The organism is Paraburkholderia phytofirmans OLGA172 (assembly GCF_001634365.1).
Lineage (GTDB): Bacteria > Pseudomonadota > Gammaproteobacteria > Burkholderiales > Burkholderiaceae > Paraburkholderia.
This window is the reverse complement of the sequence record NZ_CP014578.1, coordinates 2,248,318-2,305,988: the sequence shown is the minus strand read 5'-3', so window position 1 is coordinate 2,305,988 and position 57,671 is coordinate 2,248,318. Positions and strand designations below refer to the sequence as shown.

The window sequence follows — 57,671 nt, the reverse complement described above, 5'->3', positions numbered from 1 at the left end:
GATCGTGAAGACGCAGCCGGTGCCTGGCACATCGCGCACGCTCAGCATCCCGTTATTGGCCTCGACACTACGCCGCGTGATGGACAGTCCCAGTCCCAGTCCGGTTCTGTCCTCGCCATTCTGGGTAAACGGCAGGAACATCCGTTCTGCATCTCCGGGCGGCAGACCGCCGCACTGGTCTCTCACATCGATCAGGATGCGATCCGACACGGCATACGTGTCCAGCGTCACCTCGCTGTGAGGGGGGGTGAACTTGAAGGCGTTCTGCAGCAGGTTTCCGACCGCCGAGTAAAGCTGGTCATGGTCTCCACTGACGGCGAGTCGCGGGTCCACCGCGGACACCTTCAATATGCATCCGCGAACCTGGGCCGCAAGGTCGGCGGCACGTTTGACTTCCGCAATGAATTCACCAACGGAAAACATCCTGGATTGCACGGAAATTCCTGCTGACGTCCGGACCTCATCCAGTGAATGCGCGATCAGATCGCGCAGCCCGTCCAGGCTGCGCTCCAGCACCGCCCCCGTGGCGCCGGACAGACTTAAGTTTCCGGTTTTGGCGGCGGTAAACGCGAGCGTGGCAGTCTGAAGCAGGTTACGCAGTTCGTGGGCGAAGAATCCCAGCCGTTCATGCAGCTCAATGGCCTGCCTGCCCGCCACTGCAAAATCGCGCTGGTAGCTGAATTCGGTGACCGCATCGGCTATCGCATTGTCCAGACAGCGGTTGAGGGTGCGGAACTCGTCGATCTGGAATGGCGCATCGCGCTCGTAAGCCAGATCGGTAACGGCCTGGCACAGGTCGCCGTAGTCGTGCACGACCTGATCTACCGAGAACCCGAGCGCCAACAGTTCCCGCCCGTGCTGTGCGGCTGACTCGCCAATTTCCGATAACGACGCTCCACCGCCCGAGGGTCCCGAAATCCGGCGGCTGTCCATCGGCTCCGATGTCTGCTCCATCCGCAGCGTCCTGATGAGCTGGTCCAGGAACAGCGGCACCCCATTCTGGAGTTGCTGCGCAGTTGCCGCCCGCGCGGGCCGTTGCGCGACCTTAGCCCGGCATCTTTCTATCAGCTCATGGCGATTGTTAGCCAGGAAAACGTGCATCATGATGCAACCCCCGACGCCAGTCTTCGGCACTTCATTAGTGGCCAGCTGTCGCGGCCAGACGCTGTCTGCGGCGACGCCGTCATTGTCCCGGACAAAATTGCTCAACCCCGTCCAGGGCAAATGTTTGTGCGCGGCAGTCGCCGTGACCGGTTGATTTTCCGGCAACAGCTACCTTTCACCTGCGTGTAGATACATCTTACGCGCGCTGTGCGTTCTCGCGGGGAAGCGGCGTGGGCGGCATCCAGATTCGAGGTGCGCCGGCCGCTGCGCGTCAACGCTCCGGTGCAGGACAGTCAGGCGGCACGATGGCTTCGCATAGCGCGGCGTGATTTTTGCTGCTCCTTCCTGTTCAAGGCAAACCAGGGGCGGGAAAAGTGGACCAACAGGAGCAACGGCCTCTGATCCTCCTCGTCGACGATGACAGGCTGACGGCGGCGGCATGGACCACCGTCCTTCGCATGAACGGGTTCGAGGTCGTCTGGGCACCTGACGGTGGCTCGGCTTGGGCCCTGGCGCGCATGGGCCGGCCGGATCTGCTGCTGACCGACTGGGACATGCCTGGTATCGACGGCCCCGAGCTATCCCGGATTTTCCGGAAGGATCCGGTGCTGGCCAGCGTGCCGATCATTCTGGCTTCTTCCTTGAGCCTGCCGCCTGCCGGCCCCCCTGATTTACACAATCTGTTCCTGCAAAAACCGGTCGATGCCATCGCACTGTTGACCGCGGTATCCGCGCTTGCGGTTGTAGCTGTCGCAACTGACACGTCGCAAGCAGATGATGCAAGGCCGGATGACGAGCTTCCGGGCGACCAGCAATAGTCAGACATCTGCGGTGCGCGCAACATCCGTTGCAAACGTCCAATAACCGCATCGCATATGAATGAACGGTTTCGAGCGATGCCCATAGTGGTCGCCAGCCGGCGCCCACTACCCCGACCGGCTCTAGGCGTACCAAACGATTGCGACGAAATGGCAGGCCGAACCCGCCAGCACGAACAGATGCCAGATCGAATGGGCGAACTTCAGCCGGCTATCCATCAGGAAAAAAGCGACCCCGCCGGTGTAACAGGCAGCGCCTGCCAGCAACCAGGCCAGACCCGCTGTGGGCAGCAATGCGAAGAGCGGCCATGCGACGGCGAGCACCGCCCATCCCATCGCGAGATAGAACCCCGTCGACAGAAGCGGATGCGCGAGCTTGCCGAACGCCTGTAATGCGATGCCAGCTACCGCCAGGGTCCAGATGACGAGCAGCAGTGCCGTGCCTTCGTGTCCGGACAGGACACCGAGCGCAAAAGGGGTGTAGCTACCGGCGATAAACAGGTAGATCGTGCAGTAGTCAAGCTTCATGCAGAGTCGCTTGGCCCGACCGGGCGGCAGCCCGTGGTACACGGCCGATGTTGCGTACAGCAGTACCATCGTCGACAGATAGGCCGCGGCGGCCGGCATTGGCACCCGGTTCGAAGCGGTACGTGGCAGCGGCCAGACGACGAACCCCATGACGACGACGAGTATCAGTCCGGCAGCGTGAATGAGCGTGTTCGCCACCTCTTCGCCGAGCGTCTGCATCCGAACGTCGTCCCGTCTCATGGCCCACCGGGTAAAGAAATCTGCTTCGTATTATCCGCAGGAGGGCAGGCGTGGCAAAGCGGCGTGTCGCGGGAAGTCCGCCAGCATCCCGTCATCGGTGCGGGAGGAACTACTGGAGATGTCTGGGCCGACGCGTAACTGTTCAGATCCATCAGCCTGCCGTCCGGTCCCAGGTCTCTTTCCGCTGCATCAATCAGTGAAGCTGTTCCAGGATTCCCATTACCGCATAATAAGAAATTAAAATTCTGTGAATCAGATATCTCGTATAGCGCGTCGCCCGCCGCATTGCGCGGGCCGGTTATTGATTCTCATTGGCAATAAAGCGGCATGAACTGCGCCGGGTAATTAAGATAATCAATCAGCAAGGACGGTCGGTATTGTTGACGGCGGGACAGCGATATCCCTTTTTCCGCCACAATATCGACAGTTCAGGCCGATCCAGACGTCCTTCATGTCGAGTCAATGTAATGTTTCTGTAAAATACGCCGAACGCAAAACACCAAAAAGGGCTGGAGGTGAAGGACCATGGCGGATGATCACGAACAGGAAGAGTTTTTTCATATCCGGAAAATGGTGCTTGAACTCGAGCGGTTAATCCAGAACGGTGATATTAAGGATCGGAAAAAAAGCAGTAGCGCAACCCGATTACTGGCGAAAGCGGATCGATGCGTTGCTCGCTACACCGGCGCTTTCCGAGTCCATCGCGGCGCGGACTGCGGCGTTACTCGTACAACTGGATCGGATTGCGGATGCGCTGAAGAAAAGCGGGTAATTGATACGATGCTGGATAATCAGCACCTACACTGAAGCTGTAACAGACAGTCGAAGTCGGCAGGGAGTTTGCCATGATCGAATCCTGGATCGGCGTGATCGTTGGGTCGTTCGCGCTCGCAATCGCCGCCACGCTGGTCGTGGGGCACTATCGGCGCGAGCATGTACGGGAACGCCTGCTCAGGCGGATGGACCATCGCCACAGATGGGAGGTGACGCGGCGCCGGCATTGACACCGCTAGTCGTCTCCTGCCCGTTCGTCTCGGTAGCCATGTCGACCTGCATTTTCCACAGGCTCGGCGACGGGCGCCTGTTGAGCTGACAACCACTGAAATGACCTCTCAAGACCAGGACCCAATCGGGGCCGCCCCGTCGAGCCTCACGGTGCGGGCTGCGGCAGGCCAGCTAAGGATCATTCCGGTCTGGCAGGCTCTGGGTCAGCACGCCGCGCACGCGAAACGCATCCGGGTTCATTGCAGCAGGAAGCAAGACTTCTTCGAAATGACGGTCACGTTCGAGTCAGTGTCACCCACGGCACTGACCGACATCACCCGGCGGTTGAGCGCCCAGCCATGGGTTGTCGCGGCCTCCCTGCACACCGCACCGGCATCCCCGCCACGCGGTGACAGCTAGATCTGCACGCGCATAAAAAATGGATGGTCAGCCTTAGTTTTGCAACCTCAATGTGTGACCTAAGATAGAAGGGCTTGCGCAAATGTATCCGGGCTCGAAATGGGCGCGGATGAAGCGCCCGGCCCTCGATGAGAAGCCGCGCCCGACTGTCCTTAAAAAGCCATCAGTCTGCGGGACTGGATTTTGTGTCAGGTGTTCAGCCGGGCCGTGTGCCGTTTATCTTCATCACAGGTTGATGGTCGCAAAAGCAGGCAGGAAGTGTTGATCAGGCGGGACGCGGATTTGCGCGATACTCGCCGCCTCTGGCCAGGATCGCCCACACGATTCTGGCCATTTTGTTGGCCAGCGCGCAGGCGACGACATTGGTGTGACGGCGTCGCAGCAGAGCCTGCACCCATACGCCGAGCGCATCGGCACGCCTGTGGACGCAGCGCAACACAGCGCGTGCGCCCTGCACCAGCAACGATCGCAAGTGCCTGTCACCGCGTTTGGAAATGCCCAGCAGCGTCGCCCGGCCCCCGGTCGAGTGCTGTCGTGGCACCAGGCCCAGCGACGCGGCGAAGTCACGGCCGCACCTGAATCCATGCACGTCACCGGCCATCGCAAGCAGACTGCTCGCGGTCATCGGGCCGATTCCCGGAATGGTAAGCAACCGCTGGCCGGCTTCGTTCTCAGCCAACTGACGTCTGAGTTCGGTTTCGAGTTCAGCGATTTCGTTGCTGAGTTGGCCGTGGCGCCGATGCAGACGCAGCAGCAGGCTCACCATTGGCGGCGGCAGCGCGTGAGCCGGATCATCGAGCAGCACGGGCAGGCGCGTGATGGCAACCGATCCGATCGGCAGGCTGACGCCGAACTCCAGCAAAAAGGCATGAATCTGATTACTCGTCGCCGTGCGCTCGCGCACCAGTGCTTCGCGCATCCGATGCAGGGCCAGCAGGATCTGCTGCTCAGGCGTCTTGACGGCGACAAAGCGCATCGACGGACGCGAGGCTGCCTCGCAGATCGCCTCGGCGTCGGCGAAGTCAGTCTTGTTATCCTTGACGAACGGTTTGACGAACTGCGGCGCGATCAGGCGCACCTCGTGTCCGCACGCCCGGAATTTGCGCGCCAGCCAGTGCGCACCGGCGCACGATTCCATGGCGACTGTGCAGGCGGGGCAATTGGCAATCTGGGTGTACAACTGGCTGCGCGATGCCTTCCTGCGCCACAACTCGTGCCCATGAGCGTCTTGCGCGTGAACGAAGAAGCAGTGTTTGCCCAGATCGATACCGATCAACGTCGCGTTTGCCATGATGGCCTCCCGGAAAAGGAAACGGCCCGATCAGCGTAAGCCGATCGGGCCGTTTCGGTCAGGCTGACCATCTCATTAAGCCAGGGCGGAGGAGGCTCTGGCTGAGCGGCTTCAGTCGGTCGAAAGGACCAGCAGAAGCCGGGGGCGGCCACTGCGCCTGAGAGCGCCGCAGCCGATTACAGACTAACGTGGTTTTGTTGTCGGTTAAATTGATGTTTACCGTTATCGGGTCCGCTTGGACCTGATGATCAGACCTGCAGCGCCGCTAGCGGGCCGTAGGAGGTCTGACGCTGCCGGTTTCGGCCAGACATTGATTGCCTGCAGAAATTGTGGACGACCGCAGGCCAGATGGGTGATGTTCCTTTCCTGATCGTGCAGCGATCTGCTGGCTTACGAATTGGGCAAGCGGGTCATGAGGTGAAATTCCAGGTTGCTTTCCGGAAAGGCTGTCAGCAGTAGCTGGCCTTCGCGCGGGCGGCGGCCAGTTCGGCATCGTATTTCGACGGTGGGTATTGCGCCGCGTCAAGCGCGCCACGCGCCGAGACCAGGGCCGCGCGCAGCGAGCGCCGATGCAGCGCGCCTCTCGCGGCATTCACACGCAGGCACTCGAGCGGTCCAAGCAGCCCGTCCGCCTTCAGACTCGCCTCGACCTCGTTGACCACGGTGAATGCCGAGGTCAGCTGACCACCCTGGCCACGGGCGAGCAACACCCCATGCAGGAAATCAATTCTCTGGTAATGATCCTCATACATAACCGTCCTTTCTGGTCTTCGCGCATGTGTATTTGTAGTACATTTTCTGGCAAAATGTTGCATTGATGTGTGCGCCAGGCAAGATAACTCCGCCCGGAAACCGGCGGGCCTATGCGGCATTGGGAATCCCTGCCACCCGGACGGGTTTTGGGCAGGGACGCCTTCCTGATTCACTGCTGCTTGATGGCATTCCGCAAGCAAGCCCCGGTGGTTGAATCCATTGGATATTGGAGACGTCTCCGTTTCTGTTGGCAGACGTTTGAATGAACGCGCGAATCCTCCCGAAGCAGAACTGCGCCGAACAAAAGCCCGCCATTGGGACAGACTACATAAGTGCCGTGCGGGAACTACACCGTATGAACCGCATTTACGACAGCTTACGGAGCATGAACAAGGTCCTTGTTTATGCACTGCAGCGCATAAGCGCTTTTAGATACAGTTCCGGGTTGTACGCATTAGGGGTAAGCATCTGATTTGTACCGTTCCCCGCTTTGCGTAGAAGATGCAATCATCGGCTGCGACGGACACGAGTGACCGACTCTGTCCACAAACAGCCCGAGAATGGACACAGTGCCTCAGACAGTCGAGTTACCTGCCAAGCGCCAGAACCGACGGCATCCATTGGAATGGAAGCGATCGGTCGTAGAGCAGACGCTTGAAACCGGCGCGTCAGTCGCCAGGGTCGCCCGCGACAACAGCATCAACGCCAATCAGGTGTGGGCCTGGCGCAAACTGTACGCCCAGGGTCTGCTGGTCGAAGATGCGCAGGCGGAGATCATGTTGCCCGTCGTTGTCGATGGACGGTCCGATCGTCCGGCGGCCCATGCGCTGGAGGCGACGAACGCGCCGGCACCTCCGCAGGCTGCAAACGGCAGCATTCAGCTTCAGCATGGCAATACGTCGGTCCGGATAGAAGGCGTGCCCGACGCGACGATATTGCGCCTGGTCCTCGAGCGGATTCTGCGATGATCGGGCCGCCTGCAAACACACGGATCTGGATCGCTGCCGGCGTCACTGACATGCGCTCCGGCTTCAATTCCCTTGCGGCGAAGGTACAGATGGTGCTTGAGAAGGATCCATACGGCGGCCATGTTTTTATCTTCAGGGGCCGCCGTGGTGATCTGCTGAAGGCGTTGTACTGGAGCGATGGCGGCCTATGTTTATTTGCGAAGCGTCTTGAGAAAGGGCGTTTTGCATGGCCCCGCGCCGACACCGGCGTCGTGGCGTTGAGCACCGCTCAACTATCGCTCCTGCTCGAAGGGTTTGACTGGCGACAACCGGTCGAGGCAGCACGCCCGCGCAGTGCTTTGTAAACGTCTGTTACCCGATGATCCGCATGTAGCAGATGGTCGTAAACTGTCGCAATGGATCTGACCGATACCGACCTGCCCGACGACATTGATGCGCTCAAGGCGCTGGTGCGCGCGCATGCGGCGTCAGCTCATGCAAACGCGCAGCGGGTCGTCGAGTTGCAGGACCAACTCAGCTCCCGCGTAATCGAGATCGAGCATCTGAAGCTGACGATTGCGAAGCTGCGCCGCATGCAGTTCGGTCGCAAGTCTGAGAAGGTGGAGCGTCAGATCGAGCAGCTCGAACTGCGACTTGAGGACCTGCAGGCCGATGAAGGTGCGGCCGCCCAGGCTGATTCGAAGAAGGCGCATCAACGCCGCGAGAGCGCCTGTCGCAAACCGCTGCCCGATCACCTCGAACGCGAAGAGCGTGTGCATCGGCCCCTCGAGGAAGACTGCCCGGAATGCGGTGGCACACTCAAACCGTTGGGCGAAGACGTTTCCGAACAGCTTGAATACGTGCGCGCGCACTTCCGCGTCATCCGTCACCGCCGTCCCAAATTCGCCTGTTCGTGCTGCGACTGCATCGTGCAAGCCGCTGCGCCGAGCCGGCCGATCGATCGCGGCCTGCCCGGTCCAGCTTTGCTCGCCCACATCACGACATCGAAGTTCGCGTACCACATCCCGTTCTATCGCCAGTCCGTCATGTACGCGCGCGACGGCGTCGAGATCGAACCGGGCACTATGGGCCACTGGCTGGGCAGTCTGACCTGGCTACTCAACCCGCTGGTCGACGCGGTGCGCCGCCATGCACTTGGCGGCAGCAAGGTTCACGCCGACGACACACCGCTGCCGGTGCTTGCGCCGGGCAATGGCAGGACGAAGACTGGCCGGCTCTGGGTGTATGTGCGCGATGACCGGCCCAGCGGTTCGGACGAAGCGCCGGCGGTCTGGTTTGCCTATACACCGGATCGTCGCGGCGAACACCCACAGCGTCACCTTGCCAACTTCACGGGCGTACTGCAGGCAGACGCGTTCGCCGGTTATGCGGATCTGTATCTGGGCGGTCAGATTCACGAAGCCGCGTGCATGGCGCATGCGCGTCGAAAGCTACACGATCTGCACGCTCTTCGGGCATCGCCGATCACCAGCGAGGCACTCGAGCGCATCGGCGCCCTCTATCGCATCGAAGAGCACATTCGTGGCAAGCCGCCTGAAGAACGACGGCGCGTTCGCCAGGAGAAGGCTGTGCCGCTGCTTGAAGACATGAAGCGGTGGTTCGAGACGACGCTTCTCACACTCTCCGCGAAGTCGGACACCACCAAAGCGATCCAGTATTCGTTGAATCGCTGGCCTGCGCTGGTCTATTACTGCAGTGATGGTCAGGCCGAGATTGACAATCTGATTGCCGAGCGCGCATTGCGCGGGGTGGCTATCGGAAGACGGAATTTTTTATTTGCCGGTGCGGACTCAGGCGGTGAACGTGCGGCTGCGATGTACAGCCTGATCGGTTCTGCCCGCCTGAACGGCATTGATCCAGAAGCCTACCTGCACTACGTCATCGAACGCATCGCAGATCACCCGGTGAACCGGATCGACGAACTGTTACCCTGGAACGTCGCTCCTTTGCTCCCCGCTGCCTCACACATCGATCCCGTTCGCTAGCAGCCGATCCCCTCACACGTCAACGTAATCCGCGACGGTGCAGGTCGAATGCTTACAGAACTGGGTCCAGACGGAAAGCGCATGGGAATAAAGAAAAGGCCGGCCACTCCTCGCTACCCGTACCAAAAAGGTGTTGGTTTTTGGGGCTGATTAACTCGGAGACCCGCGACCCATAAGGGATTGTGGATCTTTTTCTTGCCGGAGATATTTCCGGGAGGCGGGACGATGCGTGAGCGCACGACGCTGAAGGTCGGCGTGGCTAGCTTTCCAGCCAAACCTCATGTCCGAATTGCCATGATAAATAACGCTTGAGCGCCCGGATATCCTGTTCCGTTCCCGGAATGAGGATGACTTTCACGAAGAACGACTCTCACCTTCAGCGTCGAGTTCAGCGAAAAATGCGTCCGCGTCACGGAAGTTGCCTGCCCGAATGTCTTTCTGGCCTAGAGCGAGAATTTTCAGAAGCGCGAGCGTTTGTTGCTGGTCCTCATAGCACTGGGCGTCCTGAACAACGACACGGGCCTTGCCGTTCTGGGTGATGAGGACCGGCTCGCCACTCTCGGTGATAGTCTTCACCATCTCGGCCGTATGGCTCTTAAGGTAGCTGATGGGCTTGATTTGACTGGGTTTCACAGTCGTCTCTCCTGACGGTGGTGTAAATACGATACCAAATTTAGTCTGACGCTGGCCTTCAGCGGACCTCGCATGAAAACGGCACCCTGAAAGCTACTCAGCAATACTGCTGCTGTGCTGGTAGAGAAACTCCGCCTTGACTTCCCGTGTCTGGCACTTAAACGTATTCGGGTAACCGCGAGACAAAAGAGATGGCAACAGATAAACCGAGCCTGATTGCTGCCGCGCGACATTCCGACTCTACCAGGTCTCGGCATCGGCTTCACGCGGAACCGGTCGTTGATGAGCCATTGTTGGCCGCTCAGCGTTGATGACCGCTATGGCCGAAATACGGATGTGTGCACTGCTAAGACCATGATTTGAGGCTGCTGCTGGAATAGATGACTTATCAGGTTTGTGACTTGACTCGCGAGGCTGGGTATTGGAGCTCAGCGCGAGTCGGATCCAACTGGATCGGAAGCCATACCGTCGCGTCTTCACCTTGGCGAATTACGGCTCTCCGTCTTCGATTCGGCTACACCTTCGTCGACCGTCTTGACTGAAAAAACCTGCGAAGAACCTAAAGGCAACCGCCAACTCCGCAGGGCGACAGTTGGCCCAGCGACAACTCAACGCCCAATGCGGGAAATTGTCGCTCGCCTCGTACGTCCCAGTATGTTATGCCAGACGACATTTCGACGACCATCACCTCGCGTGCCCCACCTTCGAGATAGGCTGCTATTTTCAGATCGGTCCTGTGTCCAACGTGTTTCGGGTCGAGCACCTCGACGCATAGGTCCGGCACGAAGGGCAATGGTTCGTTTAATTCAATTCCTTGCCAACGCTCAGGAGGTGCCCAGACGATGGTCGGCACCCGCACACCGAATGTGTTGGTTATCACCGGAACTTCACAGCAGACTCTCGTACCCAGCTTATTGACGAGTTGCGTCGCGACGGCGCTGGTGAGGGCTCGGAATGGACCGCTTGGACGCGGCTTCATGATGACCTCGCCACGATCGTCGAGCTCGTGCCAATGCCAGCCAGGGATGATTTTCCCAGCAGCAAGGTCTCGCCAGCGCTCAGCCAGATCAACTGCGTCAGGTCGGGATTCTGGTTTCATAGGGGGCGCTGGACGGTATGTGGTTCCTGCGAGGAATCTCTAACCATGGGGGGGGAAACCACTGACTGTTGTGCGTCTGACGAAAGGGGCGACGGGAATATTGATCACGCGTTTTCCGACTGCGGTTATGCTACGCATAGCTCCCGGACGTTTCCTGCATTCACTTCTGACGCTATCGCCGCGTATTCGGGAGCCGGCCCTCGCGAGACGGCATGCTGCTCGCGGTCATCCAGATCAAATGTGCCTGCCTCGAGGTGAGCGTTTGTTCAAAAGAAGCATTCGTCTTTCATATTCTCACGCCTGTTAGCACGGTCCGAACCGTCGCCTCATCATCATTATCTCCACCCGGCAAGAAAATCCGTCCAGTCCGACAGGTGCGCGCAGTCCATCGGTTCAGGGTCATCTTCGACAAGAGGGCGCGTCGAGCCTGCTAGGTTGCGCTGAAAGAGCGTTCGTGCGGGCTCAGGGATCTCTCTTAATCGTACGTATGGTATGCCTGAGCCGCCGTAACTTCTGTGGATCGGGACGTCAGGCGATTGGGGGCGTGGCGGAAGCTCTTCCTGGCCGGACAGCACGACAGTGATGCATCGCGCGACGAGGTCCCATACACTCGCCGCCATCCGTGGATAGCCTGTCAGAGATGCTGCGCCAATATTGCCGAGTATGTCATCGTGCAGTTCGACCTCGTAGTTCGCCAGTGCGCCGGATTTGACGTTCGATATGTCAGCATGCGCGAGTATTCGCCTTCCACTTTCGTGACCACCGGGCAGCAACTCTACAGTTATGCGAAGCATTGTTTTTGCCTCCTTGTTCGTACGCGAAAATCAATCCTTGTAGTGATATACCTCTCGCGCATCGCGCGGATGCTGTATCCGTTGTACGTCTCAGGATCTCCATTACTGAAGCCTCAATCCGTGTGGCATTACGCGCAGCGATGGTTGCTGCCAACGTGACGACTGGATTCTGGAAGTTCAATCTCCGTCAGTCAGGCAAAAAAAACAGACCAAACTAGGTATGTCGAACAGAAAATTGGCACTAACCGTAAGACGAAGTCAGGTGGACAACTGGACCTAAGATCGTTATCTGTATAAGCGATGTTAAATATCCTTTATAACAGACGCGTGCGAGACTGCGTGTATCGCATATTTTTATGTATTGATGTTGGACAATAGCGGCGTAGACGCAGAGGCGTTTGGTTCGGCGATCTCGTGATGGGCCACGGTGTACTCAAGGCTGGCCTCGCCAGATTGCGGCGGCCGACATTTTCGGCACAGGACCGCGAGGTAGTCCACGGTTACCGTTCTCACGACCAAACTGCTCTCGTGCACATCGAAGCTCTCCAGGTAGGTGAGATGGAACTCCGCCATATCCACTGGCGCCGCACATTTCGAGCAGGGCTCAATGGGCCCGAGTCCCGGGCGGCGAATCGGGACGCCCTCTCTGGCCATCACTAGGGCGCGCCGGGCGGTGCCACAGACTTGGCTGCAGTAGCATTCGAGACCCTCGCTTCCCGATATTTCGACCTCAGTTTCGCCTTCGTGATAATGAACGCGGTCCCATTCCCTCGATATAGAGAACAGCGCGGCGCGGAATCGCCGCTTGCAGGTGAAGCATTCGTATTCATCGTCGAACTGGTCCACAGTTCCTCCAACTGAACCTACCATGCGAAAGGACTGGTACGAGCAGCGATTTCAATCGTGCGCCCCAGCCAATAAATCGCCTCTCGGAGACTCTCGTTGCGCCAACAATCTGCGAAGACGAGTGCGCTGTACTGCACTAAGTCAAGCCCTGTACTAGTCCCCAACATCGCGCCATTGTGCAGAAGCTACCGTGCCTGGATTTCATGTAGCCACGATTCAATCTGCGCACGCGCATCAGGCGAGCTAATGCCGCTCTCGGATGAGAGATGAACGAAATGTTGGCAATACCCGATCGGAACGCCCAATGCCCGGTCGTCGAGCGCAAGCCATGTGAGGACATCGCGAGACCAGACGTGGCGCAGAATTTTTGATACCCGGTCGGTGCCGTCTCGCGCCTCTCCCAGTTTGGTCCTGACTCGCAGAGTATCGTCGACCACCCGATAACGGAGGCCGTCGGGTAAAAAGGGGAGAATGCCTTCCCGGCCGACATGCTTCAGCCAGGATGTGGTCAGTACAATCTGAACATGTGGGTATGGCGCAAGTAGCTCGATAAGTATCGGCGCGAATTCAAACAGTTTTCCTCCGCTCTCGAGACTGATGTCTCCTGCGTCATCAATGACCGCAGAACCAGCATGTAGTGTTCCGTCGATATCCAGGTAGAGGGCCGGCGCTTGCGCGTCGAACACGAGTTGAGCCATGGTCACGGGGCCTGGACATCAATCACAAACGCCGGGTCGAAGTCCGGATTCTCGAAGGTAACAGGCGTAGCATTTGTCGAGTGACGGGTGGGATAACCCCGAGGGTTGCATATGACTCTGCATCTGTCGACCCTATAGTCTGCTGAGCGATGGATATGCCCGTGTATCCAAACGTCCGCCTTTTCGACCAGCGGTGTCAGGTCGCTCGCGAAACACGCAGACAAGACGTCGTCCGAGTATTCCGAAGGAACCGATCGAGGGTGCGGCGCATGGTGAGTCACGACCACCGTTCTGCCATCAAACGGAGCGCTCAGTCGACTCTCCAGCCAGGTCCTGGACGTCACATGTTCAGTCGCGGCATTGCGTGGTGCAAATTCGTGCAGGGCGCCGTATCGTATAAGTCTATGGTCGTTCATGCTAATTTCTGCCTCGCGCATCGCCACTGCCTTCCACTGCGGACGCAGTTCATAGTCTGTCCAGAGACAGCACCCGAGGAATCGAATGCGATCACTGATAAATTCATCGCGCTCAAGGAAGTGCAACGGCGTCCCGGCCAGGTTTGTACGTAGCTGATGCTGGACCGTGAAAAATTCGTTGCCGTAGAGCTCATGATTGCCGTGGACGTACAACACCGGGACCGCACTCTGACCGTACAAACCAATAGCTTTGGTGCGAGCATGAATGTCCCCGGCGAGAACGAGCAGGTCAACGCCCGGTGCCAGCGCTAGCGCTTCGCTCCCTGGTGCGCCATCTCTGAAATGTTCATGATGCAGGTCTGACGCAATCTGTATGCGCAATTTACCTATCCTCTAAATGTTGGGCATCGATAGATGTACTGAACCCGCCTTGTCCATTAATCGCACGGGAGATCGAGCTGTCTTTGCCGGCCTGGCGTCTGGTCTCGCCAAGGCGACTGCAGAGAACCCCTTTCGATGAGTCGTAGTCACAGAGCAGTGAAGGCCGACGTTCACCGGCGCGTTGTTCTCCCGCGTTTTGGTGCGGCTTTCCTAAATACAAGGTATCTCAATGCATTCCGCAGCCATAACACTAGCAAACCGGCCAGCAATACGATTACGACGGGAAACGCCAGCAGAAAGGCTTGATGTGCAGTAATCTGTGTCAAACAAATGCCTCCCGGTCGAGAATAATTGAGCGGGGTTTGTTGTAGGAGGAGCGCCCTTTGAAGGGCTGCGCCTCCCCATGGTGTCCATACTCATCGCTGTTGCGCCGTATGCGAGGGCGCGAGTAGCGCTGACAAGATCAATCGAACCACGTCCCATATTCCATCCTCGGGCTTGTAGCCGAGCGGTTCAAGATCGAAGCGGGGAGAATCAACCAACAGAATGCTCGCGTTCGCAACGCCGGATCGCATCACAACATCGAAGCGTGCGACTGGAACGCGCCAACTGTCCGGGTGGTGTGCGCCAACGTAAACGGAGTAGCTGTAACACTCGCCATCGTCGGCATTTTTTCGCAAAGGTGCGGGCGCATCCGTCCTCATATATTTCCTGACCGCCTCCAGCGCCTCTATCGCTCGGTGCCCGAAAGATCTCCCGCACCGAGCGGGCGAACCTAGGCCTTGCTGTTCCGCAATACACGGAGGCGGCAACTCACCGTGCTGCCACTCGCACGCGGTGACTCGCAGGCGCCATTCACCGTCTAGTGGTGGAGCGCTATCTTCTTGCAATTTCACCCCTTATTGCGGGACACACGTCAACATCGGCACCGCGTCGAATATGCGAACTGTCCGGAAATTTTCAGTCGGACAAAGCGCGGACGGCAAGCAGGCCGATCAGGCATCACTGAAGCGATTATAGGTCGTTTTGATCTTTTATATATTAGCCCGTGAACCGTCGTCGTTCATTGTTTCTGCGCATCGCCGATCAGGGGCGATAGGGTGTCTGTACGCTTGCCGGATTCTGCGTCCCTTGGGTGTTTTATCGTCTGACAAACTGCCCTACGCAATCCGACTTCCATCGCGTCGTCGCGGCGGCGTCATCTGTAAAATGAGCACAGTCCGGTATAACTTGGCCGCTGCTTGCTTCCGGGCTCCGGCAGCACTTGCGGGGAGGCTGGAGAGTGGTCTTGGGCGAGTCATCAGCGCCAATATCCCGGTTCCACACCCACAGCCACGCACTGACGTACGCGCCAGACAACGATTCAGAGACCATCGGGTCTGCGTCGAAGACCACCACACCCCGTGCGTGCGCGTGCCGTCTGCGCGCTTGGACGATGTAGTGATGTTTGGTTTCCTGCAACCCGAAAAAATCGATACACATTTGTGACGTTAACCCGTCAGCCTGCATCCTGCCCAATTGCTCGCAGAAATCCTCTCGTTGTTTTTTCGGAGAACCGTCGGCAGCAGCATTGAGACTAACCTGCTCAGGGTCTCCGTCGACCCACACCCAGGCGCTGACATACGCGCCGTACTCGGACACAAGTACGATTGGCGCCGGGTCAAGGCTGATGTCCCCCGTTCCGTGGTCAAAGATGCGTTCAGCGGCGGCGATGAACGGACTTCCCGCCGACTGCTTCCCGAAAAAGTCGATGAAATGACCGGGAAGCAACCCTTCGCTCTGAAGTTTGGAGAGTTGTAACTCAAAATAGCGTAGTGTTCGAAAACCCATAGCGTAGAGGTATTCGTCGGATATGACGCTGTTTTTCGCCAACTGGGGCCGTGTGCTGGATGGTGGTACGACAGAAATTTTCATGATGCGAGTTGCAGGTAGAGGTAGTTTGGAATGGAAACGTGCTCGGAGGAGAGCTTCTTCTTCGTATAGCGCCACTGTTTAACCTTCGGCGCATTTTCATCGCGAGAAGCGGGTCCGGTGTGCGAGACAGGTGTCAACTGAACCTTCACGGGCGCAGGAGAGGTTTGACGCGATGTGTGCGACGACTCATTTTCGTAGTATGGCGGCAGGTGATGTGCAGATAAGTCGGGAATTCGTCGTTTCGCCGAGATCACGCGCGTCGCCGGTGCTGAAGGCGATAGCGCGTCCTCACGGAAAACTCCAATGCGCCGCTGTTTCGTGCTCGATGAGCTATCCTGCGTCGGATAACCGCTATGCCCGCCTCGCGGGGTGTGGGGCAGAGCTGCGTCGCCGCGCGAGTCCGTCAGTGGAGCGGGGCGGCGCCGCCCGGATAAACACTGCCGCGGCAGTCCTTCCCGGTTGGACATGAATGAGTCTTGGGTATCACCGAGAAGATGTTCATTTGTGTCACGCTGTCAACTACGCTCGCTGTTGCCAGAAGATTGACCTCGACAACCTGGTGCCGCGTCCCGTTCTCCGTTTTAGACAGGACATGGCGCTCGGGTGCACGGTTGTCTAGAAAGCGCACAACAGCTTCCATGAAACCCGAGCGGTCCGGGATGTCAAGCTCGGAACGGTACTTTGCGAAACTGCGGAGATCGCCGACTGGGAGCAGTTCCCGGTAGACATCTAACCCTACTACGACCTCTACCAGGGCGCATCGAGACTCGGCCCACGAATCCAGGAGTGTCCAGAGTTCTGGGTCTCCATAGTCAGCAAACACGAATAGCCAGCAATTGGCAACGTGAAATTGAATGGTCAGCAATGGGCCCAGTGGCGTTTCGTGGCCCCCAGCGTCAAGGAAGCGTAGTCGGCCCGACACTCTCGCCACTCGAGTGAATCCGTATGGATTCGCAAGGTTGGCATGCCAGCTAGTCGCTTCATAAAAGGAGTGTCTCCTTCGATCGGAACGAAGGTTCTGATTTCGGCGCCGCGCAAAAGAAAGGTATCCTTACTATGTGGTGCTTCGTTGAATGGAATTTCAGGGTGTTTAGGGATGTTCATCGTTCGTTTGGTTTAAGGATTTAATAGGGGGTATCGTATAAAAACGTATAAAAAGCATGTAGTTGAAAGACATTTGTTGAGCTGATGTTAACGCGGGTTTCGAGGCCTTGCAACGGGTATTTTTTATACAGTCCGACCTCGAAAGGCGCCGCCCGGATGTGGGGAGTGCAGCGGTCCGTGCTGTGAGTGCGACGGCCGAACGTTTCGGTTGGCCGTGAGCATCGTGATCCTTTTGGTCAATGGGGGACGCGGGTCATGCTTGACATCGCAGATGTGCAGAACCTGGTACCCTCAACCGGGGGTATATGGGCGACCGGATTCACTGTGTGCGTGGTTTGGGAACAGGCGACCGGCGATGTGACGTGATGAAGGCAGTTGATGTGTAACCCGGAACGAACGTCACCGCAGCCATCTTATAAATTCAGACTACGGGAAGCATCGCCACGGCTGTAGATTGTTGTGTTTGTTAAGCCGTCGCGAGGCATAAACAAAACCGCGGCAAACGGTGCTACTGGCGTGAGCAGGTCGGTGCGCAAGCAGCTCCCGACGCGGCAGTGCCGGGACTATGCAGGTTCGCTGGCAAGTGCACTCGCGGACGACGGCCATCCGTCTGCAGGCTTGCCTTTACTATACAATTTGCTGATACAGAGCTTTTACTGTCCGTTCACAGGCACTGCCGATATTTTTCTATGCCCCGACCAAATCGAGATGCCGAGTACGTTTCGGCGTTGCGGGAATACTGGCGCATTCACAAGACATTGCCGCCGTTTGGCCGTGTCGGGTCGCTCTTCGGCATGAGTTCGAGGGGTTCTTTGTGGACGGCCGTTCAAAGGCTGATTTCAGCGGGCTATCTCGTCAGGCTTGAAGGACGTTCGCTCGCGCCTGGGCCATTGCTCCTCGAGCCGGGATTGTCGACGACGCTTTCATCAGCCGGTTCATCCAATGGATTCCTTACGCAACAGCAACTGACGTCTCTCATTCAAGGTACAGGAGACAGATGCGTCGGATACGAGGTTAATAGTGACGAGTTTTGTGACTATGGGTTGCCGAAAGGAACGGTTGCAGTTGTCGACCCATTGTTAACGGCGAGGGCCAACGATGTGATCGCGACGATGTCCGGAGAGAATTTGGCATTTCGTCGGGTTCCAAAAAATGGACGGTTGCGAGCGGACCAGATTGTGCTTGGGGTGGTCGTGTTGGCTATTAACTTCGTACGGCCTTTGTGAGTAGGTGCGACGTCGTTTGCGCAACCATGCGTTTCGACATCGGTAGAGTCGAGATGTGGGTGCGACACGTGTCGCCGTCAGCCGCGCGTTATGCGGCATGCTGTAGATGGTAAAGCTCTGTTTTGCCTTGTCACATTCAGCAGTCGAAGTTTGGAGGTTGAAGCCGTGACCTGTTGTACGACCAACAGTTGCCTACCTGGACATGCGCGACGGGAGACCGTCGGGTGTGAAGCTCCGGGGACAAAGTACCCTTCCGACGGACGGTCCACCTTGGTGACAAGGAACCGACACTGCGAGCAGCGACGCGGTATAGGGACGAGGCAAGTTCCGCATGCGCAACTTAAGTGAACTGCCGATAAACCTCGTCACGACTGATGGGCCAAAGCTGCTGTCAGGCCCTGACCAAACGGTGCGTAGCAGGTTGCTCCCTTCCACATTGGGTGCACGTCGTCATCATCGCTACCGAGGAAGAGGCGGGCGCTAAACGGATAGATTCGGGAACAATCGAATCGGCAAGACTGGGAACGTGGTAAGCCCGATTCATCGCCTTGATTCCGGAACACAGCCATCAAGGCAGGCAAACCGTGAGGAGCGCTGTTGACGAAGCGGGTGTGAGAACGCGGAGAAAGCGAATGGCGGCCTGTAACGGGCTGCATAGAGGTTCAAGATTTGCCTCGACCTGAAAGGGTGCAGACTTCCGTGTGGTGCAGCTGTCGCAGGTCCACTTTTTAGATTCGCCGTGGGGCAGCTTGAGAGAGACCGGCTGTTTGCGGTTCAGCGCCCTCGTCTCAGCAATGAGATGAATCGACGAGGTGACGCGTGCGAAGGGCTTGTGCAGATTGACAAGACCGGCGTCAGTGTGACGTTTCATGCTGTGCGCGAGCCGTGTGCGGCGAAAGTCGCATGCACGGTTCTTCGGGGGCCCTGCTGTCGAGAGGCAGTGGGGCTACCCTCTCGCGGTCGCATTAGGTTCGGTTTGTCTGTTGCCGCCCCTTTCGTTTGGCGGTGCCCGAATAACCTAGCCCTAACCCCGTTTCCACACCCCGCTCATCGAACCCAGCGTGCAGATCTCCCGCACTGGGCTCTCGGACAAGACATCACGCCTTCACACACGCCAGGCTACGCCCCCGCGGGCGCTCAGACGTACGAGCCCGAAGTGCCCGTAGAGGTGCGGGAGTGGATAGCCCCCGCCCCTGCGTCGCCTGAGCTTATGCTTGTTGCGTAGCCACCGGCGCAACCGCGTCGCGGTGTAGCTGTCGAGCGCGCGATATGCGCGGCTAACGCTCCCTACCTGGAAGTAGTTCGCCCAGCCGCGTAACGAGCGGTTCAACTTGCCCACCATCGCCGTGGTCTCTTGCCATGCCGTCTTAAGGGCAGTCAGCGCATGAATCTTTTCGACCATGCGCCGGATACTCTTCTTCGACGGGCGCAAACCCATACGGGCCTGACCAGTTGTCGCTGAGTACATTCGCCCAAACGTAAAACCCAGGAAGTCGAATTCGCCTTCCGGCACCGAACAGATTTGTGTCTTTTCCTCGTTGACCGTCAGCTTCAGCTTGCCCATGATCGCGCGCAGTTGCGACAACGCTTTCTCAGCGTTACCTCGCTTGCACAGGATCACCAGATCGTCCGCGTAGGTCACGATTCGACTGCCAAGACTGCGCTCAAGCCCGAGCTTCTTCCATGCCAACACAAACCGGCGCATATAAATATTCGCGAGCAATGGTGAGATGGGTGAACCTTGCGGAATGCCGCGCCTGCTGTCCCTGGCCTCAGTCGTCCGCATCTTCCGACCACGGTTATCGGTTTCTTCAACGGAGCACTCCAACCACATCCTGATCAGATGCAGAACGCGCCGGTCAACGATGCGTCGCGCCAGCGACAACATCAGTTCGGCGTGGGGAATACTTCCGAAGTAGTCCGCGAGGTCGGCGTCAACAACGTCCGTGTGACCGCGAAACAGCAGTTCTTCCACCTCGACCGCCGCTTGCTGGGCGTTGCGGCCCGGCCGGTAGGCGTACTGCTCGGGTGGAAGGTCGGCTTCGAAGATCGGTTCGAGCACCAGCATCGCTGCTGTCATGCACACCCGGTCTCGCAAGGTCGAGATGCCCAGTGGCCTCAGCTTGCCATTGGCCTTCGGGATAAACACTCTTCTGATAGGGTCCGGCCGGTAACTCTCCTGCCTGAGCGCAAGCGCCAGTTCGCCGAGCCACTTCTGTACCCCATACGCCTCGACCTCCGCGAAGTCTTGCCGATCGACACCCGGCGCGCCCTTGTTCGAGCGACACTGGGCGTACGCATGTGCCAGCACATCCTCGCGATAGATCTTGTCGTACAAGGCATAAAAGCGATACCCGGCTGCTGCCTTCGCTTTCGCGTGTAACGCCATCTGCAGCTTCTGAACACGAATCGGAGTTGATAGGTTGCCCAATCTCCACGTCCTCACTACGTATTGCGTCTGTCTTGAACTGAGGCCCCTTCCCTCCACCGGCATTACACCAGCTTCATCGGTATTACGGGCCTCTCCGTCACCCCAAGGCGCCCGGCCTGTCCCTCACGGGCGTCCGGTTGCTCATCCCTGAACACGCCAAGGGGCTTCCCGTGTTGCGTGCGCTTTCCTTGTGCACATGCTGTCGCCACTACCCCGGCGCAGCGACTGGCGGCACTGCTTCGCTCATCCATCCAGTCGTATCAGCCTTCCCCGAAAGGGTCGCCGGGTCGGCCTGCGCATCGGCATTTTCGAGGCTTGCTCAGCGTTCACTCACGTTACGGCCTGCACACTCGCGCTGTCACCAATTCGTGACACGCTTACCCGAAGGCTTCAGCCATTTCGTTACCTCCATGACTGCTCCGGTTGCTTCCGGCTGGAGCGGTTGCCGGACGGGACTTACACCCGCTGGAAAGCGCCGCCTTTTCACGGCGCACACCCGTAACCTGCATCAGGACGACAGGAGTGCTCCTGCCGTTCTGACCTTGCCAACAACATCGCTTACCCGAACGAGGGCTGATCCAGTGCGATGGCCTGGACCAGCGCGTTACCAATTCGGGTCACCAATCCAACAACAAGTGCATTTCCCATCAGCATTGCACGTGTGGTGTCCGATACACCCACGCGGTCGGTGAAGCCGCGTGGGAATCCATTCAATTCTTCCAATTCCTCGGGTACGAGTCGCCGGAGCAGACCGGACGGTTCCCTGACCACGTGCTTGGTCCTCGTCGCGGTTGCGCCACCTTCTGACGTGATAATCGTTCGGGCCGGCCGGTCCAGCCTGTCCGGGTACGGCATCGCGCCTTCCGAATAGGTATATGAGAAACCGTCCCTGTCTCGCGGAATACTCTTCGCGCTCTTCGCGTGCCGCCATCGCTCTTCATCGTCGTCCCGCACATAAAATCTGGTCGGAACAGGAGATGTCTTGTTGATGACGTCTCCAAGCGTTCGCGCGGTGGAAACGCCGGTGAATTCGGCATAGCCATCCTGAACCTCCGTGTTGACGCGACAAGACCAGACTTGTCCTTCCACCATGAGGCCTGCGTTTGCGAACCGCGATTTGCCGCTTGACAAGGGCGTGTACCTCAATTGCTGCGCAAATGGTTCATTGCGGATGGTCAGGCAGGGGTTGACGGCATCGAGTGGCGTTGCCAAGGTGGAAGGAAACGCTTTCGTCAGGACGGCCTGGGGGTGCCATCCGGTGCCCGTTGCCAGCTCCTTCATCATGCGTCCATAGACGCCGGTCGATTGGTGGTACGCGACCATGAAAATGCGGCGGCGGCGTTGTGGGAAGCCATATTCAGCGGCATTGACAGTCCGCCACTCCACGGCATAGCCCAGTCCGTAGAGCGTCGAAAGGACCACTGAAAAATCCCGTCCGCGGCAGGACGCGGGGGACGAGAGCAGGCGGTCGACATTTTCGAGCATGACGTATTTCACGGGTTGGCCATCGTCAATCCGCTGCCGGAGCAGCTTCGCAATTGACCACCACAGCACGCCCCGCTTTCCGTCGAGTCCCTTCGAGTGCGAAAGCGGCTTGGCCACCGAATAGTCCTGGCAGGGGAAGCCGCCGACGACCACGTCCGGTGCTGCAACGCGGATAGCCCGCTGACCTGCTTCTGACGTCAGGACCGTGGCGATGTCTTCGTTCAGATGCACGCCATCGGGCCAGTGACTCCGGTAAACGTTACTGGCGTGCTGGGCTTTCCGCGCGGGCTCGTACTGGTTGCTCAGGGTGATAACGAATGGGCTGGCGTGGACCGCCTCCAGCCCCAGCCTGAATCCGCCGACCCCGGCGAACAGTTCAACGACATTGAGTTGAGCATTTTTGAATTCTTCGAACGGCATCTTGATTCCGTATTGATGTAGGAACCAAAGTGCAGCGAATGCTTTTTAGCCGAGGCGTTGCCGGATCGCGCGAAGGCGATTTTTCTACTGATTTTTTCTGGGTAAAACCGGCGGTTGGTGCGTGCGTTTCGACGGACTGACGTCTGTGGCAACCGACGGGATGCCGTTCATTGAATTCAGATCAGGGGGAGCCACGCAGGGAGCATTCGCGAAGGCCAGGGCTGGCACCGCCTCATCAGATTGACCGACAGGTTGCGGTGCCGCCAATCAGTTGCGATGTTGTGGGACGGGGAGCGGCCGTGACCAGGCTGTTGTCTTACGCCGTCCGCACGCAGGTGCGAGTCCTGGGTGACGGCGCAGGTGCGCGGTCTGGATGCCTGCGGGCGACTCAGCCCGACTGGAGGAAGGTTGCCTGAACCCGCGAATTGAACGACGTGGGTTGCGCCTTGGCGCGGTCGCCACAATAGCTGCAATTGCACCTCTTAAGCCCGGTTTCGGCTCGTAAGAGCTGCATTTCCGGCTATTGTCGTGCGCGGGTATGGGCGACCTTTCGTGCGCCGCGTATGCGCGGGTGGCACCATTGCGCAAGTATCCTGGCAGTGGCCCTCCGGGATGCCCGGCCGCGGTTTCTGAAAGAACCCGTGAGGCGCCCGATACCCTCGACGCGCGCAACGACGAGGCGGCCCGGCTGTTCGTGGGTGGCGGGCGTGACCAGGCGCAGCCTGCGAGGCAGTGGCACTGTGAGGGGACTCGCCCGATGGGCTTCATCCGTATGTGACCGCACACAGTCCAGTACGGGGGAGGTACGCCCGCCCAGCTGCTCTCATTGCTGCAGCAAGGCATCGCGTGCGGACGGGACCAGCCGCGATCCTTAGGCCGGATGAACCGCGTTGAGTACGGCGTTTCGTCGCCGCCTGCGAAGCGGGCGAAATCATCCGGGTCAACGTCGGCCTGACCGTCATGATGTGACCGGGTTGCGGAAACGTATCGGCAGTGAGCTCACGTGCAGCGGACCGCGTGATTCCGTCGGCTTCAGCGCCGGAAACGCTGGTCCGCGCGGCGTCGATGGTCGGACAGGGTGGATGGCTAAAAATGCTCCATATACCGGATAACGCACCGGGACTGTTTCAAGGTGCTCCTGTAACCGACCGGAGTTTGCATGAACAGCCATCAGAAGATGGAGGTCCAGATTGAGTTACTGCCTTCCGACGAAGAGCGCGCGCGATGCACGGGCGAGATGCTTCTGGAACTCCTGCGCCTGAAACGTCGAGGCCTCACGTTTGACCATTGCCTGAAGTTTTTTGGTGAGGACTGGCGCGGCAATCCGCTTATCGAAGAGGCACGCCGCAGCTGTGACCGCGGAGGCGGGGATATCCACTTCGACAACGACCCGCTCGTGTCCGAGTTTACGGACGGCGCGTATGTCAGTGCGTGGGTATGGGTCGACGATTGCGGTGGCGCACTCCGAAGAAGCGTAGTGGTACCGGCATGATGACAGCTGCTGTCGACCGCATCAGTCATGACCCGGGGGTTGTGCCCAGCAGGTACGCCTGGCAGGTCGCTATCGAGCGCCGGGATCCGGGATTGGGCTGCATCAAGGTTGCCCAAGGCCCCGTTCAGGCAGGGTCCGGTCGATGTCGTCGATGTCGTCGATGGTTTCCATGGCGCACACGTGCGCCGCTTCAGTGCGGGCGTCGGGCTGGCGGTTCTGCGTGGGGACTGCGCGGTGACGCCCTGGACCGGTTGGCCAGTCACGCCTCGCACCCCGGGATCTTGTTTGGCCGGCGATCAGAAATGGCCGCACACTGCGCGAAAGTCACCTGGGGAGGGCGGCGGCGGAAGGTCCGCCCAGGAGGGGCAGGAACCGGTCACGAACCCTGGTGGCCCGATGGCGCCGACAGCGCCGCCCGCGTCGCACGGTGGGCCCGGCGGGGGCGGGGGCAGGCCACGGCGGGCAGGGGGGGCACCGCGCAGCCGATTTTTCCGAGGACCTCAACAGATCCGTAGCTTCCCCCGTTTCAGGCTCTGCTCCGAAAACGTCATCGGAATATAATCGCCAGTCGTAACATTCCGATATGAGTTGCCACTTATGACGAGTCATGCCGTAGTGCTGCGACCGTCGCAGATACGGCATCTGCTGCGTGTGACGGAAGCAACAAGCCGACACCCAGAGCGAGACGCACTCATTTTGCTGCTGGGCATCACTTGTGGCATGCGTGTCACAGAAATTGCGCGCGTTGAAATTGCCGATGTGGTAGCGCAGTCGGGCGCCATTCGAACTGAAGTTAGCCTGCGAGCTGCGATTACGAAGGGCTCGCGCCAGCGCTGCGTGTACCTTACTCATGAGAAAACTCGTACGGCGCTCGAACGGTATCTCGCGCTCCGGATCAGTCGGCAGTTGGGAACATCCCTCGACGACCGCGCATATCGTGGCCTGATTGCGTCCAATCGCCTAATCTTGACGCACAAGGGCACAGCTTACGAGCTGAGTTTGAAGCGGCGCACAAACGGCGAGGGCGGTCAAGTGGGTTATTGGGCCGCTGACAGCCTTCAGAGCTACGTCACCGGCCTGTACCGTGCGGCAGGCCTGCGGCGTGGCTACAGTTCCCATTCTGGTCGTCGGACTTTCGCCAACCGTCTTCTAGCGCAGGGTGAATCCCTAGAAACGGTGCAGACCCTGCTAGGTCACGCGGAACTTGACCATGTCATGTCGTATCTCGACGACGACCCAGCACGCATTCGCGCGGCGTTGGAGGCGTTTAGCGCGGACTTCATGCCAGACCACGACGACGCCTAAAGCGCAGGCCCTATTTGGCCGATAACCTATCATGGCTCACAAAAAAATCGAAGTTGACCTTGAAACGGATGCTGTTGCCGAGTGTTGGCGCCGCTAAGACCCTTATGGCGACAAGTAATGGCATGGGAGTACCTACCGCGCGGTAACAGGATAAAAAAGTTGAACGGAAAATGTGCCTGGGAAAAATGGAATCCGCGCTTTTGGCTGTAGCTGTATTGTCGGTCGTGTGCTTTGCCAATTGGCTTAAGAACGAAATTGACAGTGCTGTACGGGGCCGCGGTCAGTTGGAAGTCGGAGACTCGCGCGGCAACTGCGCGGAGGACACTGCTGCTGGCGTGTCACCAAATGACTACGACACCATCTGGTGCGGCGTCGCGAACCGGTGAATCACCAAGAAAAGAACGGAGCTTGAATGGAAGTGTTGTTTGCCGCCCAAGCAGCGGTCCGAGACGCGGTACCAGCTGTTGTGCGTCGCCACCGCTCGGCCGATATCTTGACGTGGCGCCTGCTTCATCAGATTGAAGCCGAAGTGCTCGCTGAGGTCGCTGCTGCCGGCCCTCACAGTCAGAGGATTCTGAACATGCTGCGCGCCCCAGCGGCTCTTGACTATCCGACAGACGACCGACCTGTCTCGTTCGAGGGGCACGATTTTGTGCCGATCGTGTTCAATGCTATCAGCGACGCTTGGCGCTGCGTTGATTGACTCAAATCGCAGGAACGAAGGAAAAGCAGAAGGATGATGACGGTGAAAATCGCACTAGTCGCAGTCAACATACTCGGAGCGCTAAGCGCGCTCGTCGCGGCATGGTTCTGGTTCAAGGCATCGCAGACAAAGTTGCCGGAGATTGACGCTGCGACGGGCAGGCCGACTGCCCCCGTTAGTATGTTGGGCATGACCAAAGATATTGTCGACGCGGCTCGCCTGAATCGGACTGCCGCATGCTGGAGTGGTGCCGCAGCCGCTCTCGGCGCTGTCTCCCTTTTGCTGAGTTCAATCTAGCACACGGAAATGCGGAGTAAATGCAGATTATGGGTGAAGCGAAACGGCGGGGTACACGTGAGCAGCGCGCGGCAATGGCCATCCAGAGTTATGCCAGCGCGACCCAGCCAGCCGTGATCACGAAGCTCGAAGTCGCGACGGTTCAACTTGACGCCGCGATTCGCCTCTTTTTCGGCGGGGACTACGTTTCGTCGCTCACTTTAGCTGGGGCTGCAGAGGGCATTCTTGGGGCGCTTTCGCAGCGCGCCGAGCTACCGAACGCCGTTGACTTCGTTGTTGACTACTACCGTGGGGAAACAGATACAGAAACCGACCGTGAGCATAGGAAGTTCATCACGGACATCTTGAACGAAGCCAGAAACCAGGCGAAGCACGCAGGTGACCCTTCGGAGACTCATTTCGAGGTCGAGCGAATTCAACCGGTATCTATGATCATGCGTGCGTTGCCGATGGTCGAACCACTCGGCGGCGAGTTTTCGGACGCGATGAAGGCCTTCGCTGTTTGGTTGAAGCGTCACCCAGAGTTATAGGAAAACTGTGTCTGAAAATTTCGATCGGATCAACATGTCGACGCCTATCCCTGAGGTGCTCTATAAATACCGCCACTTCAATGAGCGGACTATAGAACTCCTGTGTGCTGACCTTGCTTATTTCGCGGATCCCGCGTCCTTCAATGATCCGCTCGACGCAAAGCCGTGTGTCGAGATTGATTGTGACAAGGGGCAAATGGAGCAGGCCGTATTCGAAATGGTGCGTCGCCGCGTCCACGCTGAGATGCAAGCAGCTGCGAGCTCGATCAAATATCGAGGCCCGAGAACGATGGAGCACATCGACAAGCACAGTCGCGCAGCTGCACAGAAGTTTCTCGACGAATTGCGCTATCGGGCAACAGATCCAGATCATAGCGACGAGCCACCGGGTCCCCTTGCGAACGAGCTTAGTTGGGCCATTGAATCGGAGCTGCTTCGGCGCTATGAGACAGGCGTCCTGTCCCTTGCAACGCGCTACGACTGTCCGTTGATGTGGAGCCACTATGGTGATCAACATCGGGGGCTATGCATCGGCTATGCCCTGCCGGAAAAGTACGAGCCCAAGATCCACCAGGTGCGTTACGGAGGAGAGCGCCGCGTACGCGCCAGCGATGTTGTAAAAATGGTGCTTTACAGCGAAGTGGCCGCCCGCAAATCAGTCGACGAAGCAGTGCTACTACGGAAAGCTTCGGATTGGCACTACGAAAAGGAATGGCGGATGCTCGGCCCACGCGGTGCTACCGACTCGTCGCTCGAGATGGTCGAGATTCATTTCGGCATGCGATGTCCACGCACGGTGATGCACACTGTGGCGGCTGCGTTGAACGGACGTGACAAGACAGTCGAGTTGTATCAGATGAGTGAAGTAAGGGGAACTTTCAACCTTGGTCGCTCCGAGCTAGACGTCAGTGAACTCGGGGCCACTTATCCCAGGCGGGCACTGACGGTAAGCGAAGATTTCGAACAATACATCGTCGAGCCCGGCCAACCTGAGATATAGATCGGTCCACACTCAGGTCCAGGACCGAATAGCCAAGGAAAAGCCGCTTGCCGGTTGCCCGGCGGGCCGGGCAACCGTGAATCGACTCACACTACGGGTACAAATCGAAAATGAATCAAAATCAGTTGACGGTCGGCACGATGACGCTGCGTGAGATGTTGGAAAGCGCAGCGAAGACTATGAGCCTAACACTCCTGTGGTCGACAGAAAGCGATCTGGTCCCGCGTGTAGCGGGAACCATGCAGCCGTTCAATCCACACATTGACGACGGCGCAGCATATCGCCTGCTAGTGTTCCGTCCCAGAAATAACTTTACGTAAATTGGGATTGTTCTATGATCGAACGGTGATGGACAGGAGGCGATCATGGGACGCAAGGGGATCGAGGTTGTGGTGTCAGAACTGGAGCGAGAACAGTTGCTGTCCATGAGTCGCTCGCGTTCGTTGCCTCATTCTCTGGTCCGTCGGGCAAAGATTGTCCTGATGGCCGCTGACGGTCACACGACCAAGGAAATTGCGATGCAGTGCGAAGTGACGCCACCGGCGATCACGCACTGGAAGAAGCGGTTTGTCGCTCAGGGGCTTGCGGGTCTGCATGATGAAGCTCGCCCAGGCCGACCGCGCACACATGACGACGAGGCGGTCGCGGAATTGCTGGCCAGGGTGTTGCATGAGAAGCCGGACGGGGCAACGCACTGGAGCGTGCGTTCTGCTGCCGCGCGGACAGGGATTTCGAAGAGTTCGGTGGCCCGGTATCTGTCGCTGTTCGGTATACAGCCCCATCGTTCAAAGAGCTTCAAGCTGTCTACCGATTCATTCTTCGTCGAGAAGGTGCGCGATATTGTCGGGCTGTACCTGAGCCCGCCCACCAACGCCCTGGTGCTGTGCGTCGACGAGAAGAGCCAATGTCAGGCGCTGGAGCGCACGCAGCCGATGCTGCCGATGGGGCTGGGCTATCTCGAAGGGGTGACGCATGATTACGTCCGGCATGGCACCACAACCCTGTTCGCTGCGCTCAATGCAGCAACGGGCGAAGTCATTGCTCAATGCAAGCCGCGCCACCGGCATCAGGAATTCCTGGCGTTCCTCAGGCATATTGACCAGGTGGTGCCGGTCGATCTCGATGTGCATCTGATCGTCGACAACTACGCGACACACAAGCATCCGAGGGTCAGGGCGTGGCTCGCCAGGCATACGCGCTACCACATGCACTTCACGCCAACCTACTCGAGCTGGCTGAATCAGGTTGAACGCTGGTTTGGCCTGATTACGCAGCAGGCGATCCGTCGCGGGTCATTCAGAAACGTGCGCCAGCTCATCGCCAGCATCGAGCGTTATACCGAGCAGTACAACCAGCACAAGCGGCCGTTCGTATGGACCGCGACAGCCGATTCCATTCTGCAGAAAGTGACCCGGCTATGCAAAGTTATTTCTGGGACGGAACACTAGGGCATGTTGAAATTGCAGCGAACACCCCAACCGACCATCATGTCAACTCATACCTCTCCCGTTTCGCCGTCCATCCGTCTGGCCTCCGTCGAAGTTTCGAAATTCCGCAGACTAGCGCAAACGCGGCTCGACCTCGATGAGGCTACAACGATAATGGTCGGCGCGAACAACAGCGGGAAAACGTCGCTGCTTACCGCAATCCGTAACTTTTTAGATGAGTCACCGCGCTTTAAGGCATTTGACATTAGTCTGTCCCAGTGGCCGAAGCTCCGCGAGTTAGGGCGGCTTTGGGAAGCACTAACGGAAGATCCTGCAACTGATTCAAGTACCCGCGACAAGTGGGATGACCAACTACGCGACTTCTTGGCGACAATGCCCTTTGTGGACTTGTGGTTCGACGCCAAGGAAGGGGCATATAACCATGTGGCCCCGTTCATCACCTCGTTAAAGTGGTCGGGTGGCCCGGTCGGCATTCGCTTGAGGCTCGAACCTGCATCCACGATAGACGAGTTACAGTCGCTTGCGTGGCGTTATCGGGAGGCTCGAGCCCCCGTTAGCAAACTGAAGGATGGACATGCCTGGCCTATCGATCTGCTGGACTACTGGCTGCGTCAGTCGAATGACTTGGCGCGCCGGGTTGTCGTTTATCGCTTGGATCCGGCGAAAGGGCCACAAGGAGGAGCGACTCCGTACGAGGTGCAAGCCCTACAACCCGATACAGAACCGGTGGATCTAAAGCACCTGCGACGTCTTATCCGCGTGGACTTTATTGCTGCGCAACGTGGACTGGGCGTGGAGGAAGACGAAGCCCGTTCCGAGTCGGTCGGCGCTCGCCCCGGTCTGTTTACAGGCCAACTTCTGAAGTTTGCGCGGCAGCACTTAAACGTTGGCACGCCCGGTACCCGGCAACCCGAGGAATTGGCCACGGCAATCGCCAAAGCCCAAGCGGACTTTGACGACACTATATATAGGGCCCTCAAGCCTTCCATGGAGGACGTCGAGGTGCTTGGGTACCCAGGTCTGTATGATCCGCAGGAAATACTCTTCCGAACGCGCATCCAGACCGCAGACCTCCTTGCACACGGTACGGCAGTCCAGTATCGCTTGGATAAAAAAGCTGTCGACGAGTTACTGCCTGAGCACTCCATCGGCCTTGGGTATCAAAACCTTCAATCGCTAAGCTTCCAGCTGGTGTCGTTCCGTACAGCGCGGTTGAATCCATCTCAAGGCGCGCCCGCTCCCGTTCACCTCGTAATGCTGGAAGAACCGGAAGCGCACCTACATGTCCAGGTTCAGAGGATTCTTCCCCAAAAGGCGCATGGCTTGATCTGTCCGAAGGCCGCTGAGCACAGCAACCTTCGCAGCCAGCTCCTGATTAGTACCCACTCGAGTCACTTGGCACACGCGGATAGTTTCGCCCGCCTTCGCTATGTGCGCCGCTTGTCCAAACAAGGTGAGGGCACGATGCCCAGCACCGAGGTAGTCAATCTAGGTGACGCTTTCGGCAACGACACGGAAACGCAGATTTTTGCCGAACGGTACTTTCAGGTGCAACACACGGATCTCTTGTTCGCGGATGCCGCAGTGTTCGTGGAAGGGACCGCTGAGCGCATGTTGATCCCGCTCTTCATCGAGCGCTATTTCAAGAAGCTCAGCCAGAGGTATGTATCTTTCCTCGATATCGGGGGAAGTCACGCGCATCGCCTTCAGCCGTTGGTTGAACGACTCGGAATCCCCACTGTCATCATCACGGATCTTGACCCTGTCCAACCAACAGAGAATGAGAAGGGCCGCACTGTAAAAGTCGCGGTTCACATCGAAGACCAAGAGGACCTTGAATGCGGAAATGCCACGCTCACCTCCTGGCATCCAAAGCTCGCGGAATTTCAGGCTTATGGAACGCCGAAGCCTGAGGACCTACAGTGGGCGTCACCGAACGGCGTAAAGGTCCGCTTCGCCTGGCAGCTTCCTGTCGCGGAGGCTAGCAACCGATGGCCTAGTTCCTTCGAAGACTCTTTGGTTTTGTCCAACCTCATTTGGTTCAAGGCGTTAGGAAAGGAGATCGACCCGAAGACTGGGAAAGAGAAGGAACACATCGGCACACTCGGAAGACTAATCTCACTGGTGGCCGACCATCCAGATCATGCCGAGTTGTTAAAGGCGCTTCACAAATTGCTCCACGGTAGCTTCAACAAGGGGGACTTTGCAGCGACGATTTTCGAACAGTTGAATGCAAATCAACCTATCACGTGCCCAGCGTACATAGCGGACGCATTGACGTGGCTTCAAACCCACCTGACGCCGACGAGCGGAGAGACAATGTGAGCTCAGTTGTGCAACCACAAGGCAATGATCGCGATGCGAATGTCGTGCAAGAGATATGCGGCTACATTACGGATGTACCGGCGCGTAGTTTTTTTCTCTTTGCGGGCGCTGGCTCGGGCAAGACGCGCACGCTGGTCGAAGTGCTTCGACGAATCACGGGCGTGGTGCCGCATGACAACGGCGGCCAGTATGCTCTGCGCCTCAGAACTCGAGGTCAATCAGTTCGCGTCGTCACGTACACAAAAAATGCGACGGCCGTGGTCAACGGACGGCTCGGCGAAAACTATTTGACTGCGGTGTCGACCATCCATTCATTCTGCTGGGAGCTTATCGCGGGCTTCGACGACGACATTCGAGAAGCGCGTATTGCCATCGAACGTGCCGAACTTGAAGAGGCAATACGAGAAGCCCAAAACAAGGCCAAGGGCGTAAGTGATAGAGATAAGGAGAAATTTGCAGAGCGCGAGGCCAAGATCGAGGAAATTGCTTCGACTGCGAGGTTCATCTATCACCCTGATCGGAATACGTATGGCCAGGGTGCGCTGCAACACACGCAGGTGCTAGACGTAGCCGCGTGGCTCATCAAGCATCGTCCGACCCTTCAGCGGATCCTAGAGGATCGACATCCCCTCATCCTCATCGACGAATCGCAGGACACGATGAAAAGCGTTCTCGACGCACTCTTCGAACTTGCAAATAGTCGACCCGGCAGGATCACGCTCGGTCTGATTGGTGATCACAGACAGCGGATCTACGGGCACGGACACGACGATTTGCCCTCGCAGATCCCGGCAGCGTGGGCGAAACCCGCACTTCAGATGAACCACCGCAGCCAGCGACGCATTGTTGATCTTATCAACAAAATCTGGGATGCGGATGTCGAAGGGCGAACGCAACCGAAGACGGGCGTCGCGCAACATCCCCGTGAAGAGAAGACAGGCGGGACAGTGAGAATCTTCGTTGGAGATACGAACCTCAGCCCAGAAGAGAAGCTCGTCAAGGAGGCCGCATGCGCGCAGCTGATGGCCGGCGTCACAGGCTCGCCGTCTTGGCTTCTCGCTTCGCGCAGCTACAAAGTGCTCGCGCTCGAGCACAAATTGGCGGCGCGACGGGGCGACTTCTACGATGCCTACATCGCAATGGAGCTCCTCGACAAAGATGCCGCCGCCCCGCAAGGCAACGGTGAGAACACGGGGCCTGCGGTAGCCCGATTGCTCCTTGGCCCAGTGATTGACCACGCTCATTGCGCCCGCGACGACGACACGGTAGATGAGTTTGCCTCGATGAACGTCCTTCGTCGCAACGGCATGTTGGAACGCCTCCCCGATGAAACTGGGGAACGCCGAACGGCACTTGCGAATATGCATCATGCTGTCGCCGACTTTGCGCGGATGTGCTCCAAGAAGGGCTCCACCGTGCGCGAAGTTTTAGCGACCATTGTCAACGCCAACCTACTTGAGTCCGGTGCTCCGTTGATTCGAGCGTACTTGGACAACTCGGAACCACCGGCAGCTCCGAAGAACAAATCGAGTGAGCCGAAGGAGGATCGACGAAAGCGAGGTTGGCATGCGCTCTTTGCCTGCAAGTGGAGTGAGGTCGAACGATATCAATGCTATCTCTCGGGTGGTGCCGATCTGGCGACGCACCAAGTCGTCAAGGGGTCCGAGTTCAAGCACGTCATGGTCGTCATGGATGACGAGGACGCCGGTGGTTTCCTAATCTCTTATGACAAGGTATTCGGGGGTGCCCAGCTAAGCGAAACAGACCTGAATAACGCGGCGGATAGCAAAGAGACCACTATCGACAGAACCTTGCGCTTGCTCTACGTGACGTGCAGCCGCGCCGAGGAGAGCCTCGCCTTGGTGCTTTGGGCCAAGGACCCGACGGCCGCGCAACAGAGAATCCAAGAGTGCGGGTGGTTCGAACCGGATGAGATTGTTCCGATGGAACGGTTATCGAATTGACACAGTTGCTGCGCATACCGTGTCACCTACGTATCGTCAGAGAATCACGTACCCCTCAGTTAAGACGTCAAGAGAACGCAACAACAAGACCAATGGTTAAGCAATCTCCAGTTCTTCTTTCGGACGACCCCGCCATCGATGACAGCCTCGGCGGCGCCCATCAGTCGCTCCAATATATCTCACTGACCACTGGCGTTTCGCTTGGGAAATGGGAGTTTCGAAAGGTCGACATGCCGACGGGCTCGGCGAACCGGGACAACTTGCGGCCGTAGGGCAGAGCGGGGCGTTGCACTGCGCCCCGTCTCCAGACGTTTTGACAGCGTTTCAAGTCGTTGACGCAGGGATTCTGTAGCCGAAATCTGGTTCGTGAGCAGGGCTTCCTTGGTAGCCAGCTGTTCTTGTACGCTTGCGCTATCCCTTACCGTGGCGGCCAATTCGGTTTTCAAGCTCGCCAGGCTGTCGCGCAAACTATCACGTTCAGCACGATGCGCCGCATCAATCTCGAGCAGCCGTTCGTTTGCGGCCTGAAAATCTTTCCGCGCACGGGTAGCGGCCGCGCGCTCACTCTCGATTTCGAGGAGCGCACGCCTTTCCGCCGCGGCCAGCCGCTGCTCGTTTTGAGTCAGTGCGTGGCGCAACTTTTCAAGTTCGCCAGCAAAGTCGCGCCGCGCATCGGCGAGCGCGGTCGCTGCCGCGCTGCTTTCGCTTCTTGCTGTCGTCAGTTGCTCGCGCAGCATGGCATTCGCGGTCTGCTGCTCGACCAGACGTTCCTCAAGCCCCGCGATGCGCTGCCTGTCTGTGGCTGTAATCGCCGCGGCCTCGTCGATTGCGAGTAGCGCGGCCGCACGCGCGCTGTCCGCCCGGCACGCCTCCTCCCGCGCGAGTTCGATATCCCGTTCCGCGTCCTGCCTGAACACGTCCAGCCCTCGATTTGCGGCGTCGGTCGACAGGCGCCACAGGGTGGCCGCCAGTTCGCCAGCTGCCGTCGCCACCTCCGGCGGCAGATCTGGCTGACCGACGTCGACCCGCGTCCTGTCACGCACCTCAATCCAGAACTCACGCAGGGCTTTGGCCGGCGCGCTCATGCTGCCCTTGCGAACCAGCTGGTAAAGCCGGTTTGCGGTCGGTGTTTCGTAAGCGATCGTTCATTGACGCCCTATCGCCACGCGCCCGGAGAGGCGACGATAGTGTCCACTTAAATCGGAGGTGGACACTATGGCAGCAGACAGCAGCGATCTGAACGAGCGCCTGGTAGCAGGCTTTGAGCGAGGCGGGCGCCGCCGGCGCTTCGATCCACAGGCCAAGCGTGAACTGGTACAGGCGTGCTTGCAGCCTGGCGTATCGGTTGCAAGGATGGCGCTGGAGCACAAGTTGAATGCGAACCTGCTGCGCAAATGGATCAGCCAGCATCAGCAGGAGCAAGGCGGGCACGTTGCGACGACCGTGACAGGAAGCGCGATGCCGGCGTTTGTGCCGGTCGTCGCGGTGGACCGAATCGAGAGCGTCCACACGAAGCCTGAGCATGTCACGCTCGCGCCGACGCGCCCAGAGCCTGACCGTGCATTGCCATACACGCCGGCGCCATCGAGACTGATGGCGGAGTTGCCCAACGGCATCACGCTCAGGCTCGAGTGTGCCGGACAGGACGCGACGCTGGTGTCGGTGATGATCGAAACGCTGGGGCGCTGCGATGTTCCGGCTCGACGCTGACCTGAAGGTGTACGTCCATCGCGACGCCGTGGATTTCCGCAAGAGCATCACGGGTCTGTCGGCCCTGGTTGAGCAGGCGCTGGGACTCGATCCGTTCGCCCGGGCCGTCTATGTGTTTCGCAACCGGCGGGCCGATCGCATCAAGTTACTCATGTGGGAGCGCAACGGCTTCTGGCTCATGTTGAAGCGCCTCGAGGCTGACCGTTTTATATGGCCACGCGAAGCGGCCGTACTTGAGCTGACGGTAGAGCAACTTCATTGGCTTCTTGAGGGCATCGACCTGGCGGCGATACGCAAGCATCCGGCGCGGCACTATGCCCGTGTCAGCTGATGGCGTTCGCTGGGGTGTAGCTCAGACGCGACAGAGGACGGCGACGTTACAAATTTACGTAAACCCACGGCGCCTCGGGATTCGCTATGGTTACGCCATGACACGCGCTTCTGTTCAACCCGCTTCGATCACCGCCGAGGAACTCGCCGCGCTCATCGCCGAGCGCGATGCGGTGCTTGCTGAACGCGACGCGTTGCGTGGCGAACTGCGGGTAACGAAGGTCGAGCGCGATCTTCTGAAGGAGCAGCTCAAGGCGTTCGAGCGCCGGCTGTTCGGGGCGAAGAGCGAGGCACGCAGCGCGGATCAGCGTGATCTGTTCCTGAACGAGGCGGAAGCGCTGGCGCCGACGGCGGCGACGCTCCCGGCTCAGGAAGACGAAGTCGACAGCACGCCGGTGGCCGGCCACCGGCGCAAGAAGTCCGGACGCAAGCCGCTCGATCCGGCCTTGCCGCGCGAGGTGATCCGCTACGAACTCTCTGAAGAGGAGCGCATCTGCCCGCACGACGGCAGCGTGCGGGTGGAGATCGGCGTCGAGGTCAGCGAGCAGCTCGACATCATTCCGCAGCAGGTGCGGGTGATCCGTCATGAGCGCGTGAAGTATGCGTGCCCGAGCTGTGATCAAGGCATGAAGGCCACGCCGGCGCGCTCGCGCATCATCCCGAAGGGGTTGTTCACTGAAGCGGCGCTGGCGTGGTTCGTCATCTCGAAGTTCGTGGACGGCTTGCCGCTGTATCGAATCGCTGCACTGCTGCGGCGCTTCGGCGGCGATATCTCGCGCAATACGCTGGCAGCCAGCGTGGTGCGCCTGGGCGAAGCGGTGCAGCCCGTCATCAACCTGATGCGTGATCATCTGCTGGACAGCGAGATCGTGTTTGGCGACGAGACCACGGTGCAGGTTCTCAAGGAGCCCGGACGGGCCCCGCAGACGAAGAGTTACATGTGGGCGCAAATGAACGGCAGCGGGCCGCCGGTGCGGCTGTTCAGTTATGCGCCCGGGCGCAGCAAACAGCTGGGAGCGGACCTGTGGGTCGGCATGCGCCGTGGCGCCGTGCTGATGACCGATGGCTATGAGCCGTATAACGCGATCGCCAGCGCGAACGAACTCGTGCATTTAGGATGCTGGGCCCATTGCCGCCGCTACTTCGTAGAAGCCGAGGCGGTCTTGCCCAAAGAGGCGCGTGGCCGTCATCAACCCGCGACGCAGTTCATCCATCTGATTGGCAAGCTGTACGCGGCGGAGTCGCGTGCCAGCGAAAAACCGCATCGGCGGGCGCGGCTGCGCCGACGCTATAGCCGCGCGGTGCTCGCGCAAATCAAAGCGTTACTGGATCATCACCTCGAGACGACTGCACCCAAGGGCTTGCTGGGCAAGGCGTTGAATTACCTGGCCGGGCAGTGGCCCAAGCTGAACCGCTATGTCGAGAACGAAGCGTGGCCCATCGACAATAACCCTTGCGAAAATTCAATCCGACCCTTCACGGTAGGCCGCCGCTCCTGGCTCTTCGCGGACACGGTGGGCGGGGCGAAAGCGAGTGCCAACCTCTATTCGCTCGTTGAGTCGTGCAAGGCCAATCGCGTCGACATCTACCGCTACCTGACTGATCTGTTCAAGGCGCTGCCCTACGCAAAGAGCGCCGACGACTACGAGGCGCTGCTACCCTGGAAGCTGGGCAAGCGGGAGCACGAAAAAAACGTCTAGGTCAAGTCTGCGGGAGGGACGTGCTTCGCTGATCGCTTACGGTGTTTCGCCGTAGCGGAAGAACAGCAGCGCGCAGACCTCGCGATACAGCGCCTGCGTGTCATTAGCGCGCTCGCGCACGGCTTCAATGTCGGTTTCGAGGGACATGGCGAAGGCGAGTGTCCTGTGGGATCTGATATGTTGATAATACAACGTATAACGATAAGTTTACTACATTCGAATCCTGATACACGACATTACTGTTATAATGTCGTGTGCCGGTTGCAATCGGCACACCAACGTCGCGTCACACCCAGAACGGAGCCCCGATCGTGTCCAGCGCCACAATCGCCACCGTCCAGCCCGTGGAATCGCTCGTCGTCCCGGAGCACCTGAATGGGCGCGAGGGCACGAACCGCGCGCCCGCCGAAGGATCCCAGCTGTCCGCACGCAACGATCTGGACGCGGTCCGTGCGTGGCTGTCGAATCACGGTGACACGAAGACCACGTTCGACAGCTATCGCAAGGAAGCTGAACGGCTGCTGCTGTGGTCCGTGGTGCAGCTCGGCAAGCCACTGTCATCGCTCACGCACGAGGATCTGCTGATGTTCAAGGCGTTTCTTGTTGACCCCCGGCCGGCCAGCCGCTGGGTGTCCGCCAGTGGCGGAAAGTATCCACGCGGCGACGAGCGCTGGCGGCCGTTCAACGGACCGTTGTCGCCAGCGAGTCAGCGTCAGGCGCTGGTCATCCTGAACGCGATGTTCACGTGGCTGGTGAGTGCAGGGTACCTGCGTGGCAACCCGATGGCGCTGCTGCGTCAGCGGGGAAAAAGAACCGCGCCGCGTGTCAGCCGGTATCTTCCGGTCTCGCTGTGGGACGAAGTGAAACGCTTCGTTGAGCAGCTCCCGCAGGATACGGATCTGCAGAAGGCTTACTACTCGCGCAGCCGATGGCTGATCACCCTGTTCTATCTGCAGGGCATGCGGATTTCCGAAGTTGCCGGCGGCCAGATGGGACAGTTCATGCGAAGGCTCGCGCCAGACGGAAAGGACCAGTGGTGGCTGGTAACGCTGGGGAAGGGCGACAAGGAGCGGATCGTGCCGGTTTCGCCCGAGCTGATCATCGAGCTATCGCGCTATCGGGCAGTGAACGGTCTGTCCCAGTTGCCTCGGCATGGAGAGGAAACGCCGCTCGTCGTGCCTCGCGGGGGCAAGATGCGAAATCTGAGTCGATCTGCGTTACATGATGCAGTCAAGGGGATTTTCGAAGGGACGGCCAAGTGGCTGAGGTCCCGGGGACCAGACTATCACGGCAGTGCCGCAGAACTCGAACGGGCTTCTGCTCACTGGTTGCGCCACACAGCGGGTTCCCGAATGGCCGACGGCGGAGTCGACCTCAGGCTGATCCGCGACAACCTTGGCCACGTTTCATTGAACACCACCAGCATCTATCTGCATGCAGAGGATGATGAGCGTCACCGTCAAACCGTTAGCCGCCATCAGTTAGACTGGAAAGCGACGGAAATGTGAAATCGCAAGTAAGCAGCGCCCGGTTCCGGGAATTACGCCGGGCGGAATTCGAATGCACCCACGGACCGACTGAACTTCGTAACGCACGAGTGGGCCGATGCCGCATCGACAGACTGGTACGCACTGAGTCGCCATGTCCGCGGCTTGTTTCAGGTGACGGCACACGTCGAACAGAAGTTTGCGAGGTATTCCACCTCTTCGATTGTTACGGGCGGAACGCGGGTGCTGCAATCCATTTTCTCCATTGCCCGTGATGCGTCGAAGACGGCGCCAGCAAAATTTCATCCGCGCCGTTCCCACTCGAAGAAGATCTGGTCGCCAGTTTGCGAGACCGCCTCTTTAATCTGCCATGTAGACCGCAGCACGGCGCTCCCACCCAGTCCATAGCCGCCCTGGAGATCAAGCGTCAGCCGCCGTGTCCACGACGCCCCGTGCTTCGCCGGTGGCAGGCAACAGCGGGAGCAACAAGACTGGCTCGGAATCGCGGTCTACCAGAAATTGCTCGCCCGACTCAAGCGAATACACAAGTTTTCCGTCGTCGGAAACGTGTAAATCAGCCACTCTGGATACCGATGGCTCATCAATGATCCGTTCGTGGCTATGCAGAACGTGAACCTGGGCAGCGGTCGCGCCGGTGGCCGTCAGCATCTTCACCACGCCCGAACCCGTCGACAGGATGACTCGAACCGATGCTGCTTCATTGACAATCGTTGCAGGGTCAAGAACAAGGTCAATCAGAAACAGGGTACGTAGCGGGAGTTCAAAGGCCGTCTTTACCGTACGCGCCGTGTCAGGTTCATGCTCGGGCTCGGTCACGATACCTCCTGAAAGGACTTGCGAGTGCAATCACTAAAGGCGCCGCTCTGTTCGGCACACGTCGCGCGAACCGCCTATACAAAACATTCCCTCGAGCGGGCGAACGAACAAGCCCCAGCATCGCGTTACGGGAAGCCTAACCGGATTTGTATTGTAATCTATTTCAAGTGAATCTACATAAGGTGAATCTGTTTACTATCTAGAAAAAAGAAACGCTCTCGGCGATCCTCTCGGCCATATGCCGAAAAAGATTGCCAAGAGCACACTCCATTTAGGTGACGCCGTCCGTTCGAAGCGGCAGGAACTCGGCCTGACACAGCAGGATCTTGCCGACGCAACCGGGTTCTCGCGAGGACACATTGCGACGATTGAACGGAAATCGGGCAACCTCCGGCTCTCAAGTCTCGACAGACTGGCCAGCGTCCTGCATCTCGATGTCGTTGACCTTGTACGTTCCGCCGGTGAGAAACAGCAAAAAGTGTCGAGTCAGGAAGCGGCTGTACGAGCTGCGTGTCATATATTTCGACTTCGTGCAGGCATCGGGCTTAGCCAGGAGCGCCTGTCGGAAGCCGCTGGCTTTTTTCGAACGTATGTAACCGAACTCGAACTGCTGGTAAGTGTTCCAGCCGTAGGGAACCTAGAGCCAATTGCAACGATTCTCGGTGTATCAGTTGCCGACCTGTTGATGCCGGTCCCTCAGCGTGAATACGACAGTCGTCTCGCCCGACGGTCTTCGAGAGTTGTTGCGGGCGGCGAATAATGCCCGCTGCTGGAGAAGTCTTCTTCGACAGGCCTAACCCGTTGGTGGGGGGACCAGCTGTGCGCGCATAAGCGCGTGCGGAATGGAAACGCCGATTCAACCTAACGCCGAGCAGACTAACGTCGCGAATGCATCAGCGTACGCAGCTGACTCAAGGGCTTACAGCCGACGTCAACAGCCATAGGTCTGACGGGCTGCATACATTTGTCGACACGGGGATACAAATTATGTCAACTCGCCGTCTCAGATCCGGCGCGAAAGACGCGGACTCGTCGCCAGCGCTTAGTCATCTTCCGGTCAGAATGCTGCGGAATGAACCCCAAATGGGCGGAAAACGCGTGGATATCCTTAAAATTTTCACCACGACTATGAAGCCGGCAACGAGAATCGGGCCAAAATCCCTAAAAAGGATAACAAACGCGTGGAAGCCCGACGTCAATCGTGCGGAATCGCTCCGGAGCGTGTAGCCGAGGGGACGTGGCGGTTTAGGCGGCGAGGGGAAGGAAATCTGTTGCGGGACTCGGATGGCGCTTCCTGCGTTTGTAATTTGACATAAGATAAATTATCAACACTGTTGGTATGTTTTAGGGTGTTGCATGTTGGACAGCGTTCAAGCCTTAGATACCGCAACGGCTACATGTACTTATGGTAGGTTTCGGTGTTGTGTTCTGGTTGCAGGGTTTTTATGTTCGTTCAGATCAGCGCCGAGGCCGTGCCGCTTTCGCTTCGAGGCGTCTTGCTGGCTGACAGCAATCACGCTCCTCGATACTGGGCCTCAGTCTGGCTGGTCGTCGCTGCGTCACAATGGGCGACGTCTACGCAGACGATGCGGCTGCGGTACATCGAGAGCCTGTATGAACACGCTGATCGGTCATTCCGGGCGAATGCGCTCGATGATGCGCTGTCCAGTCTCGACGACGCCCAGCTCGCGGACATTCTCGAATCGTGGTTTGTCAGCCTGCGCAACCAGCCTGCGGCGACCAGCAGCAACGAGGATCGGTGGCAGACCGGACTGACCTTCGTAACATCGGTGGTCACATGGCTTTCGAAATCTGCCGACGCGAAAATGCAGCAGATCGAAGCGCGGATCCATCGCCTGTCGACGCTTTACAGCCAGCTTCACATACGGCAAGGCGGCCGAAGTGAGATGGTTCGATCGCTGCCTGCCTGTGTGGTCGAAAGCCTCTATCAGATACTGGATCCGGAGTCGGATGCCAATCCGTTCCGACGTTCCCAGACGCGCTGGCGGGTCTTCATTGCATTCGTGCTGATGCTCCATCAGGGACTGCGCCGGGGCGAACTCTTGCTGCTGACCGCGGATGCCATCAAAAGCAGCCATGACCGCAAGCTTGATCGGACACGGTACTGGCTGAACGTCCGACAGAATGGGTATGAAGAAGCAGACGGCGATAGCCGCTACTCGAAACCGAGCATCAAGACGCTTCATTCGATCAGGCAGATACCGGTAAGCGATGCGACGGCGCGCCTCGTGCAGGCCTATTGCGACAATTACCGGGGGCGACCTTCCCATTCGTTCATGCTTAATGCCCAGACTGGCGGTCCTCTGTCCACAGAGTCATTGACCAAGATCTTTACGTTGATATCGAAGGCATTGCCAGCCGAGGTGCTGCAGGAACTGCACGATCGCACCGGGAAAAAATCGGTTACCTGTCACGACCTCCGGCACACCTGCGCTGTGCTGAGGCTTCACCAGTTACTGGAGCGAGGCGACGCGATGGACGAAGCACTACAGAAGATGCGCACGTTCTTCGGCTGGTCAAAAGAATCAGACATGCCTTCGCGCTATGCCAGGGCCGTCTTTGAAAACCGGCTCGCGAGCGTATGGAACGACGAATTCGATGATCGTGTGGCTGTGTTGCGCGCGCTTCCACAGGGCCGTTGAACATGCAAAAAGCTCCGTCGTCCCAGACTCACCTGGGAATCGAGCCATCGGTGCTTGAAAGCATGGTGTCGTCGTTGCCAGAACTGCCGCCGGTCGTGCGCTACTACGACGACTTCGACGACACGCTGCGCTCCGTGCCCGAAGTCCGCCAGGCCGATATCCTCGGGCTTCACATCAATGGTCGACTGTTCCGGCTTGATCTTAGTCGGTACCCTTCTTCGTACGGCACCCTCCAGAAGCATCTGCTGGTCTTCCTGCTGGGTGAAGACCTGCATATCTCGACCTGCTTCAATGTTCTGAACGCAGCAATGCATCTTGATGTTCATGATGTCGAACGCATCGTCGAAGCCGGACCAACCCGCATATCAACGATATGGATGACGCTGCGCGGCCGCCAGTTAGTCGTTCACGCCTATCGTTTCGTCAAGGCCGTGCTGCGTTTGCTATGCCGGCATCGCCTGTATGGCTGGTCCGAGTCATATCTGGCCTATGTCAGCGCTTGCCTGCCCGGCCCCGCAACAGACAAGTATGCCCGTGTGCGATCAGGCGATGTGTTTCTGTCCGTTGACGAGGAAGCCGCGATTGTGCGCTATCTGGATGAAACGTCGAATCTCATTAGGACAAGCGGCTGGTCAAGTCTTCCATACGAGGCACTTTGCGATGCGGCGATGGTGCTCTGTTCCTACCAGTTTGCCATGCGTCCGATTCAGATCGCGATGCTGACGATGCGTGACGTACGGATATGGGATCTGGAACACAGTGGCGAGCCGACCGTGCATCTCACGTTTCTCATGGTCAAGCAACAGGGGAAGCTTCGAAAGAGACCGATGGTCCGTCGTGTGAAACAGGAATGGGGGATATTGTTCATCGCGCTGGTTGCGTATGCAGACTCTCAGGGGCGCGATGCCAATGATCGCGTCTTCGGCGTCAAATCCAATCATGAAGCCGGATCTCGCATTGCCCGCCGCGTGGAAATCCTGATCGGCGACGATGCTTGCGCTATGGACCTTCGTCATACCGCGGCGCAGCGACTCGTTGACGCCGGTGCCAGTCATGAGGAGCTCGCTGAATTCATGGGCCATTCGCATGTGCAGACCGGGCTGGTTTACTACGCGACATCGGCCACCCACGCGGAGCGGGTGAACCGGGCGCTCGGTGCGTCGGACATATACCGGCGTGTGGCGAAGATTGCGCACGACCGGTTCATCTCCCCGGAAGAGCTCACCCAACTCAAAGGGGAGCAACAGATTGCCGGCGTGCCTCACGGAATTCCGATCGCCGGTATCGGCGGCTGCAAATCTGGTCAGCCCGCTTGCCCCTACAACCCGGTCACGTCGTGCTACGGATGCAGGAAGTTCATGCCCCTGCACGACAAGACGATGCATGAGCGCGTGCTGGCCGAGATGCGCGAAGTGGTGATCTTCTTCGACCAGAGTTCCCGCGGCGACACCAGGTCGCCTGCCTATCTGCAACTGCAGCGCACGATCGCCGAGATACAGACAGTCATCGAGGAACTGGAAGCCGACAACCGATGAATCCACACTACTCCGCGTTCATCGATCTGGGCAAAACGCTGGCCCATGAGAAAGGCCTGTCATGGCGCATGCCTCTCGACGAAACAGGCGCCGCATGCGACGGCGTCGGATGGAACCTCACCGTCGTTGCCGGCGACGTACCGCCGCCGACCTATTACCTGCGAGACCTGGGACCTGATGCGAAGGCACTGGCGATCGTAAACACGGAGCGCGCAGAGCGGGGCCTGACGCCGCTGCCCCGACGCCCGCTATCGTCAGCGTGGCAGGATCTGATCAAGGCGGCCGTTGCCGAACAGTTGCTGTTCAAGCGGAACACTACCGGACACGTGATGCAAAACATCGCGCGGCCGCTACGGGTGGTTGCAACGTGCGTGGAAAAGGACCCCTGGCAACTGACCGTCGACGATCTGCGTCTGGCGATCCGTGTCGGAAAAGCAATCCAGGCCACAGGAAAGCTGGGAGACCTGGTGGTCGGCATCATCAAGACAGTGCTCGATGCCCAGCACATCTGCGACGCCGGTCCACTGTACTCGTCCCTCTCTGTTCCGCGCATGAAAATGAAAAGTGCGATCAAGGCGAAACATACCTGGTCGCAGGAAGAGCTTCGCGAGGATCTCGAGGCCCGCAAGCGTGGCGAGCGTCTGCCGGAGCGTCGGGCGTTCTGGGAGCTGACCCGCATCGTGATGACTGAAAAGCCGAGAACGTTCATGGACGATCTGCGGTTCGCCGCGATGCGCTCCTTGATCGTGACCGGCATGCGTGCAGGTGAAGTCGCACTGTTGCCGGTTGACTGGAAGCGGGAGCGAACGTACATGGATTCGAAGGGACGGCCAGCCGGCGAATCCGGCGGCATCTCGACGTCCCTGATGCTGCGCCACTTCGCGGAAAAGCAGCAGGAGGATGAGACCGACAGCCGCGTGCTGCGTGAAGAGACCCAGCCCGTGCCCGAGATGTTCCGGACGCTGTTGACAGAGACACTCGACCACGTGGCCCGGATCACGGAGCCACTGCGTGCGACGTTGAAGCTGCAATGCGAAACGGGCCGGCTGCTGCCATGGTATTCGCTCGACAGCGTCGTGCCCGTCATTGAAATCTATACACGCCTCATGGGCAACCCGTTCTGGTTGAAAATTGAACGGGAACCGTTCATCGAACGCTATCGGGATGGCTTCGATCCCGCGGTCCTTGCTGAACTGCACGAATACCAGCATGAACGGCGGCGCAGTGGCGACCTGACTCTCGACATGGCCGTCTATCAGTTCGGGAATCGCCTGAAAACAGCGATGCTTGAGGGCGAGACCAGTCTGTGCTTCCGCCATGGCGACGGCTCGCCGGTCAAACTCCTCGATCGGATGGAATGGCATGCGACGCATCTGCACGTCGGCGAGCTCGAGGAACACATCCGGCTCACGACGCCGACGAAGGTATCCGACCTCACTCCCCTGCCGCTGGCAGTTGGGTCCGTTCAACCGTGGGAGTTCCTGTTCCTCCAGCCGAAGCGCTCGCTCGCCGAAGAGCGCAACGATGGCCTGTGCGACGTGGCGCGCTACATGGCGGTCAACCGCCCGGACCCTACGTTCATCGGACAGGCGCTCGGCGACGCGAAGAACCTGCCATCGTTGTTCGAAAAATATGGCCAGACCGATGAAGACCGGGCCTTGAAGATCGAGTCGCACATGCTGCGTCATCTACAAAACACCGAACTGTTCCGCCTAGGTGTTGCGGATACGATCATCTCGAAGCGCTTCAACCGGCGCAGTGTCACCCAGAGCTACGAGTACGATCATCGCAGCCTGGCTGAGGATCTCGAACAGATCGAGATTCCGCAGGACATTGAGATCATGCTCGGCGAGAAAGCCAGCACCGTAGCCAGGCTCATCAAGGACGGCAGGGCCAGCGGGCCGATCGTCGGTGCCTTCCTGCGTATCCAGGCCACCGAGGGCGACGCGGCTGCGTACGAATACCTGCGCGCCGAGGCGGACGGATTCCATGCGACCCCGTACGGGCACTGCCTGAACTCGTTCACAGTCGACCCCTGCCCCAAGCATCTCGAGTGTTTCGCTGACTGCCGGCATCTCTCGGCGACTGACCTGCCGGAACATCGGCAGAATCTGATCCGGCTCGAGGGCACGTTCAAGCAGGCACTGGAGACGATCAGAGCTCGTCCTTCGACGAGTATCGGCTGGAAAAACCAGCTAGAGCATGCGGAAAAACGGCTGGCTGGCGTACAGAAGCTGCTCGCGACTCCGCCGGGCGAACACCCCTTCCCCGATGGCGTCGACCTCTCACTGCCCCGACCACGTGGAGTACTTGATGACTGAGCCCATTGAAACGGCATTGGCTGGTGACGAGCAGATGCGCGAGATTCTCGAGACGTTGCTGGCCGACGACGGAGACATCACGGCGCGCGCCGTTGCCCGGCTGCATCCGTCCATCAAGGCGGCATCGTCGATTACCCGCAGCGAATTGCGCAGCAGGTTGCTTGCCGAGTATCAGCAGCGCCAGTCGGAATACCGGCGCTGGCGCGGCCGCGTCGCAAAGCGTTCCGGCTCCGACACCGCGACCTCGCTCGCCGACAAGGATATCCGGATTGCAGAGCTCGAGGCCACCGTGCAGTTGCTTACCGCCTCCCACCTCGCCATGCTGCGTGCCGTCGGCGAACTCGGTGGCTTCAGCAAGTGGGCGAAATTCTATGAGCAGTATCGCGAGGCACGCGATAGACTCGACAAGCTTGGCGCGGTTCCTGCCGCGACAGTGTCCTCGATGACGTCCGAAATGCGGGCAAAGCCGGCTTCCACAGACGGCAGAAGAAAGCGGCGTTGAGCGAGGGGCCATATAGCAGGCACTAGATGTAGCGACTTGCATTTGAAACCGGCCGTACTTGCAATCGACGCGGTTTCCTGCTCGAAATAACTGCAACTGACGGAATGCGCGTGCTCGGATTATCTGCATCCATGCCTGCATTCAGCCGTTCTTGAGGGCACCCCTCTTTCCTCGATGCACTCGGCTGTCTGTCTGCGCATGTGGCCTCGTAAGTCCCGTCTGCTATGCTAGTTGAGCCCCTTTGTCTACGCGGGCGCGAGGTGACGATCGTGAACAAGTACATTGCATTGACCATGCTGGCACTAGCTGCCGCATCAACCGCTCACGCACAGTACGTACCGGGCGACGCGTACGCTACGCAGCGTAATGAGATGCACGATCAGGCCCTCTTGCAACAGCAGCAAGGGAACGAGATGGCGCGACAACTATTGCAGGAGCAGCGGCAGCAGCAAGAGCAGCCTCATGAAACGCTCTTTGACAGCAGCATGCGGGCCTGGAACTCCGGTCAGCAGACGCAGCGGGCACGGCAACAGGACAATGATGGTCCAACGTGTGTTACCTATGCAGGGCAGACATCCTGTAAGTGAAGGCAATTCCGTGGCTGACGTGGCGAAATCTAGCCGTTTCGGGCCAACGCCAACGCCCTCCTGTGCAGGTTGCAGATAATGTGAGCAGGCGACAATGGAACGCAAGCACGCCCGTTTCAAATGCAAGTCGCTACAGGTGAGGATGCGACATTGTGATGGCGAAAAAGTGTTGCCCGGAATGCTTCGCGCATGAATGGGTGCGCGAATATGCCCGCGATCGAAGCAACGGCATTGGCGCTTGCGACTACTGCGGGGCCAGCGGCGTAAAGGTTATCGATATCGACGTTCTCTACGAGCCGTTCAGGAATCTGATGCAGTTGTATGCTCCCAGCGATGACGCGAGCGGCGAGATGCTCATCTATGCCATCCAGTGGGATTACGAAGTGTTCGAGGATGGCCTGTATTGCTCTGATGGAGCAGCGGGCCTGCTCGAAGACATTCTGGCAACGGGCTGGGACGACGACAGCGGCGAGTCGCCAGTTCGGGCGCACGAGCTGTATCGTCGATCGTGGACTGGTCCCACCATGCTCGATGAATGGAACGAGTACTGTGCGGCGGTCAAAGAGCACCCACGTAGAAAACCTCGTATGCCGATGCTGTTCGACGAAGAACTGGGCCGACAAGAAGCCGACGTCCTCCCTGGAGCCATCCTGTATCGAGCGCGCCTCGGCTTTACGCAAATTGGCGGGACTATTGAACCCCACGCTGGCGTTGGCATCGGTGCCCCGCCGGCAGGCAAAGCGAAGCCAGGGCGAGCAAACCGGTTACGTCAAGTTGTGCTCTACGTCGCCGATCAAGAACCGACAGCGATTGCCGAGGTTCGGCCCGCGCGCGGCCTACTGGTTTCGGTTGCCGAGGTCCACGCTGTCCGAAGCCTTCGATTGGTCGATCTGAACAAACCCGTGCGCCCATCGAACCCGTTTGCCGATGATGTTCCTCGATACGAGTTGGAACTGGAGCACCTGCTTCGAGCGTTTGGGGAGGAACTGTCGCGACCATTGCGTCGTACAGACGACGAGCACGAGTACCTCCCCTGCCAGAAACTGGTCGAGCGCATCCGGAAAAGTGGCCTATATGATGGCATTCGGTACCCAAGTGCCATGGCGCCTGGCGGCTCGAACATCGTTCTGTTCGACCCCGAGCTGGTCACGATAGGAGCATCAAGGCTCGTGGAAATTCGGGAGATCGACGTCGCCTACGTCGACTTCGAGGACGAATAGCGAGGCCCTCCGTTGTTACGGTATCGATGATGCCTCGGCTACGAAATGGCCGAGCTTCGCGGCGGAAGCCGCTTCTCTCCCGAAAGGAGTGTTACATGTCCTACTGCCCCTTCTTCCAGACCCTGCACGATGAAACGCGCCCCGTGGGCAATCTCGGCCGGGGAACCCATTACTCTGTTCTGCGGGCACCGGTCTGGCACAACGAGTTCATGAACCGGCTCGAACGTTGCGCGTTCCTCGACTTCGCCATCATCTGGGATGAGGATCATGACGATCGCGTGATCGACGCGATTATGGTGCTTTACATCAGTGGCTTGCTCGCGCCGGTACGGTATATCGGCGAGCGGAAAGGTACGCTCTCGGTGCTGCTGGCCCCTGATGTTGTGCGGAGCTGGGACCCGGAAACCCTGGAGCAGTATCACGACGATATCAACGACATCTGCCAGAGTCTGGAAGACCCATGGTCGGCGAAAGTCGACAGCGCTGACGGCCACGAACATTCGATCATCCACAGCTCGGCCGAGAACGTCGCTACGTATCTCAGGAACATCGACATACTGTGGGAACTGGGTGTGAAACCGAAAAGCCGGCCCTAGATCGGAAGCAAGGGACCGGCGGGAACGCAACACTGACTCTGGCGGCATCACGTCGCCGCGCCTCACCCTGTTGCGTTCTCGGATGAGCATTGACGCAACAAATGCCCGTGCTCCGGTCACGCAACACGAAACCCCTGAAAAAGTGGATATCCTGTGGATAAGTCGGTCGCCTTACCCGTTGAAATATAACAAAATATGAAAAACCAAAACCAACGCAACACCACGCCATAGGTGCCAAGAATCAACATTTTAGATTGTAGTAGCTTTATAGAAATGTCCGGTTCTGGCTCATTAGAAATATCGTGTTGCTTCAGTGCCCAGCGCTCTGACCGCCGTCGACGTGCAGAATTTCGCCCGTCACGAACGGCGCCGCATCCAGGTAAAGAATCGCGTTGACGATGTCGCTCATCTCGCCCATGTGGCCCATCGGGTGGAGTGCGCCGAGTGCCGCGTGCGTTCCGGGGGCGTGCATCGGCGACTTGATGATGCCAGGGGCAACCGCGTTCGCGCGGATGCCGCGCTTCGCGTATTCGATTGCGAGTGACTTCGTGGCTGCGTTCAGACCGCCCTTCGTCAGCGACGCCAGCACCGACGGCACACCGTCGATGGCGTGGTCGATCAGGCTGGTCGTGATGCTGACCACATGGCCGCTGTTGTTCTTCTCCATTTCAGCAATCGCCAACTGCGTGATGTAGAAGAAACCGTTCAGATTCACGCCCGTCACCGCAGCGTAGTCTTCAGCCGTGTAACCGGTAAACGGCTTGGCGATGAAGACACCGGCGTTGTTGATCAGCGTGTCGATGCGGCCGAAGCGGGCCACGCCCTCTGCAATTACGCGACGCGCCGTCGCTGGGTCAGCGATGTCACCCGCCACCGTCACGATGTTGGGATCTTCGGACGGCTTGATGCTGCGTGCCGTTGCGACGATGCGGTAGTCAAGCTTGCGGAATGCTTTGACGGTCTCCGCGCCAATGCCTTGCGATGCACCAGTAACGACTACGACCTTTTGCGACGTGCTCATGGAATACCTCGAATATTGGATTGGGCTTTCTTGCCCACGGGGCCGGTGGCTCCGATAGGTGCCTAATCTAGGTGTATTCGCGCGCCGAGCAAACACCCGCTATGGACAAACTATTTTGCGCGAGAGGAACAAATGTCACCGCAAAGCCGGCCTGCGCTGCGGACCACATCAATACGTCGCCGTCCGTGATCACGCGGCAGATCAAGCTGCTGGAGGACGCGCTGGGTACGACACTCTTCGAGCGTGAGGCGCGCAGCGTCAAGCCGACCGAGGCAGCGGCGCATCTGCTGGAGTTCTGGCTAAGGGCGAAGACGCCGTGCCGCTCGTCGGCACAGTCGATCATCAACAACCGCATTTCCATTTCGGCTGCTGCAGCAGCATTCCATGTTGCCCCTTGTACGCAGCGACGGATGGCGGCGCCCATCCATCCAGCATTTGCGGCGCCAGCCGGTAAATCTCGATGCCGAGTGGCCGGCACACCTCCAGCGGATCACGCGCGTTTGGCCCCCACATCGGCACCGAGAGATCGCCGCCCGGACAGGTCGACAGCGCGCACAGCAAGTCGATTTCGGCAAAGAATTCGAGGTAGTCGCCCTTCTTTGCCGGGCATGCTTTCATAAAATATTTGTCTTCCAGATTCAGGCCGGTGCACTGGAACACGTTGAGCACGTCGTGCACGTCGTATTCGGTCAATCCGTACGGAGCAATCGCGCGTGTGAGGTTGGAGTGGCAGTGAAAATGGAAATCCTCACCGGTCAGCATCCGGTTCACATAGGGATCGCACCGCGTACCGAGCAGATCGTGAACGCGGCCGCCATGCTCGTCGACGCCGTAGTCGGCGAGACTGTCGTCCGTGATCGTCACCATCGGACGCAGGAACGGCAGCGTCGACCACAGGCGGTCGAACGTGCTCACGTGCGCCTGTTGCAACTGGCGCGTGCGCGCGGCCCACATACGCTCGCGCGGGTTGTGCAGGCTCCAGATATTCAGGTCGGCCACCTGCGGACCTTCGATCGTCACGATGCGAAATATCTGGCCGGCTTCCACGGTCCACGCCTGACCCGAGCGGATCGGCACGACGATCGATTCGATCAGCGTACGGGTGTCGTGCTGTGAGGCGACGCGTTGATAGAACGCCTTGTCGACGTCGAGTGCGGAACCCTTGGTGGATTGATAGGCGGCAGGGTAGTTCAACATGCTGAATGCTCCTTCATGGGACTGGCGTCAAGACAGCACCAGCCGATGCACCCTTAGTGGTATCGACCTGTAACCCCGGGCGTTTGCCGATACACCGGCCTGGCAGGTCCGCACTCCTGTACAGCCCTCTGCCCTGTGCGCTTCACAAGGGTACGCGTCGGTTTGATGTCGGGGAAGGCAGCGCGGTTCGAACTCGCCAGGTTCTGCGTCATATTTAAGGATTTTAAAATGACGCACGTTTGGCAGGGCCATCCTGAGGCCGACGAGGACAGGATGGAGACGGTAATATGGCGCAAAGGTTCTGCGCGTTGCCGGCGCTCGCGATTGCGGGGCCTGGCGTACGGAACATGATGAACTACTGCGTCACCGAGTTGCTATTCTTCGGCGTGGTGTGCAGGCCGGGCCTGCGTCTCTTCCAGCCGCTTGCAGAAGGAGGCACGACACATGGATGCTCACGAGACTGTCACGCGGCCGGCACAGCCTGTCCGCCGCCCGGTGCTGGTCTGGGACGCGCCGGTGCGACTGTTTCACTGGCTGGTGGTGGTGCTGGTCACGGCGGCCTATGTCACCTTGAAGCTGAACTGGATCGACTGGCACATCCGGGTCGGCGAGACGCTGCTCGCGTTGGTTGTTTCCAGGCTGCTATGGGGCTGCTTTGGCAGTGAGACCGCGCGCTTTCGCAGTTTCGTGGCGTCGCCCGCGGCTGCACTTCGCCATTTGCGCCACCTGTTTCGCCGCGAGCCGGATGTGCAGGTGGGCCACAATGCGGCCGGCGGCTGGATGGTCCTGCTGCTGCTCGCGTTGCTGCTGGTCGAGACACTGAGCGGGCTCTACGTCAACAACGACATTGCCGACGAAGGGCCGTTGAGCGAAGTGGTGCCCGCGTGGCTCGCCAATGCGATTTCGACACTGCACGGGCTTGTTTGGTACGTGCTGCTCGCTGCGGTGATGCTGCACGTGCTCGTGATCGCTCTCTATGCGGTAGCGAAGGGACACAACCTGCTGCGTCCAATGCTAACCGGCTACAAGCTCTTGCCCTTGTCCATCGACGCACCGCGACAGACACCAGCGCTGCTCGCGCTGCTGCCACTCGGCGTAGGCGCTGCCGTGGTGATGCTGCTCGCGGCATATCTCTGAGCTTGCCGCGAACCTGATCTCAGGGTGCCGCTTCGATGGTCGCGTCAGTTGCTCTTTGGCGGCACCACCTGGCCGCGGATTTCGCCGTTCGGATTGTTCTTGGTATGAACGTTGATGTACATGTCGCCGGCTTCGAACATCTTGGCGTTGTCCGGGGATAGCGTGGCCTGACCGCTGAACGGGCTCGTCGTCTCCATGCTGCCTTTCTGCGAGAGCCAGATCTTCACGTCGGCGTTTGTGCCGGCCGGGGCGGGCCCATGGAAATGCGCCATCGTGGCCTGACTCGACAATCCGCTAAAGCTGATGTTCCAGGTAACGACCCGCGTACTGGAGTCGTACGTGAGGTTGGCGCTGCCGCGGCCTGGAGTCTGCACGGGCGGAACCTGTTGGGCACCCGTCAACGGCACGTCAAATGAGACCGGTGCCGCTTGCGCCAAGCTCAATGCACCTGCCAAGGCTAGACCACCGAACACCATGAAGGCGCGCTGCGAGATGGATCGTGACATTTGGTTTTCTCCTTTTGGACATAATCCGCCAGCGTGCGAAGGCAAAGTCCCGTCAGGGCCACAGCCCCGACGGGACCTCGCACCCGCTTAGGCGAGTTCGAACCGGTCGAGGTTCATCACCTTGACCCAGGCTGCGACGAAGTCGCGGATGAATTTCTCCTGCCCGTCCTCGCTTGCATAGACCTCGCCCAAGGCCCGCAGCTGAGCATGCGAACCAAACACCAGATCGACGCGGCTGCCGGTCCACTTCAACTCGCCGGTCTTGCGGTCACGCCCCTCGAACATGTCCCCGGCTGCCGAAACCGGTTTCCATTCCGTCCCCATGTCGAGCAGGTTGCGGAAGAAGTCGTTGGTCAGCGTTTCCGGCCGGTCGGTGAACACGCCGTGCTGATTCTGCCCGGCATGGGCGTTCAAAGCACGCAAGCCGCCGATCAACGCAGTCATCTCGGGGGCGGTGAGGGTCAGCAATTGCGCCTTGTCGATCAACAACGCCTCGGCCGGAACGCTGTATTTGCCTTTGAGGTAGTTTCGGAAGCCATCGGCGACCGGTTCGAGGGCGCCCACGGATTCCACGTCGGTCTGGTCCTGCGAAGCGTCCATGCGACCGGGCGTGAAAGGCACGCTTACCTGACGGCCCGCCTTCTCTGCCGCCTTCTCGATGCCGGCGCTGCCGGCCAGTACGATCAGGTCGGCCAGCGAAACCTTCTTGCCGCCAGACTGTGCGCCGTTGAATTCGCTCTGGATGCCTTCGAGGACCTTCAGCACCTTGGCCAGTTGCTCGGGCTGATTGACGTCCCAGTCCTTCTGCGGAGCGAGGCGAATACGCGCGCCATTGGCGCCGCCGCGCTTGTCGGAACCGCGGAAGGTGGACGCCGAGGCCCAGGCTGTCGAGACCAGCTGCGAAATGGACAGCCCCGATGCCAGGACCTTCTGCTTGAGCGAAGCGATGTCCTGGGCATCGACCAGCGGGTGGTTGACCGCCGGGATCGGGTCCTGCCAGAGCAGTTCTTCGGCCGGCACTTCCGGACCGAGGTAGCGGGCGCGCGGCCCCATGTCGCGGTGGGTTAGCTTGAACCAGGCACGGGCGAAGGCCTCGGTGAGCTGGTCGGGATTCTCCAGAAAACGCCGCGAAATCTTCTCGTAAGCGGGGTCGAAGCGCAACGACAGGTCGGTGGTGAGCATCGTCGGCCGCAGCTTCTTCGAGGGATCGTGAGCGTGCGGGATCGTGTCGCCGGCATCCTTGGCGACCCATTGGTTGGCGCCGGCGGGGCTCTTGGACAGTTCCCATTCGTACTTGAACAGGTTCTCCAGGTAGCCGTTGCCCCACTTCGTCGGCGTGGTGCTCCAGGTGACTTCCAGACCGCTGGAGATCGTGTCGCCGCCCTTGCCGGCGCCGAAGCTGTTCTTCCAGCCCAACCCCTGGTCCTCGAGACCGGCGGCCTCGGGTGGCGCCCCCACGTTGTCGGCAGGACCGGCGCCGTGCGTCTTGCCAAAGGCGTGGCCACCGGCGATCAGCGCGACCGTCTCCTCGTCGTTCATGGCCATGCGCGCGAAGGTTTCACGGATGTCGACTGCCGCGGCGAGCGGGTCAGGCTTGCCGTCCGGACCTTCCGGGTTGACATAGATCAGGCCCATCTGGACGGCGCCAAGCGGATTTTCCAGGACACGTCCATTGTCGTCGCGGCTGACCTCGCTGCCGTGCAATGCTTCGTCGGCCACGATCACGCCTTCGTCTTTGCCGGCTGCCCCCTTGCCATAGCGGACGTCGCCGCCCAGCCAGGTCTTTTCGTCGCCCCAGTAGACGTCCTGGTCCGGCTCCCAGGTGTCCTCGCGACCGCCGCCGAAGCCGAAGGTCTTGAAGCCCATGGTTTCGAGCGCGACGTTGCCGGTGAGGATCAACAGGTCGGCCCAGGAAATTTTCTGGCCGTACTTCTGTTTGACCGGCCACAGCAGGCGGCGAGCCTTGTCGAGGCTGACGTTGTCCGGCCAGCTATTGAGCGGCGCGAAACGCTGCTGGCCGCGCCCGGCGCCGCCGCGGCCGTCGCCGATACGGTACGTGCCGGCGCTGTGCCAGGCCATGCGGATGAATAGCGGACCGTAGTGGCCGAAGTCTGCCGGCCACCAGTCCTGCGAATCGGTCATCAGCGCCGCGAGGTCCTTCTTCACCGCAGCGAGATCAAGGCTCTTGAAAGCCTCGGCGTAGTTGAAGCCGTTGTCCAACGGGTTGGACTTGTTGGAGTGCTGGCTGAGCAGGTCCAGCCGTAGTTGCTTCGGCCACCAGTCACGATTCGTCGTGCCGCCGCCGGCGGCATGATTGAACGGGCACTTTGCTTCGTTTGACATGCGTTATCTCCTTGAGAGGACATACCCACCACGTGTTCTGCTACGGCGTCTGGATTCTATGATGCATTGCCGATCCGCGCAGGCAGGGTAGTCCGGAAATCATAGTGGGCGCTTTGGGTGCGCCACTGTCGATTACCCGACGCGCATGCTCTTCGTCCGATGACGGGTGTTGTGGTGTGCGCTGGGCGAGGTTGGCTCGCGTCGGCCAAGCTACTGCAACTCAAAATATAGGTGCGACTTACCGTCAACAGAAGGCGATTATTGCAATGCCGATGATAGGCCACGACTATAAGGCGATCAGTCGTAGGCCAGGGCCCACCGGGTTCCACGCAACCAGCATCGCTTATCTGGCAAATCACCGGTGCGATACAAGCGTGTCACAGAACGCCAGCCGCCCTTTTGAAAGGCGGCGTCGAGCGCGGCTTCCGACGCGTCGTCGCGCCCTCCTTCACACGGGTAGAGGCCGACCGCGGAGATCCAGGCGGCGAAATATTCATCCCCATCGCGTTCAATTCGAAATACCGCGCCGTATGGAGAGATCGGGGTCGCGCCACCAGGAAGCCAGGTCCTCTCCACCGTGAGGGGGAGAATCAACCTGCCACCGTCGTTCAAACGATCGAGCCAGATGTCGGCGGGATGGGTTACGCCCGCGTTGGCATAGATCACATCAGCAGAATCAAAGGACATCGAGAATCCGTCGCCCTGAAGAACCTGAACGTTCCGCGCAGTCGAGAAATTCACAGCCGCACGCCTCGCCAGGCCGGCATCGAACTCGATGGCAGTGACCCTGCCGGCGGGGCCAACGAGACAGGCCATGATGGCCGTGTAGTAACCGACACCCGCTCCGATATGGACCACGTGATCGCCAGCTCGAATGCCGGCGCTTGCGAGAAGCGGCACGTGGTAGGACGGCATGCCGTTGTTAAGGCCACGTTCCGGAATGATGCCAATCAGAACATCGTCGTAGAGATGGACAGGATCGGCGTCAGGCGTGGGGATGTAGCCGACGGAACGCAGGATCGGCCACGGCCCCGGACCCAGATAGCGTTCTCGTTCGACAGCGGCGAATGCCGCCTCGACGCCCGGATTTGCAATGCCGGCTGCGGCCATGAGCCGCCGCGCATACGCTCGGCGGACGAGGGCAAGCTTTTGCTGACGATCCATTTCGGGACCTCTGGGTGTCAGTCTTTCAAAGCGTGATCGACTCACGCTGTCCGTCTCAGCTTAGCCGAATGTATGCGCATATGCTTGCACACCGGGATCCAGAAACTCCCTTGTCCTGCGCTGCGCCGGCCGCATAAGCCGCCAGCAACAGCGTGGTGCCGACGCTTGCGCATGCTGCAATTGCACAGCCAGATACGTCTGCTCGAGCGCGCGGGAACGGGCACGGCATTCTGTTTCGAACTGCCGGCGATCGAAAAGCCGGTTGTCGCCGGCATCCAGTCCTAACTCGTCATCCGACTGCTGTAGGCGCAACGCGTGTTGATGTGTAAACCAGACTTTCTACAATGAATGTACCGGTACGCAGGGGCGCCAGATTGCCTGAACAATCTCCCCCGCCGGTTATCGATGGCTGAAGGCCGCGCGCTCGTGTCGCGCAAGGATTCCACATGGAACCCGATCAGGTGGAAGCGAGTGAAAATCCGGAGGAAACGACGGGAAACAAGGTATGCGTCCTCCTTGCGGCCATCGGCACTTTGATGGCGGTTTTCGGCATCGCTATTTGCGTGTTTGGCCTCGTCGAGTTCAACCACACAAAGGTCATGGCCGGCGTGTGCGTCATCGTTGTGTCGACGATCACCTACATTCTGATGCTGACGACCGCCCGATGAAGGGAGGCCGGACGGGTTGTCAACCTGCCCGGCAAGCAACACGGTTTGCAATACGTGCAAAGGATGCAGCAACCCGGCGCTCGGATAGTAGTAGCCAAAGAAGTCGTGCCAGTAGCCGGGCTCAGACCAGCCATGTCGTAATCGACGACAACCGCGGCCACCCAGGTGATCGACACGGACAGCGCGCTCAGCCCTATCAGGCCGACTATCATGGCGGCCATATGCGGCGCGCCTCGCATCGGCTTACACGCCGGCTTCTCTCACGTTGACTCCCGGACCGATTCCCAATGAACCGTATAGTGCATGGGTCTGAGCATGAACAGTGCAAATTTGCGCGGCCTTTCCGTCATGGTATGCGAATGGAAGAATGAAATACCGTGCCTTGCGGCCGCATACGGTACCCGGAAAGTGGCTTTATGTGCCGCAAGACGAACCGGCATTTGAAACCATCGCGGCAAGAATGACGGCACTCGTGCTCGCGCGCGATCCCCGCGTGGGTATAGAGCCGAAGCCGCGCAGTCGTGGCGGAAAATCCACGTTGCCAA

General features: G+C 59.1%; 50 protein-coding genes and 2 pseudogenes (1 of these 52 running past the window's edge). 32 read left to right on the top strand and 20 right to left on the bottom strand.

The genetic code is table 11. The features are described from left to right. Positions 1-1,104 carry the 5' portion of a sensor histidine kinase gene (locus AYM40_RS09925; RefSeq protein ID WP_181448421.1) on the bottom strand. It extends 33 nt beyond the left edge of the window, so 1,104 of the gene's 1,137 nt are visible here — the first part of the coding sequence; the start codon lies at positions 1,102-1,104; its stop codon lies off the left edge, out of view. 332 nt (positions 1,105-1,436) lie between these two features. Between AYM40_RS09925 and AYM40_RS09920 the strand changes: the two genes are divergently transcribed. Further along, on the top strand, positions 1,437-1,922 hold the full coding sequence (locus AYM40_RS09920; protein WP_236720935.1) for a response regulator: 486 nt from the start codon (positions 1,437-1,439) through the stop codon (positions 1,920-1,922). A gap of 123 nt (positions 1,923-2,045) precedes the next feature. Here AYM40_RS09920 and trhA read toward each other — a convergent pair whose 3' ends face one another. After that, positions 2,046-2,669 carry a PAQR family membrane homeostasis protein TrhA gene (gene trhA, locus AYM40_RS09915; RefSeq protein ID WP_236720934.1) on the bottom strand — a complete coding sequence of 208 codons (624 nt, stop codon included), beginning with the start codon at positions 2,667-2,669 and terminating at the stop codon, positions 2,046-2,048. A 546-nt stretch (positions 2,670-3,215) separates the two neighbouring features. On the opposite strand from trhA, the gene AYM40_RS09910 reads away from it, so the two are divergent. Continuing rightward, positions 3,216-3,497: a hypothetical protein gene (locus AYM40_RS09910; protein WP_063496072.1), complete on the top strand. Its 282-nt coding sequence runs from the start codon at positions 3,216-3,218 to the stop codon at positions 3,495-3,497. A 38-nt stretch (positions 3,498-3,535) separates the two neighbouring features. Next, positions 3,536-3,694, top strand: coding sequence for a hypothetical protein (locus tag AYM40_RS41855; protein ID WP_181448413.1), 159 nt, complete (start codon positions 3,536-3,538; stop codon positions 3,692-3,694). Between the two features lie 665 nt (positions 3,695-4,359). Here the strand turns inward: AYM40_RS41855 and AYM40_RS09900 are convergent. Both AYM40_RS09900 and AYM40_RS09895 read right to left on the bottom strand, forming a co-directional pair. Continuing rightward, complete coding sequence (locus AYM40_RS09900) at positions 4,360-5,385, bottom strand: IS110 family transposase (RefSeq protein ID WP_063496070.1); 1,026 nt, start codon at positions 5,383-5,385, stop codon at positions 4,360-4,362. 449 nt (positions 5,386-5,834) lie between these two features. Further along, positions 5,835-6,137 carry a hypothetical protein gene (locus AYM40_RS09895; RefSeq protein ID WP_063496069.1) on the bottom strand — a complete coding sequence of 101 codons (303 nt, stop codon included), beginning with the start codon at positions 6,135-6,137 and terminating at the stop codon, positions 5,835-5,837. A 561-nt stretch (positions 6,138-6,698) separates the two neighbouring features. Here AYM40_RS09895 and tnpA (AYM40_RS09885) point away from each other — a divergent pair. The 3 genes from tnpA (AYM40_RS09885) to tnpC (AYM40_RS09875) are packed head-to-tail and all read left to right on the top strand — an operon-like array spanning position 6,699 to position 9,091. Further along, on the top strand, positions 6,699-7,106 hold the full coding sequence (tnpA, locus tag AYM40_RS09885) for an IS66-like element accessory protein TnpA (protein WP_082855032.1): 408 nt from the start codon (positions 6,699-6,701) through the stop codon (positions 7,104-7,106). Beyond that, a complete protein-coding gene (tnpB, locus tag AYM40_RS09880; RefSeq protein WP_035936384.1) occupies positions 7,103-7,450 on the top strand; it encodes an IS66 family insertion sequence element accessory protein TnpB in 348 nt (115 codons plus the stop codon). The genes tnpA (AYM40_RS09885) and tnpB (AYM40_RS09880) overlap by 4 nt, the downstream gene beginning before the upstream one ends. Positions 7,451-7,501: 51 nt before the next feature. Then, positions 7,502-9,091, top strand: coding sequence for an IS66 family transposase (gene tnpC / locus AYM40_RS09875; protein WP_063496066.1), 1,590 nt, complete (start codon positions 7,502-7,504; stop codon positions 9,089-9,091). 354 nt (positions 9,092-9,445) lie between these two features. On the opposite strand, the gene AYM40_RS09870 is transcribed toward tnpC (AYM40_RS09875), so the two are convergent. From AYM40_RS09870 to AYM40_RS41345, 7 genes are all read right to left on the bottom strand, one after another. Beyond that, positions 9,446-9,724: a type II toxin-antitoxin system Phd/YefM family antitoxin gene (locus AYM40_RS09870; protein WP_082855031.1), complete on the bottom strand. Its 279-nt coding sequence runs from the start codon at positions 9,722-9,724 to the stop codon at positions 9,446-9,448. A gap of 559 nt (positions 9,725-10,283) precedes the next feature. Beyond that, the gene (locus tag AYM40_RS09865) at positions 10,284-10,823 is read right to left on the bottom strand and encodes a Uma2 family endonuclease (protein ID WP_063496065.1); all 540 of its coding nucleotides are present in this window, start codon (positions 10,821-10,823) and stop codon (positions 10,284-10,286) included. A gap of 1,148 nt (positions 10,824-11,971) precedes the next feature. Further along, complete coding sequence (locus tag AYM40_RS09855; RefSeq protein WP_063496063.1) at positions 11,972-12,463, bottom strand: hypothetical protein; 492 nt, start codon at positions 12,461-12,463, stop codon at positions 11,972-11,974. A gap of 185 nt (positions 12,464-12,648) precedes the next feature. Then, complete coding sequence (locus AYM40_RS09850; protein WP_063496062.1) at positions 12,649-13,161, bottom strand: HAD domain-containing protein; 513 nt, start codon at positions 13,159-13,161, stop codon at positions 12,649-12,651. A 2-nt stretch (positions 13,162-13,163) separates the two neighbouring features. Next, positions 13,164-13,958 carry a metallophosphoesterase gene (locus AYM40_RS09845; RefSeq protein ID WP_063496061.1) on the bottom strand — a complete coding sequence of 265 codons (795 nt, stop codon included), beginning with the start codon at positions 13,956-13,958 and terminating at the stop codon, positions 13,164-13,166. A 1,140-nt stretch (positions 13,959-15,098) separates the two neighbouring features. After that, positions 15,099-15,872, bottom strand: coding sequence for a hypothetical protein (locus AYM40_RS09840; RefSeq protein ID WP_148662150.1), 774 nt, complete (start codon positions 15,870-15,872; stop codon positions 15,099-15,101). Then, on the bottom strand, positions 15,869-16,126 hold the full coding sequence (locus tag AYM40_RS41345) for a hypothetical protein (RefSeq protein WP_158515268.1): 258 nt from the start codon (positions 16,124-16,126) through the stop codon (positions 15,869-15,871). The genes AYM40_RS09840 and AYM40_RS41345 overlap by 4 nt, the downstream gene beginning before the upstream one ends. 1,539 nt (positions 16,127-17,665) lie before the next feature. On the opposite strand from AYM40_RS41345, the gene AYM40_RS40160 reads away from it, so the two are divergent. Beyond that, entirely contained in the window at positions 17,666-18,202 is a 537-nt protein-coding gene (locus tag AYM40_RS40160; protein ID WP_148662149.1) for a hypothetical protein, read from the top strand. 1,105 nt (positions 18,203-19,307) lie between these two features. On the opposite strand, the gene ltrA is transcribed toward AYM40_RS40160, so the two are convergent. Both ltrA and dcm read right to left on the bottom strand, forming a co-directional pair. Then, positions 19,308-20,591 (bottom strand): group II intron reverse transcriptase/maturase, encoded by a 1,284-nt coding sequence (ltrA, locus tag AYM40_RS09830; RefSeq protein ID WP_063497941.1) that lies wholly within the window; start codon positions 20,589-20,591, stop codon positions 19,308-19,310. Positions 20,592-21,191: 600 nt separating this feature from the next. Continuing rightward, the gene (gene dcm / locus AYM40_RS09825) at positions 21,192-22,538 is read right to left on the bottom strand and encodes a DNA (cytosine-5-)-methyltransferase (protein ID WP_063496058.1); all 1,347 of its coding nucleotides are present in this window, start codon (positions 22,536-22,538) and stop codon (positions 21,192-21,194) included. 1,159 nt (positions 22,539-23,697) lie between these two features. Here dcm and AYM40_RS09820 point away from each other — a divergent pair. The 9 genes from AYM40_RS09820 to AYM40_RS09770 all read left to right on the top strand — a co-directional run bounded on the left by AYM40_RS09820 (position 23,698) and on the right by AYM40_RS09770 (position 33,602). Next, positions 23,698-24,030 (top strand): hypothetical protein, encoded by a 333-nt coding sequence (locus AYM40_RS09820; protein WP_063496057.1) that lies wholly within the window; start codon positions 23,698-23,700, stop codon positions 24,028-24,030. 597 nt (positions 24,031-24,627) lie between these two features. After that, a complete protein-coding gene (locus AYM40_RS09815) occupies positions 24,628-25,335 on the top strand; it encodes a tyrosine-type recombinase/integrase (protein WP_063496056.1) in 708 nt (235 codons plus the stop codon). A 412-nt stretch (positions 25,336-25,747) separates the two neighbouring features. After that, entirely contained in the window at positions 25,748-26,038 is a 291-nt protein-coding gene (locus AYM40_RS09805; protein ID WP_063496054.1) for a DUF2471 family protein, read from the top strand. A 317-nt stretch (positions 26,039-26,355) separates the two neighbouring features. Continuing rightward, positions 26,356-26,865 carry a hypothetical protein gene (locus AYM40_RS09795; RefSeq protein ID WP_063496052.1) on the top strand — a complete coding sequence of 170 codons (510 nt, stop codon included), beginning with the start codon at positions 26,356-26,358 and terminating at the stop codon, positions 26,863-26,865. Between the two features lie 7 nt (positions 26,866-26,872). Further along, positions 26,873-27,865 (top strand): DUF2971 domain-containing protein, encoded by a 993-nt coding sequence (locus AYM40_RS09790; RefSeq protein WP_236720933.1) that lies wholly within the window; start codon positions 26,873-26,875, stop codon positions 27,863-27,865. 110 nt (positions 27,866-27,975) lie between these two features. Further along, positions 27,976-28,185, top strand: coding sequence for a hypothetical protein (locus AYM40_RS09785; RefSeq protein ID WP_063496050.1), 210 nt, complete (start codon positions 27,976-27,978; stop codon positions 28,183-28,185). Positions 28,186-28,230: 45 nt separating this feature from the next. After that, entirely contained in the window at positions 28,231-29,313 is a 1,083-nt protein-coding gene (locus AYM40_RS09780) for an IS630 family transposase (protein WP_063496049.1), read from the top strand. A 3-nt stretch (positions 29,314-29,316) separates the two neighbouring features. After that, on the top strand, positions 29,317-31,638 hold the full coding sequence (locus AYM40_RS09775; RefSeq protein WP_236720932.1) for an AAA family ATPase: 2,322 nt from the start codon (positions 29,317-29,319) through the stop codon (positions 31,636-31,638). Continuing rightward, a complete protein-coding gene (locus AYM40_RS09770) occupies positions 31,635-33,602 on the top strand; it encodes a UvrD-helicase domain-containing protein (RefSeq protein ID WP_063496048.1) in 1,968 nt (655 codons plus the stop codon). Before AYM40_RS09775 ends, AYM40_RS09770 begins: the two co-directional genes overlap by 4 nt. A gap of 179 nt (positions 33,603-33,781) precedes the next feature. Here the strand turns inward: AYM40_RS09770 and AYM40_RS09765 are convergent, their stop codons facing one another. Then, positions 33,782-34,744 carry a DNA-binding protein gene (locus AYM40_RS09765; protein WP_082855029.1) on the bottom strand — a complete coding sequence of 321 codons (963 nt, stop codon included), beginning with the start codon at positions 34,742-34,744 and terminating at the stop codon, positions 33,782-33,784. Positions 34,745-34,817: 73 nt separating this feature from the next. On the opposite strand from AYM40_RS09765, the gene tnpA (AYM40_RS09760) reads away from it, so the two are divergent. The 4 genes from tnpA (AYM40_RS09760) to AYM40_RS09745 all read left to right on the top strand — a co-directional run bounded on the left by tnpA (AYM40_RS09760) (position 34,818) and on the right by AYM40_RS09745 (position 38,850). Further along, positions 34,818-35,312: an IS66-like element accessory protein TnpA gene (tnpA, locus tag AYM40_RS09760; RefSeq protein WP_063496046.1), complete on the top strand. Its 495-nt coding sequence runs from the start codon at positions 34,818-34,820 to the stop codon at positions 35,310-35,312. Next, the gene (gene tnpB / locus AYM40_RS09755) at positions 35,293-35,643 is read left to right on the top strand and encodes an IS66 family insertion sequence element accessory protein TnpB (RefSeq protein WP_063496045.1); all 351 of its coding nucleotides are present in this window, start codon (positions 35,293-35,295) and stop codon (positions 35,641-35,643) included. The genes tnpA (AYM40_RS09760) and tnpB (AYM40_RS09755) overlap by 20 nt, the downstream gene beginning before the upstream one ends. 97 nt (positions 35,644-35,740) lie before the next feature. After that, complete coding sequence (tnpC, locus tag AYM40_RS09750; RefSeq protein WP_063496044.1) at positions 35,741-37,342, top strand: IS66 family transposase; 1,602 nt, start codon at positions 35,741-35,743, stop codon at positions 37,340-37,342. Positions 37,343-37,653: 311 nt separating this feature from the next. After that, entirely contained in the window at positions 37,654-38,850 is a 1,197-nt protein-coding gene (locus tag AYM40_RS09745) for a tyrosine-type recombinase/integrase (protein WP_082855028.1), read from the top strand. 399 nt (positions 38,851-39,249) lie between these two features. Here AYM40_RS09745 and AYM40_RS09740 read toward each other — a convergent pair whose 3' ends face one another. Beyond that, positions 39,250-39,666 (bottom strand): hypothetical protein, encoded by a 417-nt coding sequence (locus tag AYM40_RS09740; RefSeq protein WP_063496043.1) that lies wholly within the window; start codon positions 39,664-39,666, stop codon positions 39,250-39,252. 238 nt (positions 39,667-39,904) lie between these two features. Between AYM40_RS09740 and AYM40_RS09735 the strand changes: the two genes are divergently transcribed. The 8 genes from AYM40_RS09735 (at position 39,905) to AYM40_RS09700 (ending at position 49,090) form a co-directional block, all read left to right on the top strand. After that, positions 39,905-40,426 (top strand): helix-turn-helix domain-containing protein, encoded by a 522-nt coding sequence (locus tag AYM40_RS09735; protein ID WP_063496042.1) that lies wholly within the window; start codon positions 39,905-39,907, stop codon positions 40,424-40,426. A gap of 1,066 nt (positions 40,427-41,492) precedes the next feature. After that, on the top strand, positions 41,493-42,329 hold the full coding sequence (locus tag AYM40_RS09730) for a tyrosine-type recombinase/integrase (protein ID WP_236720931.1): 837 nt from the start codon (positions 41,493-41,495) through the stop codon (positions 42,327-42,329). Between the two features lie 2 nt (positions 42,330-42,331). After that, positions 42,332-43,864: a tyrosine-type recombinase/integrase gene (locus tag AYM40_RS09725; RefSeq protein WP_063496040.1), complete on the top strand. Its 1,533-nt coding sequence runs from the start codon at positions 42,332-42,334 to the stop codon at positions 43,862-43,864. A 68-nt stretch (positions 43,865-43,932) separates the two neighbouring features. Next, entirely contained in the window at positions 43,933-46,185 is a 2,253-nt protein-coding gene (locus AYM40_RS09720; RefSeq protein WP_236720930.1) for a hypothetical protein, read from the top strand. Further along, entirely contained in the window at positions 46,178-46,687 is a 510-nt protein-coding gene (locus AYM40_RS09715) for a hypothetical protein (RefSeq protein WP_063496038.1), read from the top strand. Before AYM40_RS09720 ends, AYM40_RS09715 begins: the two co-directional genes overlap by 8 nt. A gap of 269 nt (positions 46,688-46,956) precedes the next feature. Beyond that, on the top strand, positions 46,957-47,274 hold the full coding sequence (locus AYM40_RS09710; protein WP_148662148.1) for a hypothetical protein: 318 nt from the start codon (positions 46,957-46,959) through the stop codon (positions 47,272-47,274). 155 nt (positions 47,275-47,429) lie between these two features. Next, complete coding sequence (locus tag AYM40_RS09705) at positions 47,430-48,494, top strand: RES domain-containing protein (RefSeq protein ID WP_063496036.1); 1,065 nt, start codon at positions 47,430-47,432, stop codon at positions 48,492-48,494. 95 nt (positions 48,495-48,589) lie between these two features. Next, entirely contained in the window at positions 48,590-49,090 is a 501-nt protein-coding gene (locus AYM40_RS09700) for a hypothetical protein (RefSeq protein ID WP_063496035.1), read from the top strand. 310 nt (positions 49,091-49,400) lie between these two features. Here the strand turns inward: AYM40_RS09700 and AYM40_RS09695 are convergent, their stop codons facing one another. Next, complete coding sequence (locus AYM40_RS09695) at positions 49,401-50,111, bottom strand: SDR family NAD(P)-dependent oxidoreductase (RefSeq protein ID WP_063496034.1); 711 nt, start codon at positions 50,109-50,111, stop codon at positions 49,401-49,403. Positions 50,112-50,266: 155 nt separating this feature from the next. Between AYM40_RS09695 and AYM40_RS38320 the strand changes: the two are divergent. Then, positions 50,267-50,410 (top strand): annotated as a pseudogene (locus AYM40_RS38320) (LysR family transcriptional regulator); the annotation flags it as partial. 43 nt (positions 50,411-50,453) lie between these two features. Here the strand turns inward: AYM40_RS38320 and AYM40_RS09685 are convergent. Beyond that, complete coding sequence (locus AYM40_RS09685) at positions 50,454-51,308, bottom strand: urea carboxylase-associated family protein (RefSeq protein WP_063496032.1); 855 nt, start codon at positions 51,306-51,308, stop codon at positions 50,454-50,456. 284 nt (positions 51,309-51,592) lie between these two features. Between AYM40_RS09685 and AYM40_RS43675 the strand changes: the two are divergent. After that, a pseudogene (locus tag AYM40_RS43675) lies at positions 51,593-51,724 on the top strand (TIGR00366 family protein); the annotation flags it as partial. Positions 51,725-51,752: 28 nt separating this feature from the next. Then, entirely contained in the window at positions 51,753-52,445 is a 693-nt protein-coding gene (locus tag AYM40_RS09680) for a cytochrome b/b6 domain-containing protein (RefSeq protein WP_063496031.1), read from the top strand. 44 nt (positions 52,446-52,489) lie between these two features. Here the strand turns inward: AYM40_RS09680 and AYM40_RS09675 are convergent, their stop codons facing one another. From AYM40_RS09675 to AYM40_RS09665, 3 genes are all read right to left on the bottom strand, one after another. Further along, complete coding sequence (locus tag AYM40_RS09675) at positions 52,490-52,951, bottom strand: CHRD domain-containing protein (RefSeq protein WP_063496030.1); 462 nt, start codon at positions 52,949-52,951, stop codon at positions 52,490-52,492. A gap of 87 nt (positions 52,952-53,038) precedes the next feature. Beyond that, positions 53,039-55,294, bottom strand: a complete 2,256-nt coding sequence (katG, locus tag AYM40_RS09670) for a catalase/peroxidase HPI (protein WP_063496029.1) — start codon at positions 55,292-55,294, stop codon at positions 53,039-53,041. 297 nt (positions 55,295-55,591) lie between these two features. Further along, the gene (locus tag AYM40_RS09665; RefSeq protein ID WP_063496028.1) at positions 55,592-56,458 is read right to left on the bottom strand and encodes a protein-L-isoaspartate O-methyltransferase family protein; all 867 of its coding nucleotides are present in this window, start codon (positions 56,456-56,458) and stop codon (positions 55,592-55,594) included. Between the two features lie 446 nt (positions 56,459-56,904). Here AYM40_RS09665 and AYM40_RS09660 point away from each other — a divergent pair, with 446 nt between their 5' ends. Then, on the top strand, positions 56,905-57,126 hold the full coding sequence (locus AYM40_RS09660; protein ID WP_063496027.1) for a hypothetical protein: 222 nt from the start codon (positions 56,905-56,907) through the stop codon (positions 57,124-57,126). The last annotated feature ends 545 nt before the right edge of the window (positions 57,127-57,671 follow it).

Coding starts and splice junctions, on each gene's coding strand:
- AYM40_RS09865 (WP_063496065.1), bottom strand. CDS start 10,823: ATGAAACCAGAATCCCGACCTGACGCAGTTGATCTGGCTGAGCGCTGG.
- ltrA (WP_063497941.1), bottom strand. CDS start 20,591: ATGGCGTTACACGCGAAAGCGAAGGCAGCAGCCGGGTATCGCTTTTAT.
- tnpB (WP_063496045.1), top strand. CDS start 35,293: ATGTTCCGGCTCGACGCTGACCTGAAGGTGTACGTCCATCGCGACGCC.
- AYM40_RS09680 (WP_063496031.1), top strand. CDS start 51,753: ATGGATGCTCACGAGACTGTCACGCGGCCGGCACAGCCTGTCCGCCGC.
- AYM40_RS09730 (WP_236720931.1), top strand. CDS start 41,493: ATGCAGCAGATCGAAGCGCGGATCCATCGCCTGTCGACGCTTTACAGC.
- AYM40_RS09910 (WP_063496072.1), top strand. CDS start 3,216: ATGGCGGATGATCACGAACAGGAAGAGTTTTTTCATATCCGGAAAATG.
- AYM40_RS09895 (WP_063496069.1), bottom strand. CDS start 6,137: ATGTATGAGGATCATTACCAGAGAATTGATTTCCTGCATGGGGTGTTG.
- AYM40_RS09850 (WP_063496062.1), bottom strand. CDS start 13,161: ATGGCTCAACTCGTGTTCGACGCGCAAGCGCCGGCCCTCTACCTGGAT.
- AYM40_RS09700 (WP_063496035.1), top strand. CDS start 48,590: ATGTCCTACTGCCCCTTCTTCCAGACCCTGCACGATGAAACGCGCCCC.
- AYM40_RS09900 (WP_063496070.1), bottom strand. CDS start 5,385: ATGGCAAACGCGACGTTGATCGGTATCGATCTGGGCAAACACTGCTTC.
- AYM40_RS09685 (WP_063496032.1), bottom strand. CDS start 51,308: ATGTTGAACTACCCTGCCGCCTATCAATCCACCAAGGGTTCCGCACTC.
- AYM40_RS09735 (WP_063496042.1), top strand. CDS start 39,905: ATGCCGAAAAAGATTGCCAAGAGCACACTCCATTTAGGTGACGCCGTC.
- AYM40_RS09775 (WP_236720932.1), top strand. CDS start 29,317: ATGTTGAAATTGCAGCGAACACCCCAACCGACCATCATGTCAACTCAT.
- tnpA (WP_082855032.1), top strand. CDS start 6,699: ATGGACACAGTGCCTCAGACAGTCGAGTTACCTGCCAAGCGCCAGAAC.
- tnpC (WP_063496066.1), top strand. CDS start 7,502: ATGGATCTGACCGATACCGACCTGCCCGACGACATTGATGCGCTCAAG.
- AYM40_RS41855 (WP_181448413.1), top strand. CDS start 3,536: ATGATCGAATCCTGGATCGGCGTGATCGTTGGGTCGTTCGCGCTCGCA.
- AYM40_RS09780 (WP_063496049.1), top strand. CDS start 28,231: ATGGGACGCAAGGGGATCGAGGTTGTGGTGTCAGAACTGGAGCGAGAA.
- katG (WP_063496029.1), bottom strand. CDS start 55,294: ATGTCAAACGAAGCAAAGTGCCCGTTCAATCATGCCGCCGGCGGCGGC.
- AYM40_RS09840 (WP_148662150.1), bottom strand. CDS start 15,872: ATGAAAATTTCTGTCGTACCACCATCCAGCACACGGCCCCAGTTGGCG.
- AYM40_RS09820 (WP_063496057.1), top strand. CDS start 23,698: ATGAACAGCCATCAGAAGATGGAGGTCCAGATTGAGTTACTGCCTTCC.
- AYM40_RS40160 (WP_148662149.1), top strand. CDS start 17,666: ATGCCCCGACCAAATCGAGATGCCGAGTACGTTTCGGCGTTGCGGGAA.
- tnpB (WP_035936384.1), top strand. CDS start 7,103: ATGATCGGGCCGCCTGCAAACACACGGATCTGGATCGCTGCCGGCGTC.
- AYM40_RS09695 (WP_063496034.1), bottom strand. CDS start 50,111: ATGAGCACGTCGCAAAAGGTCGTAGTCGTTACTGGTGCATCGCAAGGC.
- AYM40_RS09675 (WP_063496030.1), bottom strand. CDS start 52,951: ATGTCACGATCCATCTCGCAGCGCGCCTTCATGGTGTTCGGTGGTCTA.
- AYM40_RS09705 (WP_063496036.1), top strand. CDS start 47,430: ATGGCGAAAAAGTGTTGCCCGGAATGCTTCGCGCATGAATGGGTGCGC.
- AYM40_RS09720 (WP_236720930.1), top strand. CDS start 43,933: ATGCCTCTCGACGAAACAGGCGCCGCATGCGACGGCGTCGGATGGAAC.
- AYM40_RS09815 (WP_063496056.1), top strand. CDS start 24,628: ATGACGAGTCATGCCGTAGTGCTGCGACCGTCGCAGATACGGCATCTG.
- AYM40_RS09725 (WP_063496040.1), top strand. CDS start 42,332: ATGCAAAAAGCTCCGTCGTCCCAGACTCACCTGGGAATCGAGCCATCG.
- AYM40_RS09665 (WP_063496028.1), bottom strand. CDS start 56,458: ATGGATCGTCAGCAAAAGCTTGCCCTCGTCCGCCGAGCGTATGCGCGG.
- AYM40_RS09805 (WP_063496054.1), top strand. CDS start 25,748: ATGGAAGTGTTGTTTGCCGCCCAAGCAGCGGTCCGAGACGCGGTACCA.
- AYM40_RS09795 (WP_063496052.1), top strand. CDS start 26,356: ATGCAGATTATGGGTGAAGCGAAACGGCGGGGTACACGTGAGCAGCGC.
- AYM40_RS09785 (WP_063496050.1), top strand. CDS start 27,976: ATGAATCAAAATCAGTTGACGGTCGGCACGATGACGCTGCGTGAGATG.
- trhA (WP_236720934.1), bottom strand. CDS start 2,669: ATGCAGACGCTCGGCGAAGAGGTGGCGAACACGCTCATTCACGCTGCC.
- AYM40_RS09660 (WP_063496027.1), top strand. CDS start 56,905: ATGGAACCCGATCAGGTGGAAGCGAGTGAAAATCCGGAGGAAACGACG.
- tnpC (WP_063496044.1), top strand. CDS start 35,741: ATGACACGCGCTTCTGTTCAACCCGCTTCGATCACCGCCGAGGAACTC.
- AYM40_RS09715 (WP_063496038.1), top strand. CDS start 46,178: ATGACTGAGCCCATTGAAACGGCATTGGCTGGTGACGAGCAGATGCGC.
- tnpA (WP_063496046.1), top strand. CDS start 34,818: ATGGCAGCAGACAGCAGCGATCTGAACGAGCGCCTGGTAGCAGGCTTT.
- dcm (WP_063496058.1), bottom strand. CDS start 22,538: ATGCCGTTCGAAGAATTCAAAAATGCTCAACTCAATGTCGTTGAACTG.